Here is a 57671-nt window from a genome sequence, read left to right on the forward strand (position 1 = left end):
TGGGCTGGAACCGCCCCCTTGATACGTGTGGTAGCCCGTAGGGAGGTCGGTGGGATGACACGAAACCCGACCAACAACGGACCCGCCGCCGAACCACCCATCGGCCCGTCATCCTGCTGATCTGCCCGTCCGGCGAGGACTCTTTCGCTCTTCAACGCCCTTGATCTTCACCAACGGCCTGCACAACGCACCCCACAGCGCCCCTCACAACCAGCCCCCCACAACCCGCCCCCTCACAACCAGCCCCCCACAACCCGCCCCCTCACAGGTCGGCGAACTCCTCCCGCCGCACCTTCGCGCACTCCGTCGTCAACCCCGCGTCCACGGCCTGGCTGATCTCCGCCAACGACCGCAACTGCTCCGGCGTCAACACGTCGAACAGGTGCTCCCGCACCGCCGTCACGTGCCCCGCCGCCGCCTGCTCCAACACCCCGAACCCGACGTCCGTGAGCACCGCGATCGAGCCACGCCGATCCGAGGGGCAGGCCTGCCGCTCGACCCAGCCCTCCTTCTCCAGCCGGGCCACCGCGTGGGAGAGCCTGGACCGTGACGAGTGGCACACCGCCGCCAACTCGCTCATCCGCAGCGAGCGCTCCGGGGCCTCGGACAGCGCCACGAGGATCTCGTAGTACGCCATCGGCATCCCGGAATCGCGCTGCAACTGCCGGTCCAGGTGTTCGGTGAACTTGGTCACGGCGGTCATGAAGGCACGCCACACCTGCTGCTCTTCGGCGCTCAGCCACCGCACGTCGCTCATGCCTCCATCATACGGCCGTTGTTGAACCTTCAACCAGGATGCGCTATGTTCTGTTGAGAGTTCAACCAGACCAACCCAGAAGGACCATCCATGACCTCGCAGACTGTGCAGATCCCCGGCTACCTCGCGGGCACGTGGGCGATCGACCCGGTGCACTCGGACATCTCGTTCGTGGTTCGCCACCTGGGCGTGTCCAAGGTCCGCGGCCACTTCGGCACCTTCGAGGGCACGATCGTGACGGCCGAGAACCCGCTGGAGTCCACGGTCACCGCGAAGATCGACGCCGCCTCGGTCAACACGCGCAACGACCAGCGCGACGCCCACGTCAAGGGCGAGGACTTCCTGGACGTCGAGAAGTTCCCGGAGCTGACCTTCACCTCCTCGGGCGTGCGCGCCCACGGCGAGGGCTTCCTCGTCGACGGCGAGCTGTCCCTGCACGGCGTGACCAAGCCCGTGACCCTGGAGCTGGAGATCAACGGCTTCGGCGACGGCTTCGAGGGCGCGAAGGTCGTCGGCTTCTCCGCCTCCACCGAGATCAACCGCCGCGAGTTCGGCGTGACCGGTGGCCCGGCGGGCGCGGTCGTCGGCGACAAGATCACCATCCTGCTGGAGATCGAGGCCGTCAAGCAGGCCTGACCTGACGAGCTCGCCCAACGAGCTCGCCCACGAGCTTGACCGACAGGCCTGACCCAACAGACCTGCCCCAGCCTCACCGAAAGGCCCGCCGACACCGGCGGGCCTTTCGCGCTGCTCGACCGACCCTCCCCCACCTCCCCTTCCCCTCCCCCTACCCTGCGTCAGGGCAAGTCGCTGGACCGGGCGAACCCGAGCGTCATTCCATTTCACCGAGCATTTCGGTAGTTTCTGGCGTGCCGCCGCAACCTGCCTGAACCGCGAACCGTCTCCACCCGTAGTAGGTCGTGAAACCAGAGTTTTGCTTCGGTCGGCACTGAAGCTGTAGAACTCGATGCGGACACAGTCCGCTCACGGTCGTAGACCACGTGGGTGACATCGGACGCACTCATGGCACCATCTGGCGCAGCACGCGCCGGACGCAGGCGAGGAGGATCGGTGTGAACGCCCAGACCGAACAGGTCGACGACCTTCGACTCGTCGCGCTGCCCACCGCGGTGAACGTGGCGGACATGTTCGTCCGCTTCTCGCTGGGCGAGTGGCGCCTGCGCGCGATGCAGGACGAGGCCGCGCAGACGGTCCGCCGACTGGTCGGCGCCGCGGTCGACGTGGCCGACCGGCGTGCGCCCGGCTTCCTCCTCGTGCGCCTGCGGCTGACCGGCACCTACCTGGTGGTCGAGGTCGAGGGCAACCGCGTCGCGCTGCCGCCGGAGCTGGCCGGCACCCGCGCCGGCCTGGTCGACCTCACCGCGGGCGGCCACCTGGCGTGGTGCGAACTGGCCCTCCCGTCGGGCATGAACGCCTCGGCCGTGCCGCTGCCCCGCCGCGAACCCCGCCGTTCCCCGGCCGCCGAGCAGCTGGGCGACGAGCCGAACGTGGACCCCGAGGTCATCCAGCGCATCCTCTACGGCCTGGGCGGCGGCGCGCACCGCCCCGACTGACCCACGCCACCTCACACCCGACGCGCAGCACCCCACCCCGCCCGATCAGGCGACACCACCGGTCGGAGCACTGCCGTCACGTCCGAATGGCGGTAAGCCATGAGATACGCCCTGTCCGGGGCGCACCTCATGAAAGGGACCGCTGATGCTTCTCCGACGTGCCGCCAGAACGATCGTCGCGTGGACCGCCGCCGTCTGCGCGGTGGTGGCCTTGACCACAGCGCCCTCGGCCACCGCCTCGACCACGGCCGCACCACGCGCGATGGTCCCGGACGGGGTGTACGGCATCACCTTCGGCGGTGACGAGGACGCCCACCTCACCCCCCTGTCGAGCCAGCAGGGCGCGCCGACCGTCCTCCTGCCGCCGATCGGCCTGCCCGGCTACCAGGAGTGGGAGCTGGTCAGGGACAGCCGGACCACCCAGCTCATCAGGAACCTCGGCACCGGCCTCTACCTGACGCCCGGCGAGGGACAACCGGCCGACCACCGGGCCGTCGTCGCCGGCCCTTATCCGTACTCGTGGGTCGTGCGCACCGGTTCGGCGCCCAACCGCGTGACCATCGCGACCTGGAACGGTGGGTTCGCCCTCGACCTGTCACCGAAGATGATCTACCCACCCCGCGTCGACGTCCAGACGCGCCGCGGCGACCTGAGCCAGGAGTGGGTGCTGGCCCTGCACGAGTGACACCCGGGCACTTGTAACACCCGGGCACGAGCGACATCCAAGCACGAGCGACACCCGGGGCCGGTGTCCACCCGGGACACCGGCCCCGGTCACCTCACCGCCGCGCGAGCGCCACCAGCGCGACCGCGAGCACACCCATCCCGCACCACGACACGAGCGGCAGGCGTTCGTCCAGCACGACCACGCCCAGCACCGCCGCCACCGCCGGCTCGGCGAGCGTCAACGTGGTCGCCGCCGCCGCGCCCGTGTGCCGAAGCCCACGGGCGAACAGCAGGTACGCGGCGAACGTGGTGAACACCGCCAGGTGCGCGGTCACCGCCAGCCCCGACGGGCTCGCCACCCAGCCGACGCCGATCACCACCAGCACCGGCAACGTCAGGGCCGACGCGCCACCGAACACCACGCCCACCACGGCCCGGGACGGGTGCCCGAGCCCGATCAGGTGCGCGCAGATCACCGAGTACGCGGCGTAGGACAAGCCCGCGACCAGCGCCAACGCCACTCCGACCAGGTCGACGCGGGTGTCGCCGCCGCCCAGCACGAGCACCGCGCACCCGACCACCGCGGCCGACGTGAGCAGCGGCCTCGACCGCAGCCCCAGCACGATCGGCGCGGTGGCCAGCGCCACGGTGGTGCCCACCGCCACGCCCGTGCGCGCGACGGCCGGGTAGAACGCCAGCGCGTAGCCGGCCACGGTCAGCGCGCCGAGCAGCAGCAACCTCCAGTCGGCGGTCCGCAGCACGGCACGCGTGCCGCGAGCAGTCAGGAACAGCAAGCAGCCACCCACCACCAGACCCGCCGCGCCCACGGCCGCGGCCGGTGCGGAGGCGGGCGCCATCGAGCTTGCGGTGCCGGTGGTGCCCCACAGGACGCACGCGGCCAGGATCGGCAGGGGTCCGCGGGTGGAACGAGCACGTGTTTCCACGGCAGAGGTCGACACGAGGTCTCCGTTCGCGAGACGAGAGGGAAGAGGACGCGAACGGGCGCACCGCGTGACCGGATCGAGGCGTGCGTGATCGGGTCAGGCAGGCGTGAAGGCGTGCGTCAGCGAGTGCGCCCGGTCAGGCGCACGGCGGCGGAAGGACCACGTGCCAGTGGGTGTTCACGCCCGGCATCCTAGACGACCGGCCGGCCGGTATCGTGGGGATCATGGACATCGGCGTCGCGGATGACCTGCTGCGGCGGTCCCTCGTGGTCTACAAGTTCGCGGTCGACGAACTCATGACGAAACTGCGGATCCTCAGCGAGGAGTTCGACCTCGTCCACCGGCACGACCCGATCGAGCACGTCACGCACCGCGTGAAGCGGCCCGACGCGATCCTCGACAAGCTCCGGCGCAAGGGGCTGCCGGCGGACCTGGCGCTGGCCGCCGAGCACCTGGACGACGTGGCGGGCGTGCGGGTGGTGTGCCCGTTCGTGTCCGATGTGTACCGCGTGCGGGACATGCTGGCCCGGCAGAGCGACGTGGAGATCCTGCGGACCAAGGACTACATCGCCGAGCCGAAGCCGAACGGGTACCGCAGCCTGCACCTGATCGTGCGCATCCCGGTGTTCCTGTCCGACCGGGTGGAGCACGTGAAGGTCGAGGTGCAGCTGCGGACCATCGCGATGGACTTCTGGGCCACTTTGGAGCACAAGCTCTACTACAAGTACGACGACCAGGTGCCCGCGGGTTTCGTCGAGGAGCTGACCGCCACCGCCGCCATCGCCGCGGAGCTGGACGCCCGGATGCAGGTCCTGCACCACGAGGTCCAGCGCGACTGACGCGCCCTCCCGCGCAGGACCCCCAGGACCCCCAGGACCGAACCGGCCCCGTCCCGACCCCTCACCCGGTCCGCCAATCATCAACCGTGCCGAACGTCACCTTCGCACGCCCACCTTCGCACGCCACCGCCGCACGCTTCCGCCGACGTGCCCGCCGCGCTACGCCCGAGTAACGTCAAACGACGCCAGACAAAGAAGGTTACGGCTGTCTCATAACCTCGACGAAAATCCATCTGAACGGAGCACGAAGACATTTCGTACAGGCTCCTGATGGACAGGCTACCGACCCGCTCAACCCGTTGACACCCGACTGCGAATAACCCTCGCGTACTGCACGTCTTTACGAGACCACACGGTCCAAACCAGCCGTTCGAGTGAATCCCTGAAGTGTCTCTTCTGACGCGGGGTCACCCTCCCCTCAAAATGGGGAGAGACCTTTCCGCAAATGCTCCGTTCGGCGGTCGCGACGATCTCCCGGCGACAGCCAACGTTGGGCCCGCGGCCCGGTTACTCATTGACACTGTGGCTCATTCTCAGAGGATCACGCATGGACACCGACCGGATCTCCACCCGATTAGCGACGCTGACCCGCGAGCACCTGGTGCCCGGGGCGCAGCTCGCCGTGCACCACGAGGGACGCACGTGGACGCACGAGGTGGGCCTGGCCGCCGACGCGGCCGTGCCCATCGGCTCGATCACCAAGACGTTCACCGCGACCGTCGCCATGGCCCTCGTCTCGGACGGGGACCTCGACCTGGACGCGCCGCTGTCCGACCACCTGCCCGGGGTGGCGGCCGGCGAACTCACGCTGCGCCACCTGCTCAGCCACACCGGCGGCCTGCCGTCGGATCCGGAGGACGTGCGCACGACCTCGCTGCGCCACCACGTCCGGCAGGCGCTGCGCGAGCTGCACCCCCTGCACGAGCCCGGCGCGGGCTTCTCCTACTCCAACATCGGGTACTCCCTGATCGGCCACCTGATCGAGGTGGCGACCGGGATGTCCTGGTCGGAGGCGGTGGAGGCGGTCCTGCTGCGCCCGCTCGGGGTGCGCGCCAGGTTCATCACCAGCCCGGACGCCGACGTCGTCAGCGGCCACGCCGTCAACACCGCCACGGGCCGCGTGGTGCCGGTGGCGCAGTCGCTGACGCCGGTCGACGCGCCCGCCGGCGCCCTGGCCGTGAGCGCCGCGGAGCTGGTGACGTTCGGCCGGATGCTCGGCGGCGGCGCGCCGCACCTGATGAGCCCGGACGACCTCGCCCTCATGCGCGAGCCCGTGCGGCACGCGGAGCCGTTCGGCATGGCCGACGGCTGGGGCCTCGGCCTGGCGCTGTTCCAGCGCGACGGCGTCCGCTGGGTCGGCCACGACGGCACCGCCGACGGCACGTCGTGCCACCTGCGGATCAACCCGGCCGACGGCACCGCGGTCGCCCTGACGACCAACGGCAGCAGCGGCTGGGGCCTGTGGCGCGAGCTCGTGCCGGAATTGGCCGACGCGGGCCTGCCGGTGGCGGATTACGACGGAATGAGCGGGCTGGACCGCCCCATCGCCCCTCCGCCGGACTGCACCGGGCGCTTCCGCAACGGCGATGTCGAATACGCCGTGCGCGCCGTGGACCGGGAGCGGCTGGCGCTCACGGTGGACGGCGAGCCGTTCGCCGACCTGTCGTTGTTCGACGGCCTCGTCTTCGCGATGCGCGATTCCGACACCGGCGACACCAACCAGACCGGGCGTTTCCTGCGCGACCCGGGTGACGGCGGTATCCGGTGGATCCAGATCGGCGGGCGACTCGCCCGCAGGCAGGTCGCGAAAACGGGCTGAATTTCACGTTTGAACTCCAGCGGTATTGGGTAAGCCGCGCCCCCGAGCCAGAAAGGCACCTCTCGCGATGACGCACGCCCGCACACTGCCGGAATTGATCGCCGCGCAGGCGCTGCGCAGTCCCGACGCACCCGCGGTCATATCGGCCAAAGGTGTGGTCGGCTACCGGGAACTCGACGAACGCGCGAACCGACTCGCACACCTGCTCCTCGCCAAGGGGGCGCGGCGGGAGCAGGTGGTGGCGGTGGCGATGCCGCGCTCGGTGGACAACGTCGTGGCGCGGCTCGCGGTGCTGAAGACCGGCGCCGCGTACCTGCCGATCGACCCGGACTACCCGGCCGACCGGATCGCGTTCATGGTCTCCGACGCCGAGCCGCTGCTGGTGCTCTCCGACCAGCCGTACCTCGCCGATCACCCCGACACCGCACCGGATGCCGCACCCGCCACCGCGCCCGACGTCGTGATCCGGCCGGAGGACCCGGCGTACGTGATCTACACGTCCGGGTCGACCGGCCGCCCGAAGGGCGTCGTGGTGCCGCACCGGGGTCTGCCCGCGTTCTCCGCCGCCGAGGTGGCCCACTTCGACGTGCGACCGGGCGACCGGGTCCTCCAGTTCTCCTCGCCCAGCTTCGACGCCTCGGTGCTGGAGCTGTGCATGGCCCTGCCCGCCGGCGCGGCGCTCGTGGTGCCGCCGCCCGGACCGCTGCTCGGCGACCAGCTCGCGGAGGTGATCGCCGGGTTCGGCGTCACGCACGCGCTGATCCCGCCGGTGGCGCTGGCCACCGTGCCCGACGTCGAGCTGCCCTCCTTCCGCACCCTGATCGTCGGCGGTGACGCCTGCCCGCCCGACCTGGTGGCGAAGTGGGCCCCCGGCCGCCGCATGATCAACGCCTACGGGCCGACCGAGTCCACAGTGGTCACGTCGTGGAGCGAGCCGCTCGAGCCGGGCGGCACGCCGCCCATCGGCCGCCCGATCCCCGGCACCGAGGTCCGCGTGCTGGACGACGACCTGCGCCCCGCCGCGGAGGGCGAGCTGTACGTGACCGGCGTCGGCCTGGCCCGGGGCTACCTCCGCCGGCCGGGGCTGACCGCGCAGCGGTTCCTGCCCGACCCGTTCGGCGAGCCCGGCGCCCGCATGTACCGCACCGGCGACGTGGTCCGCACCCGCGCCGACAGCCAGTTGGAGTTCGTCGGCCGGGCCGACCACCAGGTGAAGATCCGGGGCTTCCGGGTCGAGCCGGGCGAGATCGAGGCGCTGCTGCGGCAGCGGCCCGGCGTGGAGCACGCCGTCGTCGTCGCGCGCGGCGAGCCGAAGCGGTTGGTGGCGTACGTGATCGGCGAGACGGCGGGTCTGCGGGAACACCTCGTCGACAGACTGCCGGACTACCTCGTGCCCTCGGCGTTCGTCGCGCTGGAAGCGTTCCCGCTGACGCCGAACGGAAAGCTGGACCGGGACGCGCTGCCCGAGCCGGTCGTCGGCGACGTCCCGGAGGACCACGTCGAGCCGCGCACCGCGGCCGAGCGGCGGGTCGCCGCGGTGTGGTCCGACGTGCTCGGCGTGCCCCAGGTCGGCGCGCACGACGACTTCTTCGCCCTCGGCGGCGACTCGATCCTGGCCGTGCGGGCGCTGTCGCGGCTCGGCGGGCTGCCGGTGCGGGCGATGTTCGACCACCGCACGGTCGCCGCGCTCGCCGAGGCCCTGCCCGACCAGGACGGCGCGCCGATCCCCCGCGTGCCCCGGGTCAAGCCGCTGCCCCTGTCCTCGGCGCAGCGCCGCCTGTTCTCGCTGGACGGCACGGCGGAGCAGAACACCGCGGTCGGCATCCGGCTCACGGGTCCGCTGGACGTGCGACGCCTGGCCGAGGCGCTGGACGCGCTGGCTCGCCGGCACGACGCGCTGCGCACGACGTTCGACGTGGTGGGCGACGAGCCGGTGCAGATCGTCGCGGAGCACGGCACGATCCCGCTGCGCGTGCTGCCCGCACCGGACGCGACCGACCCGGGCGCGACCGACCTAAGCGCGTCCGACCCGGGCGCGACCACCCCGAGCCGGACGGAACCGAGACAGCCCCAGCCGACCGGAGCCGCACCGGGCGCGACCACCCCGAGCCCGACCGAACCCAACCCGACCGAACCCAACCCGACCGAACCCGGCCCGACCGAGCTCGGCCTGGACGAGCCCTTCGACCTCCGCCGCGGCCCGCTCACCCGCGCCGTGCTCAGCCCCCTCGGCCCGGACGAGCACCTCCTCACCCTCGTCCAGCACCACATCATCACCGACGGCTGGTCGGTGCAGGTGCTGCTGGCGGAGCTGGCCGAGCTCTACGCCGGCGGGCGCCCGGCCGATCCCCCCGTGCAGTACCCCGACTTCACCGCGTGGGACCGGTCGAGGCCCGAGGGCGACCCGGCCTACTGGCGCGACCGCCTCGCCGGCATCGAGGCGCTGGACCTGCCCACCGACCGACCCCGGCCGCCGCTGCGCACCACGTCCGGCGCGGTGCTGCGGCGGCCGTTGCCCGCCGACCTGGTCCGCCGGCTGGCGGTCGTGGGCCGGGCGCACGATGCCACCTTGTTCATGACGCTCACGGCCGCCGTGCAGGTGCTGCTGTCCGCGCGCAGCCGGCAGCGGGACGTCGCGGTCGGCACGGTCAGCTCCGGCCGCGACCGCGCCGACCTGGAACGCGCGGTCGGGTTCTTCGTCCGCACGCTCGTGCTGCGCTCCTGGGTCGACCCGGACCTGCCGTTCACCGCGTTCCTGGACCAGGTGCGGGACACGGCGCTGGAGGCCTTCGCGCACGACGACGTGCCGTTCGACCGGGTGGTGGAGGAGGTGCGGCCCGACCCCGACCCCAGCCGCACGCCCCTCGTGCAGGCCGTCGTCGCCCTGCACCAGCCGCTGCTGCCCGGCGCCGCGTTCGGCGACCTGACCGCCGCCGAGCACGACCTCCCGCGCCCGGTGGCCCGGTTCGACCTGGTGGTGGAGTTCTGGCCGCGCGGCGAGGACCTCGCGCTGACCGTCGAGTACAACACCGACCTGTTCGACGCCGCCACGATCGAGTCGCTGAGCGACGACCTGGAAGCGTTGCTGCGCCTGGTGGTGGACGACCCGGACCGCCCGCTGCGCGACCTGACCGCACTGGACTTCGCGCCGGACGAGGCCGTCCGGATCCGGGGCTTCCGGGTCGACCTCGGCGAGGTCGAGCAGGCGATCCGGCGGCACCACGAGGTGGCCGACGCGGCCGTGGTCGTGGCCGACAAGCGACTCGTCGCCTACGTGACGCCGCCGGTGAACCCCTCGGCACTGCGGGGGTTCCTCGGCCAGGTGCTGCCCGCGCACGCCGTGCCCGCCGCGGTCGTCGGCCTCGACCACCTCGACCGGGACTCGTTGCCCGCGCCGCCGGACGACCGCGCCGAAGTCCGTTACGTCGCACCGCGCACGCCCGTCGAGGCCGTGCTGGCGGACGTGTTCGCCGAGGTGCTCGGCGCGGCCCGGGTCGGCGTGCGGGACAACTTCTTCGCCCTGGGCGGCGACTCGATCCTGGGCATCCAGGTGGTCACCCGCGCCCGCCGCGCCGGGCTGGTGCTGACCTCGCGGGACATCTTCGCGCACCAGACGATCGCCGCGATCGCGCCGCACGTCACCCGGGACCTGCCGCCCACCGCCGACCAGGGCGCGGTGACCGGCGAGGCGCCGCTCACCCCGATCCAGCGCTGGTTCCTCGACGGCCACGCCGTGCGGCCGGAGCACTTCGACCAGTCCGTCGTCGTCGACCTGGACGGCGACCTCGACGTGCCCGCGCTGCGCACCGCCCTCACCGCGCTGGTCGCGCACCACGACGCGCTGCGCACCCGGTTCGAGGGCGACCGCCAGGTGGTCGGGCCCGTCACGGGCGCCGACCCGTTGGCGCTGGAGCACTTCGACCTCACCCGCGGGCCGCTGCTGCGGGCCGAGGTCCTCGACGGCGAGTCGGTCCGGCTGACCGCGCACCACCTCGTCGTCGACGGCGTGTCGTGGCGGGTGCTGGTCGAGGACCTGACCACCGCCTACCGCCAGGCCCGCGCCGGCGAGGCCGTCCGCGTCGGGCGCAAGACGACGTCGTTCCGCGACTGGGCGATCCGGCTCGCCGACCACGCGCGGCACGGCTTCGACGCCGAGCTCGCCCACTGGGCGGCGGTGGCCGCCACGCCGACCGACATCCCGGTGGACCGGACCGGCCCGAACACGGTGGGCTCGCAGCGCGAGGTCACCGTGCGGCTCACCGAGCCGGAGACCGACGCGCTGCTGCGCGACGTGCCCGGCGTCTACCGCACGCAGGTCAACGACGTGCTGCTGACCGCGCTCGGCCGGGTGCTGGCCGACTGGACCGGCCGGTCGCGCGTGCTGGTCGACCTGGAGGGCCACGGCCGCGAGGAGCTGTTCGCCGACGTCGACCTGTCCCGCACGGTCGGCTGGTTCACCACCGTCTTCCCCGTCGCGCTCGACCTGCCCGACGGCGAGCGGACGCCCGGCTACTGGGGCGCCGCGCTCAAGTCGGTGAAGGAGCAGCTGCGGGCCGTGCCCGGACGCGGCCTCGGCTACGGCGCGCTGCGCCACCTGGCCCGCACCGCGCCCGCCTGCGACCCCCGGGTCTCGTTCAACTACCTGGGCCGGTTCGACGCCGACCAGCGCGACCTGGAGCTGTCCGCCGACCCGCGCGCGCCGCGCCCCCACCTGCTCGACGTGGTCGGCCAGGTGCGCGGCGACCGGCTGGAGTTCACCTTCCACTACAGCGAGCACGCCCACGACCGGGACACCGTCGCCCACCTCGCGGACGGGTTCGCCGCCGCGCTGCGCGGCATCGTGGCGCACTGCGCCGAGCCCGGCGCGGGTGGCCGCACGCCGTCGGACTTCCCGCTGGCGCGCCTGACCCAGGCCGAGGTGGACCTGATCACCGGCGAGGACGCCTACCCGCTCACCCCGATGCAGGCGGGCATGGTGTTCCACGGCCTCGGCGACAAGGGCGTCTACTTCCAGCAGACCACGTTCGTCGTGGACGGCGTGACCGACCCGGCCGCGTTCGCCGCCGCCTGGCAGCGGGTGGTCGACCGGACGCCCGTGCTGCGCAGCAGCGTGCTGTGGGAGGGCGTGCGGCAGCCGTTGCAGGTGGTGCACGAGCACGTCCGGGTGCCGGTCACGGTCCTGGACTGGAGCAGGCTGGACGAGGACGCCCGTGCCCAGCGGCTGCGCGACCTGCTGGCCGAGGACCGGGCCGAGGGCATCGACCTGACCACGCCGCCGTTGATGCGGGTCGCGATCGCCCGCCTGTCCCCGACCAGCGTCCAGGTGCTGTGGACGTTCCACCACGTGCTGCTCGACGGCTGGAGCGTCTTCCACGTGCTGTCCGACGTGCTGGGCGAGCCGGCCGAGCGGCGGCCGTTCCGCGACTACGTGGCCTGGACCGCCGCGCAGGACGAGGACGCCGCGCGGGAGCACTGGCGGCGGGTGCTGGCCGGGTTCGACTCGCCCACACCGCTGCCCGCCGACCGCCCGGCCGAGCACGGCACGTCGTCGCAACGGTTCCGGGTCGAGCTGAGCGACGGCGAGTCCGCGTCGCTGTACGAGTTCGCCCGCCGGCACCGCGTCACGCCGAGCGCGATCGTGCAGGGCGCGTGGGCGCTGCTGCTGGCCCGCTCCTCCGGCCGGCGTGACGTGTGCTTCGGCGCGACCGTGTCCGGCCGGCCCGCGGAACTGCCCGGCGTGGACGAGATCACCGGCATCTTCATCAACACCCTGCCGGTGCGGGTCCGGGTCGACGGCGGGACGCCCGTGGCCCACTGGTTGCGCGCGTTGCAGGACGCCCAGGTCGAGGCGCGGCGGTTCGAGCACGTGCCGCTGGCCGACATCCAGGCGTGGAGCGAGGTCGAGCGCGGCACGAGCCTGTTCGACAGCGCGGTCGTGTTCGAGAACTACCCGGTGGACCTGGCCGAGGGCATGGGTTTGCGTGACCTGGCCGCGGTCGAGACCACGAGCTTCCCGCTCAGCGCCACCGTCTACCCGGCCGACCGGCTCGGCGTGCTGCTGGGCTACGAGCCCGCGATGTTCGACCGCGCCACCGTGCGCCGGCTCGGCGACCGGCTGCGCAGGCTGCTGGTCGGCCTGGTCGCGGACCCGGACCGGCCGATCGCCGACGTGCCGTGGCTGGCCGAGGACGAGGTCCGCCAGGTGGTCGTGGACTGGAACGGCACGGCGGTCGGCGAGCCGATCACCACCACGATCCCCGAGCTGTTCGCCGCCCAGGCCGCCCGCACCCCGGACGCCGTCGCGGTGACGTGCGAGGGCCGGCGCCTCACGTACCGCGAGCTGGACGAGCGCGCGAACCGGTTGGCGCACCACCTCGTCGCGGCCGGCGCCGGCCCGGAAACGCTGGTGGCGCTGCGCTTCCCGCGCTCGCTCGACCTCGTGGTCGCGGTGCTCGGCGTGCTGAAGTCCGGCGCGGCCTACCTGCCGCTGGACGCCTCGTCACCGGCCGAGCGCGTCTCGCACATCCTCGAAGACGCCCGGCCAGTGCACACGTTGGACCGGTTGCCGGACCTCTCCGGGCTGCCGACCGACGCGCCCGACGTCCCGCTGCGACCCGACAACGCCGCGTACGTGATCTACACGTCCGGCTCGACCGGCCGCCCCAAGGGCGTCGTGATCCCCCACTCGAACGTGGTCCGGCTGTTCTCCCAGACCGACCACTGGTTCGGCTTCGGACCCGACGACGTCTGGACCCTCTTCCACAGCTACGCCTTCGACTTCTCCGTCTGGGAACTGTGGGGGCCGCTCCTGCACGGAGGCCGACTCGTGGTCGTCCCCTACGAGGTCACCCGATCCCCCCGCGACTTCGCCCGACTGATCGACGACGAGGGCGTGACCGTGCTCAACCAGACGCCGTCGGCGTTCTACGAACTGCTGGAGCACGCGCCCGACCTCGACGTCCGGTACGTGATCTTCGGCGGTGAAGCCCTCGACGTGCGCAAGGTCTCCCGTTGGCGCGGCTCGGGCGCGTTGGTCAACATGTACGGGATCACCGAGACCACCGTGCACGTCACCTGGACGCACGCGGACGGCTCCATCGGCGTGCCCATCCCCGACCTGCGCGTCTACGTGCTCGACGACGACCTCAACCCGGTGCCGCCGCACGTGCCGGGCGAGATGTACGTGGCCGGACCCGGCCTCGCCCGCGGCTACCTCGACCGGCCCGGCCTGACCGCGTCCCGGTTCGTCGCGGATCCGTTCGGCGCACCCGGTTCCCGCATGTACCGCAGCGGGGACCTGGCCCGATGGGAGGACGGCGCGCTGCACTACCTGGGCCGTGCGGACCAGCAGGTGAAGATCCGCGGGTTCCGGATCGAACTCGGCGAGGTGGAATCGGCGATCGCCGCGCATCCTGCCGTCGCCCAGGTCGTTGTAGTGGCGAACGAACAACGCTTGGTGGCGTACTTCGTGCCGGACAAGCCGACTACGGCGTCGGAGCTGCGCGACCACACGGCCGAGGTCCTGCCCGACCACATGGTGCCCGCCGCGTTCGTCGCACTGGAAAGCCTGCCGTTGACGGTGAACGGCAAGCTCGACCGCGTCGCGCTCCCCGCGCCCGAGCGCGACGCGGTCACGTCCTCCGCCTACGTGGCACCCCGCACCGAGACCGAGGACGCGATCGCCGCCATCTGGGCGGACGTGCTCGGCGTCGGCCGCGTCGGGGTCGAGGACAGCTTCTTCACCCTGGGCGGCGACTCGATCCGCAGCCTGCACATCACGTCCCGGACCAAGGCGGCGTTCGGCGTCGACCTGTCCCCACGCGACGTCCTCACCGCGCGCACCGTGTCCGCCCTGGCCGACCTGGTCGAGGAGCTGGTGCTCGCGGACCTCGAAGCCCTCGCTGCCGACACGGAGGCGTGACCCGTCATGACCACGTCCAAGAACGACCGCATCTCCGCGTTGCCGGAGCACCTCCGCGAGAAGCTCCGCGCTCGGCTCGCCGGCCGGGCCGCGCCGGTGGTCGACGTGATCCCACCCGCGCCGCGGGACCGGCCGCTGCCGCTGTCGGCGGGCCAGCAGCGGCTGTGGTTCCTGGACCGCTTCCAGCCCGGCGGCACCGAGTACACCAGCGCGACCGCGCTGCGGCTGACCGGTCCGCTGGACCGGGAGAGGCTGGCCGGCGCGGTGCGCGCGCTGGTGCGCAGGCACGAGTCGCTGCGCACCACGTTCGACCAGGTCGACGGGCGCCCCGTGCAGGTGGTGCACGACGACGTCGAGGTCGACCTGGTCGCCGTCGACGACCTGGCCGAGGTGCTGGACGAGCCGTTCGACCTGCGGCGCGGCCCGCTGTTCCGGGCCGCCCTGCTGACCGGGTCGGCCGACTCGCACGTGCTGCTGCTGGCCTCGCACCACATCGTCGTGGACGGCTGGTCGCTCGGCGTGCTGGTCGAGGAGCTGGGCGCGCTGTACCGGGGCGAGGACCTGCCCGAGCCCCGGTTGCAGTACGCCGACTACGCCGTCTGGCAGCGTGGACGGCCGGTGGACACCGGGTTCTGGGTCGACCGGCTGGCCGGTGCCGTGCCGCTGGACCTGCCGACCGACCGGCCGCGGCCGGCGGAGCGCACGTCGGCGGGCGCGACGCACGAGTTCACCGTGCCCGCCCGGCTGGCGGGCGACCTGGCGGAACTGGCCCGGGTGCACGAGACCACGCTGTTCACCGCCGTGATGGCGGCCTGCCAGCTGCTGCTGGCCCGCTACACCGGCCAGGACGACGTCGCGGTCGGCACGGTCACCAGCGGGCGCGACCGGCCGGAGCTGGCGGGCCTGGTGGGCTTCCTGGTCGGCACCGTCGTGCTGCGGTCCACTGTGGACACCTCACGGTCGTTCGTCGAGTTCCTGGCCGAGGCGAACCGGACGGCGCTGGACGCGTTCGCGCACGACGACGTGCCGTTCGACCGGGTGGTGGAGGCGGTGGGCGCGTCGCGCGACCCCAGCCGCACGCCGCTGTTCGACGTGATGGTGGTGCTGCAGAACGTGGGCCGCGGCCTGCCGGACCTACCAGGCCTGCGCGTCGAGGAGCACCCGCTCGGCCGGGCGTGGTCGAACTTCGACCTGACCTTCGAGTTCACCGAGACGCCGGAGGGGCTGCACGGCGCGGTCGAGTACAGCACCGACCTGTTCGACGCCGGGACGGTCGACCGGATGGCCCGGCACCTGCTCGCCCTGCTGGGCGCGATCACCGCCGACCCGTACCGGCCGATGGCCGAGCTGTCGATGCTGCTCGGTGACGAGCCGGACGGCCGCGGGCCGGCGCGGGCGGTGCCGGACACCACGTTCCCGGCGCTGTTCGAGGCACAGGCCCGCCGCACGCCGGAGGCCACCGCGCTGGTGTGCGACGGGGAGTCGCTCACGTTCGCCGAGCTGGACGCCCGCGCCAACCGGCTCGCGCGCCACCTGCTCGCCGACGGCGTCGAGCCCGAGCAGATCGTCGCGCTGGCGCTGCCGCGCGGGCTGGACTGGGTGGTCGCGCTCCTGGGCATCCTCAAGGCGGGCGCGGTGTACCTGCCGGTCGACCCCGGCCTGCCCGAGGCGCGGTACGCGCACCTGCTGGAGGACTCCGGCGCGGTGCGGGTGATCGACGCGCCGGTCGACACCTCCGGCCTGCCGGACACCCCGCCGGACGTGCCGCTGCGGCCCGACAACGCCGCGTACGTCATCTACACCTCGGGCTCGACCGGCCTGCCCAAGGGCGTCGTGGTCGAGCACCGGCACCTGGTGAACCTGCTGCACGACCACCGCGAGACGTTCACCGGCGACCGGATGCGCGTGGCGCTCAGCGCGGTGTTCTCGTTCGACACGTCGTGGGAGGGCGTGCTGCTCATGGCCGACGGCCACGAGCTGCACGTGCTCACCGACGACGTGCGGCTGGACGCCCACGCGTTGATCGGGTACGCCCGCGAGCACCGGATCGACCTGCTGGACCTGCCGCCGTCCTACGTCCGGCAACTCCTGGCCGACGGCCTGCTGAGCGCCGAGGACGGGCCCAAGGTGCTGGTGCTCGGCGGCGAGGCGCTGGGTTCGGCGCTGTGGCGCGACCTGGTGGCCACCGGGCTGCGGGCGCACAACTTCTACGGCCCCACCGAGACCACGGTGGACGCCGTGTCGTGCCGCGTCACGGGCGACCGGCCGGTCATCGGCACGCCGCTGGGCAACGTGACCGCGCACGTGCTGGACGACGACCTGCGGCCCGTGCCGGTGGGCGTGCCGGGCGAGTTGTTCATCGCGGGCGGCCAGGTCGCCCGCGGCTACCTGGACCGGCCGGGGTTGACCGCGCAGCGGTTCCTGGCCGACCCGTTCGGCGGGCCAGGCGGGCGCATGTACCGCACCGGTGACCGGGTGCGGTGGGTTCCCGTCGGCGGAGCCGACGACCAGGCGCGGGGGCACGTCCTGGAGTTCCTGGGCCGGACCGACGACCAGGTCAAGATCCGCGGGTTCCGGGTCGAGCCGGGCGAGGTGGAGGCCGCCATCTCCACCCACCCGGACGTCACCGAGGCCGTCGTCGTCGCCCGCGAGGACGACGGGCACACCCGGCTCGTCGCCTACGTGGTGACCACCGCGCCGGTCGACCTGCGCGCGCACCTGCGGAAGTCGTTGCCGGACTACCAGGTGCCGTCGGCGTTCGTCGAGCTCGACCGGCTGCCGCTGACGCCCAACGGCAAGCTGGACAAGGCCGCGCTGCCCGCGCCGCAGGCGGTCGCCGCCGGCGAGTTCGTCGCGCCGCGCACCCCGGCGGAGGCCGAGCTGGCCCGGATCTGGGCCGAGGTGCTCGGCGCGGAGCGGATCGGCGTCGAGGACAACTTCTTCGCGGTGGGCGGCGACTCGATCCTGTCCATCCAGCTGGTGTCCCGCGCGCGGCAGGCCGGGCTGCACCTGACCTCGCGCGACGTGTTCCGGCACCAGACCGTGGCCGAGTTGGCGCTGGTCGTGTCGCAGGCCGTGCAGACCGCGCCGGAACCGGTGTTCACCGGGCCCGCGCCGCTCACCCCGATCCAGCGGTGGTTCTTCGCCGAGTACGGGCCGCTGGCGCACTTCACCATGTCGCTGCTGGTCGAGCTGGAGCCGGCGGTGGACGCGGAGGCGTTGCGCGCCGCCGTGCGGACCGTCGTCGGGCACCACGACGCGCTGCGGCTGCGGTTCCGCGAGGTCGACGGGCGGTGGGTGCAGGAGGTCGCGGACACCGAGGCCGACGTGTTCCGGGTCGAGGTCGACGCGGACGTGGAGGCCGCGGCACGGGAGGCGCAACGCGGCCTCGACCTGGTCGCGGGACCGTTGCTGCGGGCGGTGTTCTTCCCCGGCGCACGGCCGAAGCTGCTGCTGACCGTGCACCACCTGGCGATGGACGGCGTGTCGTGGCGGATCCTGCTCGCCGACCTGGAGCAGGCCTACCGGGGCGTGCCGCTGGAACCCGTCGGCACGTCGTTCACGCAGTGGGCGCACCGGCTGGCCGAGCACGTGGCGTCCGGCGCGTTGGACGACGCCCGGGAGCACTGGGACTCGCTGCCCGAGCCCGAGGCGCTGCCGGTCGACCGCGACGGCGCGAACACGGCCGGGTCGACCCGCGTGGTGTCGGTGCGGCTGGACCGGGCGACCACGGACGCGGTGCTGACCGCCGTGCCGCCGGTGTACCGGACGCAGGTCAACGACGTGCTGCTCAGCGCGCTCGGCCGGACGTTGGCCGAGTGGACCGGGCGGGACGAGGTGAGCGTCGCGCTGGAGGGCCACGGCCGCGAGGAGCTGCTGCCGGGCGTGGACCTCAACCGCACGATCGGCTGGTTCACCACGCAGTTCCCGGTGGTGCTGGAGCCCGGCGACGACTGGGATCGCACGCTCAAGTCGGTCAAGGAGTCGCTGCGCGCGGCGCCGCACCGGGGGCTGAGCTTCGAGGCGTTGGGCGGCGGGAAGCTGCCGCAGGTCTCGTTCAACTACCACGGCCGGTTCGACGTGGCCGACGGCGGTTTCTACCGGGCCCGGCGCGACGCGGTCGGCGAGGACCTGGCGGCCGACCGACCGCGCACCCACCTGATCGAGGTGACCGGCCTGGTCGAGCGCGGCGAGCTGGAGCTGAGCTGGCAGTACTCCGAGCACGTGCACGACGAGGAGACCGTGCGGCGGCTGGCCGAGCGGACCCTGGAGGCGCTGCGGGAGATCGTGGCGCACTGCGCGCGGCCCGGCGCCGGCGGTCGCACGCCGTCGGACTTCCCGCTGGCCCGGCTCACGCAGGAGCAGGTCGACGCGCTGGCCGGGCCGGACGTGGAGGACATCCTGCCGCTCACGCCGTTGCAGGCGGGCATGGTGTTCCACAGCCTGGTCGAGCCCGGCGCGTACGTCGACCGGATGCGGCTGGTGCTCGACGGCGTGCGCGACCCCGACGCGCTGCGCCAGGCGTGGCAGCGGGTCGTGGACCGCACGCCCGTGCTGCGGTCGAGCGTGGTGTGGGACGGGGTGGCCGAGCCGGTGCAGGTCGTCCACCGGCACGTGGAGCTGCCGGGCGGGCCGGTGGACGCGCCGTTCGACCTGGGCGTCGCGCCGTTGCTGCGGGTCGAGGTCACGCCGTCGGGCGACGACCGGGTCGAGCTGGTCTGGTCGTCGCACCACGTGATCCTGGACGGCTGGAGCACCGGTCAGGTGTTCGGCGAGGTGCTGGAGCAGTACCGGGCGATCGTCACCGGCACGCCCGCCCGGCTGCCCGCGCGGCGGCCGTTCCGGGACTACCTGCGCTGGCTGGCCGAGCAGGACCGCGGCGCGGCCGAGGCGCACTGGCGGTCCGTGCTGTCCGACGTGGACGGACCGACGCCGCTGCCGTTCGACCGCGCGCCCACGCGGGCGCACCGCTCGGAGGCGTCCGCGGCGGTGCGGTTCTCGCTGGACCTGGGCGACGCCGTGCAGCGGGCGGGACTGACCGTGAACACGGTGGTGCAGGGCGCGTGGGCGCTGCTGCTGGCCCGTGCCTCCGGTGAGGCGGACGTGGTGTTCGGCAGCACGGTGTCCGGCCGCCCGGCCGAGCTGGCCGGCGTCGAGTCCATGGTCGGCATGCTGATCAACACCGTGCCGACCAGGGCGGTCGTGGACGGCGCGGCCGAGGTGGGCGCGTGGCTGCGCGAGCTGCAGGCGGCGCAGAGCGAGTCGCGGCGGTTCGAGCACACGTCGTTGGCCGAGATCCAGCAGTGGGCCGGGACGAGGCTGTTCGACTCCGTGGTGGTGTTCGAGAACTACCCGTTCGAACGGGACGGCGACGGGCCGCGCGTGGTCGAGATCGACGCGGTCGACAACACCACGGTGCCGTTGACGGTGAGCGCGTCCCTGACCGACCGGCTCACCCTGGACCTGGCCTACGACCCCGAGCTGTTCGACGCCGCCACCGCCGAACGGCTGGCCGGGTGGCTGCGCGAGCTGGTCCGGGCGATCGCGGCCGACCCGACCACCAGGATCGCCGACCTGCCCTGGCTGACCGACGCCGAACGGCGCCAGGTGCTGGTGGAGTGGAACCGGACCGCGCTGGACACGCCCGCGGCGCTGTACCCGGAGGTGTTCGCCGAGCAGGCCCGCCGGACGCCGGACGCGACGGCGCTGGTCTTCCAGGACCGCACGGGCTCGCGCACGGCGTTCACGTTCGCCGAGCTGGACGCCCGGGTGAACCGGCTGGCGCACCACCTGCTCGCGCGCGGCGCGGGGCCGGAGCGCACGGTCGCGGTCGTGCTGCCGCGCTCGGCCGACCTGGTGGTGGCCGTGCTCGCCGTGCTCAAGGCGGGCGCGGTGTACCTGCCGGTCGACCCGCGGCTGCCCGCCGAGCGGATCGACTTCCTGCTGCGCGACGCGGACCCCGCGTTGGTGCTGGACGCCGTGCCCGACCTGGCCGGGCTGCCGGACGCACCGCCGGCCGTGGCGTTGCGCCCCGAGCAGGCCGCCTACCTGATCTACACGTCCGGGTCGACGGGCACGCCCAAGGGCGTCGTGGTCGAGCACCGGCAACTGGCGAACCTGTACTACGCCAACGAAGCGGCCCTGATGGGCGAGCCGACCCGGTTCGCGGTCACCGCGACGTTCTCGTTCGACACGTCGTGGGAGGGCCTGCTGTTCCTCGCGGCGGGCAACGAGCTGCACGTGATCGACGAGGAGCTGCGGCTCGACCCGCCCGCGCTGGTCCGGTACGTCGCCGAGCACGGCATCGGCACCGTCGACCTCACCCCGTCCTACGCGCGGCAGCTGGTGCAGGCCGGGCTGCTGGAGTCCGGGTTGCGGGTGATCATGCTGGGCGGCGAGGCGGTGGACGCGGCGCTGTGGCGGGAGATCGCCGCCTCGCCGGTGGCGGGCTTCAACCAGTACGGCCCCACCGAGGTCGCGGTCGACTCGGTGGCGACGCCGGTGGTCGGCGACCGCCCGGTCATCGGGCGACCGCTGGCCAACCTGTCGGCGTACGTGCTGGACGCGGACCTGCGGCCGGTGCCGCCGGGCGTGCCCGGCGAGCTGTACCTGGGCGGCCCGCAGGTGGCGCGCGGCTACCTGGACCGACCGGGCCTGACCGCCCAGCGGTTCCTCGCCGACCCGTTCGGCCCGGCCGGCGCGCGCATGTACCGCACCGGTGACCGGGTGCGGTGGTTAGCCATCGGCGGAGCCGACGATGAGACACAGCCGGCACTCCTTGAATACCTGGGCCGGGCCGACGACCAGGTCAAGATCCGCGGCTTCCGGATCGAGCCCGGCGAGGTCGAGGCGGCGCTGCTGGACGTGCCCGGTGTGCGGGAGTCGGCCGTGGTCGTCCGCGACAACCGGCTGATCGGGTACGTGACCGGCGCGCCGGAGACCGACCCGCGCGACGCGCTGGCCCGCGCGCTGCCCGACTACCTGGTGCCGTCGGCCGTCGTCGTGCTGGCGGAGCTGCCGCTGACGCCCAGCGGCAAGGTGGACCGGAAGGCCCTGCCCGAGCCGGACCTGGCCGGCGGGTTCGTCGCGCCGCGCACCGACGCCGAACGCGTCGTGGCCGACGTGATGGCCGACGTGCTCGGGCTGGACCGGGTCGGCGCGCTGGACGACTTCTTCCGCCTCGGCGGCGACTCGATCCTCAGCATCCGCGTGACCTCGCGGTTGCGCGCGGCGTTCGGCGTGCAGCTGTCGCCGCGCGCGGTGTTCGACCACCCCACGGTGTCCGGCCTCGCCTCCGCCATCAGCTCCGGGGCGGGGTCCGGTCAGGGTGCGGTGGACGCCATCCCGGTGATCCCGCGCGATGGCGTCCACCCCCCGCTCGTCCACCCGCAGTCGCCCGCGCAGCGGCGGTTGTGGTTCCTGGACCAGTTCGAGGCGGGCAGCACGGAGTACGTCACGCCCACCGCGCTGCGCCTGCGCGGACCGCTCGACCCGGACGCGCTGCGGCGTGCCCTCGACGGCCTGGTGGCCCGGCACGAGTCGCTGCGCACGACGTTCGACGACGGCGTGCAGCTCGTGCACGAGCCGTTCCAGGTGCCGCTCGCGGTCGAGGACTCCGACTGGGAGGCGGTGCTGCTCGACGAGGTCGGCACGCCGTTCGACCTGCGCGAGGGGCCGCTGTTCCGGACCCGGCTCGTGCGGGTGGCGCCCGAGGACCACGTACTCGTGCTGACGCTGCACCACATCGTCACCGACGGCTGGTCCACCGGGGTGCTGGCCCGCGACCTCGGCGCGCTCTACGCGGGCGAGGAGCTGCCGCCGCTCGCCGTGCAGTACGTGGACTACACGGCCTGGCTGCCCGAGCCCGCGGTCGACCACTGGGCCGGGCGCCTGGCCGGCGTCCAGCCGCTGGAGCTGCCGACCGACCGGCCGCGGGCGGCGGTGCGCGGCACCACCGGCGCGATGCACGGGTTCACCGTGCCCACGCCGGTCGCGAAGGCCGTGAAGGCGTTGGCGGCCGAGCACGGCGACACCCTGTTCACCGCGCTGCTGGCGGCCACGAAGGTGCTGCTGGCCCGCTACACCGGGCAGGACGACATCGCGGTCGGCACGGCGGTCTCCGGTCGCGGTCGGGCCGAGCTGGACGACGTGGTCGGCCTGTTCGTCAACACCGTCGTGCTGCGGTCCACCGTGGACCCGCGGCGGTCGTTCACGGAGGTCCTGGCCGACGTGCGGGCCACCGTGCGGGACGGTTTCGCGCACCAGGACGTGCCGTTCGAGCGGGTGGTGGACGCCGTCCGCCCGGACCGCGACCCCAGCCGCAACGCCCTGTTCGACGTCATGGTGCTGATGCAGAACTTCGGCGCCGACGCGCCCGAGCTGCCCGGCCTGCGGGTGGAGGACCTCCAGCTGCCGCTGGTGACCTCGACGTGCGACCTCACCGTCGAGTTCGGCGAGGTCGACGGCGAGCTGCGCGGCGCGGTCGAGTACAGCACCGACCTGTTCGACGCGGAGACGGTCGACCGGATGACGCGGCACCTGCTGGTGCTGCTGGAGGGCGTCACGGCCGCGCCGGACCGCCCGGTGGGCGAGCTGCCGCTGCTGCTCGGCGACGAGCCCGACGGGCACGGCGCGCGGCTCGACGTCCCCGACACCACGTTCGCCGCCGTGTTCGAGGAGCAGGCGCGGCGCACGCCCGACGCCGGCGCGCTGGTGTGCGGCGACACCCGCCTCACCTTCGCCGAGGTCGACGCGCGGGCCAACCGGCTCGCGCACCACCTGCTGGCCGCGGGCGCGGGTCCGGAGCGGGTGGTCGCGGTGTCGCTGCCGCGGTCGGCCGACTCGGTGGTGGCGATCCTGGCCGTGCACAAGGCGGGCGCGGTGTACCTGCCGGTGGACCGGGACCTGCCGCGCGACCGGGTCGACTTCCTGCTGCGCGACGCGCGCCCGGCGCTCGTGCTGGACGAGGCGCCCGACCTCGCCGGCTACCCCGCCACGCGCCCGGACGTGGTCGTGCGGCCGGACCAAGCCGCCTACGTGATCTACACGTCCGGCTCGACCGGCGTGCCCAAGGGCGTCGTGGTCGAGCACCGGCAGCTGACCAACCTGGTGCACGACCACCACCGGGTGCTCGCCGCCGAACCCACGCGGGTCGCGGTGACCGCCGTGTTCTCCTTCGACACGTCGTGGGAAGGGCCGCTGCTCATGGCGGCGGGCCACGAGCTGCACGTGATCACCGACGACGTCCGGCTCGAACCGGCCGCCCTGGTGGAGTACGTCCGCGAGCACCGCGTGGACTTCCTCGACCTGACCCCGTCGTACGTGCAGCAGCTCATCCCGGCCGGGTTGCTCGACGGCGACCACGTGCCGGCGACCGTGATGCTCGGCGGCGAGGCGCTGCCGCACGCGCTGTGGCGGACGCTGGCCACGTCGCGCACCACCGCGCACAACTACTACGGCCCCACCGAGGTGGCGGTCGACTCGGTGGCCACCGTCGTCACCGGGGACCGCGCGCTGATCGGCCGCCCGCTGCTCAACCTGGTCGCCCACGTGCTGGACGAGGACCTGCGCCCGGTGCCGGTCGGCGTGCCCGGTGAGCTCTACCTCGGCGGTGCGCAGGTGGCCCGCGGCTACCACGACCGGCCGGGCCTGACCGCCCAGCGGTTCCTGGCCGACCCGTTCGGCGGGCCCGGCGCGCGGATGTACCGCACCGGGGACAAGGTGCGGTGGGTCCCCACCGGGGACGGGGCGGAAGCCGCCCTCGAATACCTGGGCCGCACCGACGACCAGGTGAAGATCCGCGGCTTCCGGGTCGAGCCGGGCGAGGTCGAGGCGGCGCTGCTGCACCACCCGGACGTGGCGCAGGCCGCGGTGGTGGCGCGCGAGCACAACGGCCACCAGCGGCTCGTCGCCTACACCGCGGGCACGGCCACCGACCTGGCCGGCTGGCTCAAGCAGCGGCTGCCGGACTACCTGGTCCCGTCGGCGTTCGTGGCGCTGGACGCGCTGCCGATGACGCCCGCGGGCAAGGTGGACCGGCGGGCGCTGCCCGCGCCGACGTTCACCGAGACCGGGTACGTGGCCCCCGCACCGGGTGTCGCGGCCACGCTCGCCGAGATCTGGGCCGACGTGCTCGGCGTCGACCGGGTCGGCGCGCGGGACAACTTCTTCGCCCTGGGCGGCGACTCGATCCTGAGCATGCAGGTCGTGTCCCGGGCCCGGCAGGCCGGGCTGAAGCTGACGTCCAAGGACGTCTTCCTCCGGCAGACCGTCGCGGACCTCGCGCTCGCCGTCACCGACGACACGGGGCCGACGCACGAGACCGTCACCGGGCCCGTGCCGCTCACCCCGGTCCAGCGCTGGTTCTTCGCCGAGCAGGGGCCGTTGGCGCACTTCACCATGTCGGTCGTGGTGGAGCTCGGCGACGTCGAGCCGGCCGCGGTGCGGGCCGCCGTGCGGGCCGTCGTCGCCCACCACGACGCGCTGCGGCTGCGGTTCACGCAGGTCGACGGCGAGTGGCGGCAGGAGGTGGCGGACGTGGAGCCCGCCGAGGTGTTCCGCCTCGCCTCGGGCGACCTCGCCGCCGAGGCCCACCTCGCCCGCACCGGCCTCGACCTGCGGCACGGCCCGCTGCTGCGCGCGGTGCTGTTCGACGACGGCAGGCTGTTCGTCACCGCGCACCACCTGGTGGTCGACGCGGTGTCGTGGCGGATCCTGCTGGAGGACCTGGGCACCGCGCTGAACGGCGGCGACCTGGGACCGAAGAGCACGGCGTTCACCGAGTGGGCGCACCGGCTGGACCGGCACGTGCGCGAGGGCCGGTTCGACGCCGCCCTGCCGCACTGGGCCGACGTGCCGGTGGAGGAGCCCGTGCCGACCTCGGCGGGCACCGCGCGCAGCGTGTCGGTGCGGCTGGGCAAGGCCGAGACGGACGCGCTGCTGCACACCGTGCCCGACGCCTACCGCACGCAGGTCAACGACGTGCTGCTCACCGCGCTGGCCTCGGCGTTCGCCGGGCGGGCGCTGGTGACGCTGGAGGGCCACGGCCGGGAGGAGCTGTTCGACGGCGTCGACCTGTCCCGCACGGTCGGCTGGTTCACCGCCGAGTTCCCGGTGGCGCTGGAACTGCCGGACGGGGACTGGGGCGCGGCCCTCAAGTCGGTGAAGGAGCAGCTGCGCGCCGTGCCCGACAAGGGGTTGAGCTACGAGGCCCTGAAGTACTGGGACCGGGGCGTGACCGGCCCGCTGCCGCGCGTGTGCTTCAACTACCTGGGCCAGTACGACGCCGAGCTCGACGACCTCGACCACGGCCGCGAGGTGCCGGACGACGCCGTGCGCCCGCACCTGCTCGACATCAGCGCCGCGGTGTCGTCCGGGGAGCTGGTGCTGGACTGGGAGTACTCCACCGAGGCGCACGACGAGGCCGCGGTGCGGGCGCTGGCCGACCGGATGGTCGACGCGCTGCGCGGGATCGTCGCGCACTGCGCCGGGCCGGACGCGTGGGGCCGCACGCCGTCGGACTTCCCGCTCGCGAAGCTCACCGCCGAGCAGGTGGACCGGATCGTCGACCGGGACGTGGAGGACGTCTACCCGCTGACCCCGTTGCAGGCGGGCATGCTGTTCCACGGCTTGGTGGACGACGGCACGGCGTACGTGAACCAGCTGCGCGTGCGACTGTCCGGAGTGGACGATCCGCGGCGGTTCGCCGAGGCGTGGCAACGCGTGGTCGACCGCACGCCCGTCCTGCGCACCGAGGTGGTGTGGGAAGGGCTGGACGAGCCGGTGCAGGTGGTGCGGCGCGGCGTGACCGTGCCGGTGACCTACGCCGACGTGACCGACGAGGTGGTCGCGGCCGACGCGGCGGCGGGCATCGACCTGACCGCGGCGCCGTTGATGCGGCTGGTGGTCGGGCGGTCGTCGGACACCGCGATCGACCTGTTGTGGACCTCGCACCACCTGCTGCTCGACGGCTGGAGCACCGCGCAGGTGTTCGGCGAGGTGCTCACCGAGTACGCGGGCGGCACGGCCCCGGCGCGGCGGCCGTTCCGCGACTACCTGGCGTGGCTCGCCGAGGTCGACCAGTCGGCCGTCGAGTCGTACTGGCGCGGCGTGCTGGCCGGCTTCGAGGAGCCCACCGCCCTGCCGTTCGACCGGCGGCCGACCGAGGCGCACCGCGCCGAGTCGTCCGCGCAGGTCGTGCTGGACCTGCCCGCCGACCGGCTGGACGCGGTCGCCCGCACGCACGGCCTCACGGTGAACACGCTGGTCCAGGGCGCGTGGGCGGTGCTGCTGGCCCGCACCTCGGGCCGGCGGGACGTGGTGTTCGGCAGCACGGTGTCCGGCCGTCCCGCGGAGCTGCCCGGCGTCGAGTCGATCGTCGGCATGTTCATCAACACCGTGCCGACCAGGGTGTCGGTGGAGCCCGACGCCGACGTGGTGACCTGGCTGCGGCGGTTGCAGGACTCGCAGGCCGAGTCCCGCCGGCACGAGCACGTGTCGCTCGCGCAGGTGCAGGGGTGGGCGGGCACGCGCCTGTTCGACAGCCTGCTCGCGTTCGAGAACTACCCGGTCGAGAAGGACTCGCCGGACGGCGCGCCGGGCATCGGCGAGGTGGACAGCCTGGACACCACGTCGTTCCCGCTGACCGTGCGGGCGTACGTGGACGACTCCCTGCACGTGGAGCTGACCTACGACCCCCGGCTGTTCGACGCCGGCACGATCACCGCGCTCGGCGACCGGCTGGCCCGGCTGCTCGACGCGATCGGCGCGGACCCGCGGCGGCGGGTGTTCGAGCTGCCGTGGCTGTCCGACGACGAGCGCGACCAGGTGCTGGTGTCGTGGAACGGCACCTCGTCCGGCGCGGTGGTCGAGGACACCATCCCGTCGCTGTTCGCCGCGCAGGCGGCGCGCACGCCGGACGCGCCGGCGGTGACGTGCGGCGGCGCGAGCCTGACCTACCGGGAGCTGGACGAGCGGTCCAACCGGTTGGCGCACCACCTCGTCGCGGCCGGCGCGGGCCCGGAATCACTGGTGGCGCTGCGCTTCCCGCGCTCGCTCGACCTCGTGGTCGCGGTGCTGGGCGTGCTGAAGTCCGGTGCGGCCTACCTGCCGCTGGACGTGTCGTACCCGGCCGACCGGATCGCGTCCATGATCTCCGACGCCCGGCCGGCGGTGACCCTGGACGGGCTGCCCGACCTGTCCGGGCTGCCGACCGACGCCCCGGACGTCCCGCTGCGACCGGACAACGCCGCGTACGTGATCTACACGTCCGGCTCGACCGGCAGGCCCAAGGGCGTCGTGATCCCGCACTCGAACGTGGTCAGGTTGTTCTCCGAGACCGACCACTGGTTCGGCTTCGGACCCGACGACGTGTGGACGTTGTTCCACAGCTACGCCTTCGACTTCTCCGTCTGGGAGCTGTGGGGACCGCTCCTGCACGGCGGCCGGCTCGTCGTCGTGCCGTACGAGGTGTCGCGGTCGCCGCGCGACTTCGCCCGGCTGGTGGCCGACGAGGGCGTGACCGTGCTCAACCAGACGCCGTCGGCGTTCTACCAGCTGCTGGAGGAAGCGCCCGACCTCGACGTCCGGTACGTGATCTTCGGCGGTGAGGCGCTGGACCTGCGCAAGGTGTCCGCGTGGCGCGGCTCGGGCGCGTTGGTCAACATGTACGGGATCACCGAGACCACCGTGCACGTCACCTGGACGCACGCGGACGGCTCGATCGGCGTGCCCATCCCCGACCTGCGCGTCTACGTGCTCGACGACGAGTTGCAGCCCGTCGCCCCCGGCGTGGTCGGCGAGATGTTCGTGGCCGGTCCGGGAGTGGCGCGCGGCTACCTCGACCGGCCGGGCCTGACCGCGCAGCGGTTCCCCGCCGACCCGTTCGGCCCTCCTGGCACGCGCATGTACCGCACCGGCGACCTGGCCCGGTGGGTCGACGGCCGGCTGGAGTACTTCGGGCGCGCGGACCAGCAGGTGAAGATCCGCGGGTTCCGCATCGAGCTGGGCGAGATCGAGGCGGTGCTGGCCGCGCACGAGGCCGTGGCGCAGGTCGCGGTGATCGTGCGGGACGACCGGCTGGTCGCCTACTACGTGCCCGCCGGCACGGCCGCGGCCGTTGGGTTGCGCGAGCACGTCGAGCGGTCGTTGCCGGACTACATGGTGCCGACCGCCTACGTGGCGCTGGAGCGGTTGCCGCTCAACGCCAACGGCAAGCTGGACCGGGCCGCGCTGCCCGCGCCGGAGCGGGAGGCGTCGGCGGCGGGCGGGTTCGTCGCGCCGCGCACCGGGGCCGAGCGGCTGGTCGCGGACGTGTGGGCCGACGTGCTCGGCCTGGCCGAGGTGGGCGCGGAGGACAACTTCTTCACCCTCGGCGGCGACTCGATCTCCAGCATCCGGGTGGTGTCGCGGCTGCGGTCGTCCTTCGACGTCTCGCCGCGCGACCTGTTCGACCACCCGACCGTGGCGGCGCTGGCGGCCCGGCTGTCCGGGTCCGCGTCGACCGGCCGCGAGATCACCCGCGTCGACGGTGACGGGCCGCTGTCGTTCGCGCAGCAGCGGTTGTGGTTCCTGGACCAGTTCCAGCCCGGCGGCACCGAGTACGTGACGCCGCTGGCCGTGCGGCTGCGCGGCGCGCTGGACGTGCCGCGGCTGGAGCGGGCGTTGAGGGCGCTGGTCGAGCGGCACGAGTCGCTGCGGACCACGTTCCCGGCGGTGGACGGCCTGCCGGTCGCCGTGGTGCGGCCGGCGGACGTCACGCTGCCGGTGGTGGACGAGATGCCCGCGCCCGAGCCGTTCGACCTGGCCGAGGGGCCGTTGTTCCGGCCGGCGCTGGTGCGCCGCGGACCGGAGGACCACGTGCTGGCGCTGACGATGCACCACATCGTCACCGACGGCTGGTCCGGTGGCGTGCTGATGTCCGACCTGGCCGCGCTGTACGGCGGCGAGGAGCTGCCGCCGCTGCCCGTCCGGTACGCCGATTTCGCCGCCTGGCAACGGGCACGGCCGCTGGACGCGCAGCTGGACTACTGGCGCGACCAGCTGGCCGGCGTGCCCGCCCTGGAGCTGCCGACGGACCGGCCGCGGCCGCCCGTGCAGACGACGGCGGGCGCGCAGACCGGGTTCGCGGTGCCGGCGGAGGTCGCGGACCGGCTGCGGGAGCTGGCGCGGGCCGTGGACGGCACGTTGTTCATGGCGCTGGTGGCCGCCTGTGAGGTGCTGTTCCACCGGTGGTCCGGGCAGGACGACTTCGCGGTCGGCACGGTGGCGTCCGGTCGCGACCTGCCGGAGACGCAGGACCTGGTCGGGTTCTTCGTCAACACGGTGACGCTGCGGGCGCGGGTCGAGCCGACTGCGACGTTCCCGCAGTTCCTGGCCCGCACGCGGGAGACCGTGCTGGACGCGTTCGCGCACCAGGACGTGCCGTTCGAGCGGGTCGTGGACGCGGTGCGGCCCGACCGCGACACCAGCCGCACGCCGCTGTTCCAGGCCGTGGTGGCGTTGCAGAACGCGCCGCAGGCGGCGGGCTTCCCCGGGCTCGACGCGGAGGACGTCGAGCAGCCCACGGTGAGCAGCAGCTTCGACGTGACGGTGGAGTTCACCGAGGCGCCCGACGGCGGGCTGCACGGGTCGGTCGAGTACAACACCGACCTGTTCGACGCGGGCACGGTCGAGCGGCTGGTCGAGCACCTCGGCGTGCTGCTGGCCGGCATCGCGGCCGACCCCGACCGCCCGCTGTGGGCGCTGCCGGTGCTGCCGCCGGCCGAGCGGGAGCTGCTGGCGGCGTGGGGCTCGACCGGGCCCGCCGTCGACGGGCCCGGCTTCGTGGAGCTGGTCGAGGCGCAGGTCGCGCGCACGCCCGACGCGTTGGCGCTGACGGGTGCGGCCGACGTGACCTACGCCGAGCTGAACGCCCGCGCGAACCGGTTGGCGCACCACCTGATCGGGCTCGGCGCGGGCCCGGAGCGGATCGTCGCGCTGCGGCTGCCCCGCTCGGTCGACCTGCTGGTGGCGGAGCTGGCGGTGCTCAAGGCCGGCGCCGCGTTCCTGCCCGTCGACCCGGAGTACCCGGCCGAGCGGATCGCGTTCATGCTCGACGACGCCCGGCCGCTGGTGGTGCTGGACGGTCCGCTCGACGTGTCCGGTCAGCCCGACACCGACCCCGGTGTGGCGGTGCGGCCGGAGCACCCGGCGTACGTGATCTACACGTCCGGGTCGACCGGGCGACCGAAGGGCGTGGTGGTGTCGCACGCCGGCCTGGCCACGTTCGCGGCGGCCGAGATCGAGCACTTCCAGGTCACGCCGGGCGACCGGGTGCTGGAGTTCTCCTCCCCCAGCTTCGACGCGTCGGTGCTGGAGCTGTGCATGGCCCTGCCCGCCGGCGCGGCACTCGTGGTGCCGCCGCCCGGACCGCTGCTGGGCGACCAGCTGGCCGAAGTGATCCAGACGTTCGGCGTGACCCACGCGCTGATCCCGCCGGTCGCGCTGGCCACCGTGCCGGACGTGCCGCTGCCGACGTTCCGCACGCTGGTGGTGGGCGGCGACGCGTGCTCGGCGGACCTGGTGCGCAGGTGGGCCCCCGGCCGCCGGATGATCAACGCCTACGGTCCGACCGAGTCCACCGTGGTCACGTCGTGGAGCGGGCCGCTGGAGCCCGGCGGCGTGCCGCCGATCGGCCGGCCGATCCCCGGCACGCGCGTGCACGTGCTGGACGGCGAGCTGCGGCCGGTTCCGATCGGGGTGGCCGGCGAGCTGTACGTGTCCGGCGTCGGGTTGGCGCGCGGGTACCTGGACCGGCCGGGGCTGACCGCGTCGCGGTTCCTGGCGAACCCGTACGCCGCCGAGTCCGATTCTCCGGCGGGGTCCCGCATGTACCGCACGGGCGACGTGGTGCGGTGGACCGGGCGCGGCGTGCTGGAGTTCGTGGGCCGGGCCGACGAGCAGGTGAAGATCCGCGGGTTCCGCATCGAGCTCGGCGAGATCGAGACGGCCCTGCTGCGGCACCCGGACGTCCGCGAGGCGGTCGTCGTGGCCAGGGCGGACGCGCGGGGCCACAAGCGGCTCGTCGCGTACGTCGTGGGCGAGGCCGCGCGGTCGTCCCGGGTGGAGGAGGTCCGGGAGTTCCTGGGCGAGTCGCTGCCGGACTACCTCGTGCCGTCGGTGTTCGTGCCGGTGGACGCGCTGCCGATCAGCCCCAACGGCAAGGTGGACCGGGCGAGGCTGCCCGAGCCGGACTTCGGCGCGCTCCTCGGCGCCGGGTACGTCGCGCCGGCCGGGCCGGTGGAGGAGGCGCTGGCCGCCGTCTGGGCAGACGTGCTCGGCGTGCCGAAGGTGGGCGCGCAGGACAACTTCTTCGCGCTGGGCGGCGACTCGATCCTGAGCATGCAGGTGGTGGCGAGGGCGCGGCAGGCCGGCTACCGGTTCGCCACCCGTGACCTGTTCGTGCACCAGACCGTGGCGGCGCTCGCCCCGCACGTCGCGGTGGAGGTCGCGTCGTCGGCCGACCGGGCGCCGGTGGTGGGCGACGTGCCGCTGACGCCGATCCAGCACTGGTTCCTGACGTCCGGGCGGCGCAACCCGCACCACTTCAACCAGTCGCACCTGGTGGAGCTGGACCCGGCGGTGGACGTGGCGGCGTTGCGGCGGGCGTTGGGCGTGCTGATGGCGCACCACGACGCGCTGCGGCTGCGGTTCACCTCGGTCGACGGGGTGTGGCGGCAGCACAACGACGACGTGGGCGACGTGGACGTGCTGACCGTCGTGGACGGGGTGGCGGAGCTGGAGGAGGTCGCGGACGAGGTCCACGCCTCGTTCGACCTGGCCACCGGTCCGTTGTTCCGGGCGGTGCTGTTCCGGGCCGACCAACCGCTGCTGCTGCTGGTGGCCCACCACCTCGTGGTCGACGGGGTGTCGTGGCGGATCCTGCTGGACGACCTGGAGACCGCCTACCGGGGCGAGGACCTCGGCGCCAAGACCACCTCGTACCAGGAGTGGTCGCGGCGGCTGGAGGCCCACGTGCTCGGCGGCGGGCTGGCCGACGAGGTCGAGCACTGGACCCGGTCGTTCCCGCCGTTCCCGGCGCCGTCCGGGCCGCCCGAGGCGGTGACCGTGGAGCTGTCCGAGGAGGACACGGACGCGTTGCTGCGCGGCGCGCCCGCCGCCTACCGCACGCGGATCAACGACGTGCTGCTGGCCGCGTTGGCGTGGGCGTTGTCCCGGTGGACGGGATCGTCGCGGGTCGCGGTGGACCTGGAGGGTCACGGGCGCGAGGACGTGCTGGACGTGGACCTGTCGCGGACCGTCGGTTGGTTCACCGCGGTGTTCCCGGTGTCGCTGGAGGTGCCGGACGGCAGCTGGCGCGACCGGGTCAAGGCGGTGCGGCGGCAGCTGCGGGCCGTGCCGGGCAACGGGTTCGGGTACGGGCCGCTGCGGCAGCACGGCCTGGTGCCCGACGGCGGGCGGCCCGCGGTGTCGTTCAACTACCTGGGCCAGTTCGACGGCGGCTCGGACCGGTCGAGCGGCCTCTACCGGGCCGTGCGGCCCTCCGTCGGCGCGGACCACGACCCGTCCGACACCGCCGACCACGTGCTCGACGTGGTCGGCGAGGCGGGCCGGACGCTGGGCTTCACCTGGTACTACCACCCGTCGGCGCACTCGGGCGCGGAGATCGGCGCGGTGGCCGCCGACTTCGCCGCCGCGTTGCGGGCGATCGCCGCGGACTGCCGGGGTGCGCTGTGACGACGTCCCTGGCGCGCAACCGGAACTACACGCTGCTGTGGGGCGGTCAGGCGCTGGCCGAGGTGGGGTTCAGCGCGTCGATGCTGGCCCTGCCGCTGCTGGTGCTGTTCCTGACCGAGTCGCCGGTGCTGTCCGGTCTCGTGCTGACCGTGGACGCCACCGCGCAGCTGCTGGTCGGGCTGCCGGCCGGCGCGCTGGTCGACCGGTGGGACCGCCGCCGGATCATGCTGTGCTGCGAGGCCGCCCAGGTGGTCGCCCTGGGCGGGCTCGTGGTGGCGATGTGGGTCGACGCGGTCACGATCCCGCACGTCATGGCGGTCGCCGCGGTGCTCGGCGTGTGCCGGGCGTTGTTCGAGCCCGCCGAGGACGCGTGCCTGCCGCGGCTCGTGCCGGAGTCGCAGCTGGCGACGGCCGTGGCGATGAACAGCGCGCGGTCGTCGTTGGGGCAGATGGCGGGGACGGCGCTGGGCGGCGCGCTGTTCGCGGTGACCCGCTGGCTGCCGTTCCTGGTGGACCTGGCCACGCACGTGGTGGCGTTCGTGGCGCTGCTGTTCCTGCGGGTGCCGCCGTCCGCGCCGGTCGGGTCGCACCCGCACCTGCTGCGGTCGATCGGCGAGGGCCTGCGGTGGGTGTGGGGCCGGCGGGAGATCCGGGTGACGGCGCTGTGCGCGGTGGTGCTGAACCTGTTCTTCACCGCGTTCTACGTGGTCGTACTCGTGCTGGTGCGCGACCGGGGCGCGTCGTTCGGCGAGATCGGCGTGATGGCGGCGATGCTCGGCGTCGGCGGCGTGCTCGGCGCCCTGGCCGCGCCGTGGCTGCACCGCGTGCTCGGGCCGCACCGGTCGATCGCGTCGGTGTTCTGGGTGCTGACCCTGCTGGTGCCGTGCGCATTGGCGGTCGAGTCGGCTTACCTGATCGGGGTGCTGTTCGCCCTGATGAGCTTCCTCGCGCCGACCGCCAACACCACGATCAGCACCCACCAACTGCTGCTCACCCCCGACGAGCTGCGCGGACGGCTCAGCGGGGTGATGGGTGTCGTCGTGGGCGGCGCGGGCGCGGCCGGTCCGCTCGTCGGCGGCGTGCTGACCGAGGCGCTGTCGGCCGGCGCCGCCGTAGTGGTGTGCGCGGCGGGCATCTTCGTCATCACGGTTTTCGTCACAGTCAGCCCGACACTGCGCGGGTATGCGAGAACACAGGAGGAGAACGAGGTATGAGGGACGACATCACGTACCAGGTCCTGGTCAACGACGAGGGCCAGTACTCGTTGTGGCCCGCGCACCACGACGTGCCCGCCGGGTGGCGGTTCGAGGGCACCAAGGGCACCAAGGACGAGTGCTCGGCGCACGTCGACAAGGTGTGGACCGACATGCGGCCCGCGTCGTTGCGCGCGGCCATGGACTGAGGTCCGGTCGTCGGCGCCCCGGCCCGCTTCAGAACAGCGGGATCAGGGCGCCGACGACGCCGGCGGCGACCAGGGCGCTCACCACGCCCCGGCGCAGCGCCAGCAGCCACAGCACGGCGAGGCCGAGCAGGACGAACTGCCACGGCTCGTGCAGCGACCAGGCCAGCGGCACGGTGGAGCCCGCGATCGCGCCGATGGCCGCCGCGCCCGCGCCGGTGAGGAACGCCTGGGCCCGGTCGTCGTCCCGCAGCCGTTGCAGCCTCGGACCGCCCGCGATGACCATCACGAACGACGGCGCGAACGCCACGAACGCGGCCAGCAGCCCGCCGCCCAGCCCGGCGGCGGCGTAGCCGACGACCGCGACCGTCTGCACGACCGGTCCCGGGGTGATCTGCCCGAGCGCCACCGCGTTGAGGAACTGCGCGTCGGTCATCCACCCGTACGTGTGCACGGCGTCCTGCCGCATCAACGGGATGATCACGAAACCGCCGCCGTACGACAGCGCGCCGACCTTGGCCGCCACCCACGTCAACGCGCCCAGCCCGCCCCCGGCGGCGGGCAGGGCCAGGACCACGGGCCAGTTCGCGCCCCGGCCCGGCGGCGTCCGCACCGCGATCTCCACCAACCCGGCGGCGACCAGCACGAGCACCAACCACGGCCCGGTCACCGCCGCCGCCACCGCGCCCACCACCAGGTACGCCGCCCAGCGCACCCGTGCCGCCGACGCCGAGCCGACCCGCCGGTAGCTGCCCGGGATCAGGCCCCACGCCGCGTGCAGCGCCACCGCCGGCACCGCCGCCCCCGCGCCCGCCGCCGCCCCCGTGACCCACGCGGGGGCGTTGTCGGCCAGGAACAGCACGGCCAGCGCCAGGATCAACACCAACCCCGGCACGATGAAGCAGACCCCGCCGACCACCGCGCCCGCCGCGCCGCGCAGCCGCCACGCGCAGAGGATCGCGAGCTGCGTGGAAGCGGGCCCGGGCAACAGGTTGGTGACCGCGATGCCGTCCTCGAACTCGCGATCGGACAGCCACCCCCGGCGGGTCACGCACAGGTCCCGCAGCAACGCGATGTGCGCGGGCGGCCCGCCGAACCCGACGCACCCGATCCGCCCCCACTCGCGGGCGATGGTCCCCAACCCGACCCCGGTCACGGGGCGGCCACGCGATCGACCGAGGTACCGCAACTCACCGCAGCCAGCTCCCGGACGTGGAGGTCGTCTCGCATCGGGGCCATCTTCACCGAGCCGCCCGCCACGGGCAAAACCGCCCCCTGTGACGCTTGCCCCGGCCGGCTCCGCTGCCCGACACTGGCCACGGCGCGGGTCGTGGGGAGGCGCGGGGTGAAGTTCGCCGCCTGGGTGGTGTTCGCGTGGGTGAGCCTCGCGACGGCGATCTGGGCCGCGCCCGTCTCGATGACCCACGTCGGCGGCGACGTCCCCGCGCAGGACTCGTTCGACCACCCGTGCGCCTTCGACGAGGCCGGGATGAAGAACTGCTCCGACACGTCGTCCTACCGGTGGCCGTTGTCCGGTGGAGGCGCCGTCACCACGACGTGGGAACCCGGGCGTGAGGACATCACGGCCGTCACCGGCACGCTCGTCCACGAGCACGCCGACTGCCCCGACAGCCGCGTGGAGTGGACCGTCGTCGCCGGCGACCGCACGAGCGGGACGCTGACCGCCGAGAACCCCACCATCGAGCTGGACATCGACGTGTGGCAGCCGCTGCGCGAGCTCACCCTGACCGTCCGCCGGCTGGACTCCGCGCCCTGCGCCGGCGCGCTGCGGTGGAGCGACCCCCGGCTGGAGCCCCCGTACAAGCTCCTCCCCTGACCCGGCCCCCGAACCGCCGCCGCTAACGTCACCGCGGTGAGCGCAGACGACTGGCTGACCGACACCAGGGTTTCCTACGACACGGTGGCCGAGAGCTACCTCGACATCGCGGGCGAGGCGTTGGCGAAGACCCCGCTGCTGCGGGGCGTCCTGGCGATGTTCGCCGAGGCCGCCCGCGAGGTCGGCGGCCCGGTCGCCGACATCGGCTGCGGACCGGGCCTGATCACGTCCCACCTCCACGGCCTCGGCCTGGACGTGTTCGGCGTCGACCTCTCACCCCGGATGGTCGAGCTCGCCGGCCGGCGCCACCCCGACCTGCGCTTCCACGTCGGCTCCATGACCGACCTCGACCTGGCCGACGACTCCGTCGGCGGCGTGCTGGCGTTCTACTCGATCATCCACGTCCCGGACCGCGAGATCCCCGCGGTCCTGACCCACTTCCACCGCGTGCTGCGGCCGGGCGGCGTCGTCATGCTCGGCTTCCACGTAGGCGACCGCGCCCGCCTCAAGACCGAGGGCTACGGCGGCCACCCGATGTCCGTCCACGTCCACCGCCGCCCGGTCGAGCGAGTGGCCGGCTGGCTGCGTGACGCGGGCTTCACCATCGAGGCGCAGGTCCTCATCGGCCCCGACGACGAAGTCCCGGGCGGAATGCTCATCGCCCGGACCGGATCTTGAGGAAGCTCGGGCCGTGCCGGACCTGATCGCGCCGATCACCCGCCTCCACGACGCCTGGTTGGCGGCACGCGACGACTGGGGCCCGGGCGTCCACGAGGACGGCTTCGGCCTGCTCCCGTCCGACGAGGTCGATTCGCCTGAAGGATTCGCCACCTGGGTCGCGCGCATGGCCGACGGGCCCGGCTCGGTGTGCCGGTGGATCGTCGAGGACGGCCACGTGCTCGGCGGCATCGCACTCCGGCTCACCCCTGACGACCACGTGCGGACCTTCGGCCACATCGGCTACGGCATCCGCCCCTCCGCGCGCCGACGGGGCCTGGCCACCTGGGCCCTGGGCCGCATGCTGGACGAGGCCCGCTCCCTCACCCTGCACCGCGTGCTACTGGTCTGCGAAGACACCAACACCGCGTCGGCCAAGACGATCGAGCGCAACGGCGGCATCTACGACGGCACCCACCCCACCGACCTCGGTGCCGTCCGGCGCTACTGGATCAACCTCCACTAACCCCGACCCCCGCCACCACCCACCACCACACCGCACCTCCGCCCCTCCCCACCCCCCCTTCCACCCTCTTCCACCCTCTTCCACCCTCGCCACACCTGTCCGCCGCCGGGCCGCCGTTTTATCCGGCTAACGGAAGACATGCGATTCGGGTTGTCCCAGGTTCCACTCTTCGCCCAACCGAGTGATCCACCACCCGCCCACCGAAACCACCAGACCCCGCCCGCCCACAACGGACCCGCACACCCGCACCGAGACCACCCGACCCCACCCACCCACAACGGGCCCGCAGCATCCCCACCGAGGCCCGATTTGACATGGGTTCGGGTGCCATAGGCTGGTCGAAGCCGGGCAGGCTTGGCGGACGCTCTTCCCGCCAGGCCTGCCCGGCTTTGGCCTGCCTGGGGTGCCCGTAAGGGCCCCATGTCAAATCGAGCCGAACGAGACCACCACCGCCCCGCCCAACCCAACCGCCCAACCCAACCGCCACCCACCCAACCCGACCCCACCGGCCCACCCCCACCGACCCGGCACCCGTCGCCCCCCACCTCACCTCACCTCACGTCACGTCACGTCACCTCACGTCACCGGCACGATCCGCGCCGACACCAACTCCCCGTCCTCGATGTCGAGCAACCCGATCGTCCCGTGCGGCTGACGGCGGCGGTCCGTCGGTGAACCCGGGTTGAACACCCGCAAACCACCCGCACCACCCCCGCCCCCGCCACCGCCCCCGCCACCGGCACCGGCACCGGCACCGGCACCACCCTCACCGGTGACATCCATCGGAATGTGGGAGTGGCCGAACACCACCAGGTCCGCCTCCGGGAACCGGCGGCGCATTCGGGCAACCCGTCCGGTCGCCTGGCCGCTGTCGTGGATCATCGCCACGCGCAGCCCGGCGAGCTCGACCTCCACCGTCTCGGGCGCGCCCCACTCGACCACGTCCGGCCCGTCGTTGTTGCCGCACACCGCTATCACCGGCGCGTACTGCGCCAACTCGTCCAACACCGACGCCACGCAGACGTCACCGGCGTGCAGGATGACATCCGCGTGGCGCAGGTGTTTCGCCACTTCCGGGGGACAGGACTTCCACCGCCGGGGCGCGTGGGTGTCCGACAGCACGACTACCCGCATGGCGCGGAACCTACTACCCGCCGGCTCAGCCCGGCAGCGATCAACCCTGGCCTCACATCAACCCTGGCCCCACATCAACTCCGGCCACACGTCAACTCCGGCCCGCATCAACGCCGGCCCGCATCAACTCCGTCCGGTTCCGGCTCAGGTCAGGGCCGGACCCGCGTCACCGCTCGCGGCCAACTCCTTGAGGAACTCGTGGCACTGCTTGGCGCGCGCCGAGTCCTCCTCCATGACGCGGCGGAAGAAGGTGGCGATCTCCTGCTTGCCCGCGTTCTCCGCGTCCCGGACGTACTGGCCGTAGTCGTGGCCCGCCTTGAGCGCGTGGTACTGCACGGAGATCAGGTCGTAGCTGACGTCGTCGAATCCGGTCTCCCCGGTGGCCATGGCCCCTCCTCTGTCGGTCGGTCGTCCTGTGCCATACCCGCCAACCACGCCGCCAACCGCACCACCGTCGACATCACCTTCGACATCACCGTCAAACGTCACCGTCAACATCACCGGCAGCCCCGCCACCACCCGGACGTGGTCGCGCTGAGTGGCAGGGGTCGGTGGTTGCTTGTAGCGTGCGATCCGGGTTGAGACGACAGCCTTGGACTGGCGCGAGCCGTTTTATCGGCTGGAGGAACCCCATGAGAATCGCGGTCGTCTCGGCGCACGCGAACCCGTTGCCCGTGCTCGGCGATGCCGAGGAGGGCGGTCAGGACGTCCACGTCGCCGATCTCTCGGCGGCACTGGTCGCGGACGGGCACGAGGTCGTCGTGCACACCCGACGTGACTCCCCTCGACCGCCCGACGTGGTGCGCACCCGGCTCGGTTACGACGTGGTGCACGTGACCGCGGGGCCGCCGAGCCCGGTTCACCCGGACGAGTTGTTGCCTCACCTGGACGAGTTCACCCGGTTCCTGCGCTCGCAGTGGCGGGCCGACCCGCCGGACGTCGTGCACGCCCACTACTGGACGTCGGGCGTGGCGTCGGTGCTGGCGGCCAACGGTCTCGACGTGCCGGTGGTGCAGACGTTCCACTCGTTGGGCGTGGTGGCCCAGCAGGCGGGCGACGAGGGCGTGCCGGAGGCGCGGCTGTCCACCGAGCGGCTGATCGGGCGCGAGGCGAGCCGGGTCGTGGCGCTGTGCACGGACGAGAAGGCGCACTTGGTGCACATGGGTGTGCCGCGAGCGCGGCTGGCCGTCGTGCCTCCCGGGGTGGACGTCGAGCGGTTCAAGCCGGACGGGCCGCGGTTGAACCGGCCGTTGCGGCACCGGCTGGTCTCGCCGGTGGTCGGGGCCGAGGACGTGATCACGGCGTTGCGGTCGGTGTGGGAGACGGAGCTGGTGGTCGTGGGCGGTCGGGCGGAGGAGGTGCGCCGGCTGCGGGAGCACTCGCGCGCGTCGGGCGTCGGCGACCGGGTCCGGCTGGTCGGCCGCGTGCCGCAGGTGGCGATGCCCGCGTTGCTGAGGTCCGCCGACGTGGTGGTCTGCGCCGGGTCGGACTGCGCCGCCGTGACACCGCTGGAGGCCATGGCGTGCGGCGTGCCGGTGGTGGCCGCGAACGTCGGCGGGGCGACGGACATCGTCGTGGACGGCGTCACGGGTCTCCTCGTGCCACCGGACGACCCACGGGCGCTGGCCCGCGCGCTGCGGCCCCTGCTCTCCGACGACGCCCGCCGCGACGCCTACGGCATCGCCGCCACAGACCGGGTCGAGGCCAGGTACAGCACGACCAGGATCGCCGCCGAGACTGTCCGCGTGTACCGCCAGGCCACCGGCCGACCGGAGGCGCTGGAGTCTTCCCTCAACGACGGCTGACCGCGCCTCTCACCACCCCGGCCCCACCGTTCCCTCACCGGGACCGAACGCCCGCACCCGCATCCGCGCCCGCAGCTCGGCGCAACCACAGCTCGGCGCAGCCACAGCTCGGCGCAGCCACAGGTCGGCACGGGCACAGCTCGGCGCGGGCGCGGGGAGGTTGCGGTGTGGCCGGCTCACGGCCGGTAGGTGCGCAGGCGGTCGGTCAGGTCGTCCGGCGTGCCGTAAGCGCGCAACCGGATCGGCCTCGGGTCGCCGGGGTGGTCGCCACGCCTCAGCGCCGCCACGTACGCAGCCACCTCCGGCGCGGGCGGCAGGACGTCGCCGCCCCGGTAGGTGATCACCACCGGCTGCTCGGCCGGCCGGGTGCGGACGGCGGCGGCCCAGCCGTACTCCTCGTCCCACAGCAGGGCGAAGTCGCGGCCCGGGAACGACGGCAGATTCCCGTGCACGTCGAGGCAGGCCGTCGCGGGCGGGCCGGGGTTGGCGCGCCAGCACTCGCCCGCCAACCCCAGCTCGACCGCGACGGCCCGCACGTACCGCTGGAGGCCACGCGTCGGCGTGTCCTCGGCCCCGGATTCGGACCCGGACCCGGACCCGGACCCGGACTCGGACTCGGACCAAGGTCCGGGCTCGAACCAAGACCCGGACCCGGACCCGGATTCGGGGGTCACGCTCGCCACGTCCCCCGGGTCACCCGGTCCCGTCGGCCCGAGCCGGACGGGCCGAGCGGCCCAGCGCGAAGCCGAGCGCGATCATGCCGAGGCCCAGCAGCAGGTGCAGCCAGTTGTCGGCGGTGTTGACGGGCACGAAGTTGGCCGAGCTGTCGTGGTCGACGAGGAGCCCGTACAACCACAGCAGCAGGTAGACGACGCCGCCCGCGACGAGGTACAGGAACGCGTTGCGCGCCGTCTTGGCCATCACCAGCCCGAGGACGCCGAACGCCAGGTGCACGATGTTGTGCAGGATCGACACGGCGAACACGCCGAAGAGCTTCGCCTGCGACTCGTGCCCCGCGAACTGGATCGTGTCGTAGTCGGTGGTGATGCCGGGGATGAACCCGGCGATCCCGACCACGAGGAACACCGCGCCCACCACCGCCGCCGCCAGTTGGACCGGTGTGCGTGTCGTCGCTGTGCCGGGTCTGGACATGTCGACTCCCGTTGCCTCGCGGAAACCCACTTCGGTTGCCGTCCGACTACCCGACGTGGGTGCGCGCAAACGACCGGCCCGACCACCGACCGGCCGAACCACCGGGGCGGACGACAGCGAGCACGACAGCGAGCACGACAGCGACCACGACGGCGAGCACGACGGGACCACGGCGGCGGTCAGCGCGGCGGTTCGAACCGGGCCAGCCACGTGGTCAGGATCTGCTCCAACCGCCCGGCGTCCTCGGCGTCGAGGGCGTCGAGCAGCTGCCGCTCGTTGGCCATGTGCTCGGTGAACGCCTGGTCGATCACGCGCCTGCCCGCCTCGGTCAACGCGACCACGCGCCGCCTGGCGTCGCCGTGCCCCGGCCTGCGCGTCACCAGGCCGTCGCGCTCCAGCCGGTCGATGCGCTTGGTGATCGCGCCCGTGGTCACCATCGTGTGCTGGGCCAGCTCCCCCGGCGCGCGCTCGTAGGGCGCGCCGGCCCGGCGCAACGCGGCGAGCACGTCGAACTCCCCCTCGCCGAGCCCGTGCCGCCGGTACACGACGGCCAGCTGCTCGGTCAGCACGGCCGCGAGGCGGTGCAGCCTGCCGATGACGCCCTGGGGCGTGACGTCGAGGTCCGGCCGTTCCCGGGCCCACTCGGCCTGGATGCGGGCCACGCGGTCGAGTTCCATGACACCACAGCATAGCTTCCACGGAAGCTACAATGTCTTCCGTGGAAACTATCCGGTGGGGCCTGGTCACGGCGATCGCGCCGGTCGCGTGGGGCTCGACGTACTACGTCACGCACCACTTCCTGCCCGCCGGCCACCCGCTGTGGGGAGCGGCGCTGCGCGCGCTCCCCGCCGGCGTGCTGCTCCTCCTCCTGTGCCGCGAACGCCCTCGTGGCCGGTGGTGGTGGCGGTCGCTGGTGCTCGGCACGGTGAACATGAGCGCGTTCTTCGCGCTCGTCTACCTCGCCGCACAGCTGCTGCCGACGAGCCTGGCCTCGACGATCACGGCCACGTCACCGGTCGTGATGATCGCCCTGGCGTGGCCGCTGCTCGGTGAACGGCCGCGTGGCCGGGCGGTGCTGGGCGCGCTCACCGGCATCGTCGGCGTGGTGCTCATGCTCGCCTCGGGCGTGGACGCCGTCGACTTCCTCGGGGTCGTGGTGTCGGTCGCCGCGATGGCGCTGTCCGCGTTCGGGCACGTCCTGACGAAGCGCTGGGGCGCGGGCGCGGATGTGCTGTCGATGACGTCCTGGCAGCTCGTCGCGGGCGGCGCGGTGCTCGTCGGGCCCGCGCTCGTGGTCGAGGGCGCTCCCCCGCCGCTCACCGGCGCCACCCTGCTCGGCTTCGCGTACGTGTCCGTCGTCGCCACGGCGGTCGCGTTCGTCGCCTGGTTCACCGGCCTGCGCCACCTGGAGGCGGGCACGGTGGGGTTGATCGGCCTGCTGAACCCGGTCACCGGGGTCGTGCTCGGTCTGCTGGTGGCGGACGAGTCGCTGGGCGCGCACCAGGTGCTGGGGCTCGTGCTCGTGCCGGTCGGCGTGCTGCTCGGACAGCGGACCGGGCCGACGTCGAGCAGGGCGGCGTCGGCTCCATCCCGCGCGGACAGCGCCACTGCGGGTGCTCGACGACGTCGAGGACCTTCCGGTGCGCAAGCCGCTGCCGCCACCGGTTCGAGCACTGGAGGGCGGGAGCGCTCCGACACCACCACCTGAGGCGTTCAGCCCTCTCGGAACCCGGGGCGCGCCACCAGCGACCACAGGTAGCTCAACGGCTCGCCGTCGGCCTCGTCACGCTCGACGAACTCGGTGATCAGCGCGGTCAACCGGGCGTTGAGCTCCGCCTGGGACGCCGCGCCGAGGCGCAGCACGCCCCTCGCGCTGTCCCGGTTGGCGTCCGGCCCGGCCTCCAGCACCTCGGCCCGGTGCGCGGCGAGCATCGCCAGGTCCACCCGCTGGACCAGGCCCTCGCCCTCGACGTCGACCAACCCCAGCCGCCACGTCCGGCCGGTCGCCCGGTACGGCCGTTCCAACGCGCCGCGCGTGCCGCTGCGCACCGGTTCGGCGGCCAGGAAGTCCCGCTTCACCAACGCCCGCACGTGCCGCAGCACGGTCGCCGGCGCGACGCCGAGCCGGTCCGACAGCTCCTTGTTCGTCAACGCCCGGTCCCAGCACAACCGCAGGATGCGCCAGCGCAGCGGGTGCGCGAGCACCTTCAGCTCCTCGACCGTCGCGTCGCGGGCGGGGTGATCAGGCGGGGCCGGCACGCCGCAGAGGCTAACCCACCCGTCCTTGCCGCGCCCGCCAGTGGTTTGGTTCACTGCTATCGATTGCACTTCGTGAAATCACTAGGGGTGTGGCGTGGACGGACTGGCGCGGCGGGTCGGCGAGTGGGTGCGCGAACGGGACGGCGAACTGCTGGCCGAACTGGCCGGGTGGGTCGCCCGACCGAGCATCAGCCGCACGGGCGAAGGCATGGCGGACGCCGCCGCGCACGGCGCGGAACTGCTGCGGCGCAACGGCTTCCAGGCCGAGATCAGGCAGACCGACGGCTGGCCCGCCCTGCTGGGCGCCGCGCCCGGCCCGCCCGGCGCGCCGCACGTGCTGGTCTACGGCCACTACGACGTGCAGCCACCCGGACCGCCGCACGAGTGGGTCACCCCGCCGTTCACGCCCGACTTCCGCGACGGCCGGCTCTACGGCCGGGGCGCCGGCGACAACAAGGGCCAGCACCTGGCCCAACTGCTCGGCCTGCGGGCGTTGCGCGAGCTGACCGGCGGCCTGCCGTGCCGGGTGACCGTGCTGCTCGACGGCGAGGAGGAGATCGGCAGCCCGCACCTGGCGTCGGTGCTGCGCGGGATCGACCGGCCGGACCTGGTGGTGTGGAGCGACGGCCCGGTGCACGAGTCCGGCCGCGCCGCGGTGGTGCTCGGCGTGCGCGGCGTCGTCACGTTCGAGTTGCGGACCACGGGCGCGTCCGGCGTGCTGCACTCCGGCAACTGGGGCGGTGTCGCGCCGAACCCCGCGTGGCGGCTGGTGCACGCCCTGGCGACCATGCGCTCGCCCGACGGCCGGATCCTGGTAGACGGCGTCACCGACGACGTCGTCCCGCTGAGCCCCCGTGAACGCGACGCGCTGGACCGGCTGCCGGTCGACGTGCCCGCCACCCTCGCGGGCATCGGCGTCACCGCGATGGAACCGCCCGCCGACCTCGGCTACAGCCGCCGGCTGGCCTCGCCCACGTTCACGATCAACTCGTTGAGCTGCGAGGACACCCCGGAACACCGCACCGTCATCCCGAACCGGGCGGTGGCGCGGTGCGACATGCGGCTGGTCGGCGGGCAACGGGCGGAAGCGGTGCTCGCCGCCCTCAGAGCCCACCTGGCCGTGCACGCGCCGGACGTGGACCTGGTCGAGGGCGCGGCGATGCAGCCCTCCCGGACGCTGCCGGAGACCCGGTGGACGAACGCGGTCCTGGCCGGCGCGGAGGCCGGGTTGGGCGAACCGCCGCTGCTCGTGCCGGCGCTCGGCGGCAGCCTGCCGATCGCCGCGTTCACCGACGCGTGGGACGTGCCCTGCTACGGCGTGCCGCTGGCCAACGTGGACGAGGCCAACCACGCGCCCAACGAGAACCTGGACCTGGGCTGGTTCCGGCGCGGGATCGTCGCCGCCGCCACCGTGCAGCACGCGATCGCGGAGGCGGGGCGATGACCTGGACCGACTTCGAGTGGCTGACCGGCGCCGAGCCGAGCCCGGACGGCAGGTCCGTGGTGTGCGTCAGCGACGCCTCCGGCCGCCCGCAGCCGTGGGTGTCGCCGCTGGGCGGCACCCCGCGTCACGTGGAGGTGCCCGGGTCGGTCCGCCGGTGCGTCTGGCGGCCGGACGGCGCGCGGCTGCTGGTGCTGACCGACCCGGACGGCGGCGAGGACCACCGGCTGGCCGAGGTCGACCCGGCCACGGGCGAGGTGGTGTGGCTGGTCGCCGAGGAGGGCGTGCGGTGCGAGATCGGCACGCCGTACGGCAGCACCGGCCGGCCCTACAGCCCGGACGGGGCGCTGCTGGCCTACGCGAGCAACGCGCGTGACCGCGAGGTGTTCGACGTGCTGGTGCGCGACCTGCGCACCGGCGACGAGCGGATGGTGCTGCGCGGCGACGACCGCTACCTGCCGATGGGCTTCTCCCCCGACGCACGGCTGCTGCTCGTGCTGCGGCTGCACCAGAACACCGAGCAGGACCTGTTCGCGTGCGACCTCGCCACCGACGAGGTCCGGCTGCTCACCCCGCACGACGGTCCGGCGAAGTACCACCCGGTCGCGTGGCTGCCCGACTCGTCCGGCGTCCACCTGTGCACGACGCAGGGCCGTGACTTCCTCGGCCTCGCCACGCTGTCCCTGGACGGTGGGCTGACCTGGATCGACACGCCGGAGGCCGACGTGGAGGGCGCCGCCCTCTCACCGGACGGCACGCGGCTGGCGTGGGGCGTCAACGAGGACGGCTACACCCGGCTGAGGTGGGCCGACGTCGGAGGAGCACCCGCCGACGTCACCGGGCTGCCACGCGGGGTCTCGGTTGCCGAGTTCGGCTTCGACGGCTTCGCCCCGAGGTTCACCGCGTCGGGTGAGCTGCTGGTGCAGCTCGCCCGGCCGGACGCGGCGACCGACCTGTTCCTGGTGGACCTGGACCGGGACGAGGCGCGGCGGCTCACCGACTGCGGGGCGCGGCTGCCGGGCGCGGTCGTGCCGCCGACCGTCGTGCGCACCACGAGCGCCGACGGCGAGACCGTGCCGTGCCTGCTCTACCGGCCGCCGTCGGCGAGCGCGGAGCACCCGGCGCCGGTGGTCGTGACCGTCCACGGCGGACCGGAGTTCCAGGCGAAGCCGGGGTTCGACCCGCTCGTGCAGGCGCTGCTGGCACGCGGGATCGGCGTGCTCGCGCCCAACATCCGGGGTTCGTCCGGTTACGGGATGCGCTACCAGCGGCTGATCTACCGCGACTGGGGCGGCGGCGACCTGGCCGACCTGGAGGCGGCGGCGCGGCTGCTCCACGACGTGCCGTGGGCCGACACGGCCCGGCTGGGCGTGCACGGCGCGTCCTACGGCGGGTTCGCCGCGCTGTCGTGCCTGACCAGGCTGCCGCACCTGTGGCGGGCCGGTGTGAGCGAGTGCGGCTCGTCGGACCTGCTCAACGACATCCGGTCGTTCCCGCCGACCTGGCGCAAGCGGGCGGTGGACTGGATCGGCGATCCCGACGACCCGGCCGACGTGGCCGTCCTCACCGAGCGCAGCCCGCTCGAGCACGCCGACCGGCTCACCGCGCCCGTGCTGATCATGCACGGCGAGAACGACACCAGGGTCGACCCGGCGGAGTCCGAGCGGATGTACGGCAGGCTGCGCGAGCTGGGCAAACCGGCGCGGCTCGTGCTGCACCCCGGCGTCGGGCACGAGTGGGACCGGGCCGGGCTCGCCGACACCGTCGAGCTGATCGTCTCCTGGTTCGCCGACCACTTCCGCTGACGACCGCACGGGAACCGGGCTCACCTCGACCCGGGCACGCCGACCGCCGCCGCAGGGCTCGCCTCGCTCACCGTCCGGGTGTGAGGTCGTCCGGGCGGGATCAGGACAGGGCCAGCAGCAGGTGCAGGCCGACCAGCAGGCCGCACGTGAGGGTGTGGACGAGCGGGTTCTGGGCCAGCAGCGCGGCGAACTCGCGCAGGAACGCGCTGGGCAGGAAGTACCACGCCGTCGGGGCGCCGATGATCTGCATGCGCAGCCGCAGCCTGCGGGCCAGCACGGCGGCGCGGAAGACGTGGAAGTTGTTGGTCACCGCGACCGCCCGGCCGGTCCAGTCGCGTTCGGCGAGCAGCCGCGCGCTGTACGCCAGGTTCTGCTCGGTCGTCGTCGCGCGGTCCTCCAGCACGATCAGCTCGTCCGGCACGTCGCGGCGCAGCAGGTAGTCGCGCATCGCCGCGGCCTCGGACACCGCCTCGTCCGGCCCCTGCCCGCCCGAGACGACGAGCAGCGGCGTGCGGCCCGCAGCCACCTCGCGGCGGTACAGGTGCAGGCCGCGGTCCAGCCGTGCGGCCAGCAGCGGCGGCACGCGGTCGCCGATCAGGCCCGCCCCGAGCACGATCACCGCGTCGAAGCCCGTGCGGCGGCCGATGCTGCCGTACACGATCGAGTACAGCAGCAGGCTGACGAACAGGAACGCGACGTAGGCCGCGACGATCAGCAGCGACCCGATCAGCGCGTCGACCACCGGCCCGGTGTGCGCGGTGGCGAAGCCGAACGCGAGCACCACCCCGAAGATCGCCAGGCCGGCGAGCAGCGAGAGCAGGTTGGCCAGGCCGAAACCCTCGCGGCGCAGCATGAGCACGCCGTTGGCGATCAACGCGGTCGGCAGCACGAAACCCAACCCCAGCAGCACGGCCACGAACGCGTAGCCGACGACGACGGCGGACCAGCCGCCGTTCGCCGAGGCCCGGAACACCAGCCACAGCAGCAGGAACACCAGCGTCACACCGAGCCACACGGCGTTGCCGAGCCGCCGCCGGTCCCGGATCACGCCGATCACGAAGAACAGGGCGGGCACGAGCGCCGCGATCCCGAAGATCATGCGGGCCAATGTAGACGGCCGGCGGTCACTCGAAGTCGTCCAGCACGCCTGCGGGCGTCCGCGGCCCGAGGCGGCCGGCGGTGGCGTGCAGTCCGGTCAGGGTCGCGGCGGTGGTGAGACCGAGGATCGGGTCCGGCCGGTCGGACAGCAGGATCGCGTACAGCGGGCGGTAGTGGGCGACCTTGCGCGGGGTCCGGCCGTCGCCGCCGTGCTCGGCCAGCAGCTCACCGCCCCGGAACGCGAACGCGGTCATCGCCGTGTGGTCCAGCCACACCTCCACGTCACCGCAGGTCAACGCGGTGGACTTGCTGCTCGCGCCGGTGCGCCAGCTGGTGTGCAACCGGGCCGTGCCCACCGCGCCGCGGGACCGGAACGACGCCACCGCCCAGCAGCTCGTGCGCTCGTCCCGCAGCGACGTCACCGCGCCGACCTGCACGAACCGGGCCAGCACGGTGAGCTGGTTGATGCCGGAGTCGGTCCACGCCGAGAGGTAGGAGGTGAACGCCTGGTCGCCCTTGAGCACGTACGGGTCGTTGAACGCCGAGGTGATGGAGGTGACCGGCCCCCACTCCGGGTGCGCGGCCACCAGGTCCGCCGCCCACTCCACCTCGGGCGAGAACGCGAAGTGGTGCGCGGTGAACAGCCGGTCGTGCGCGCCGTCCACGCCGCTCAGCCGGTCCACCGACGCCAGGTCCGGCGCCAAGGGCTTCTCCACCAGCACCCGTGCGGCGGAGCCGGTCAGCACCGACGTGGCCAGGTCGGCGTGCGAGTCCGCCGGCGTGGCGATCACCACCAGGTGCGGTCGGTGCGCCGCCAACGCGTCGTCGAGGTCGCGGTAGTGCGCGGGGGTCGCGCCCCGGAACACCGGCGGCCCGGCGTGCGGGTCGACGGTGAACACCAGGTCCACCTCGGGCCGTTCCGCGAGCACCTCCAGGTGCGTCCGGGCGATGGTGCCGACCCCCACCAGCCCGACCCGCGTCCGTCCGTCGATGGGTCCCACCCCGGCAGCGTCCACACCCGGCAGTATCCGCCTCGCCGAACCGCCGAGGGCCTTCTTGATCGTGACGACCAGGACACATCGCGTGGCTCGACGGTGCCGTGACGAGGTAGTTTCAGCGTCGTCCGCGCACCAGCCTCGGGGAGCACATGCGATTCCTCTTCCGCCCACCCGCCAGCGAGGCCGGTGGACTGCTCTCGCTGCCCTGGGCCCAGCCCCTGGAGGAGTGGGACGAGAAGCTGCTGCTGACCGTGCCCCAACGCGGTATCTCGCGGCACGTCGTGCGGTTCGTGGCCAGCGAGGGCCGCGTGTACGCGCTCAAGGAGATCGCCGAGTCGCTGGCCCGCCACGAGTACTCGATCCTCGGCGACCTGGAGCGGGAGGGCATGCCCTCGGTGTCGGTGCTCGGGCTGTGCGTCGACCGCCCGGACGACCAGCAGGCCATCCTGGTCACCCGCTACCTCGACCACTCGATGTCCTACCGCTACCTGTTCTCCAGCCCGCGCGTCGAGCACTCGGCGGACCGCCTGGTGGACGTGCTGGTCGGGCTGCTGGTCCGGCTGCACCTGTCCGGCACGTTCTGGGGCGACTGCTCGCTGTCGAACACGTTGTTCCGGCTGGACGCGGGCAACCTGGCTGCCTACCTGGTCGACGCCGAGACCGTCGAGCGACACCCGGAGCTGTCCGCCGGCCAGCGGACCTACGACGTGGACCTGGCCCGTGAGCGCATCGGCGGCGAGCTGATGGACCTCGAGGCCGGCGGCCTGCTGCCGTCGGACATCGACCCGATCGAGGTCGCCGACAGCGTGCCCCGCCGGTACGCCGCGCTGTGGGAGGAGGTGACCCGCGAGGAGTTCTTCCAGCTCGACGAGCAGCGCTACCGGGTCGCCGAACGCCTGCGCCGGCTCAACGACCTCGGCTTCGACGTCGACGAGGTCGAGCTGGTCACCTCGGACAGCGGCGCGCGGCTGCGGGTGGACATCCGGGTCGCCGAGATCGGCCAGAGCCGCCGCGAGCTGTTCAAGCTCACCGGCCTGGAGGTGCAGGAGGGGCAGGCCAGGCGCCTGCTCAACGACCTGCGCTCGTTCCGCGCCTACCTGGAGCAGCGCGACGGCGCGCCCGTGCCCGAGACGACCGCCGGCCACCTGTGGCGCAACGAGGTCTACGACCCGGTGGTCGCCGCCGTGCCGCCCGACCTGCTCGGCGTCCTGGCCCCGGCGGAGCTGTTCCACGAGGTCCTGGTCCACCGCTGGTTCCTGTCCGAGAACGCGGGCCGTGACGTGGGCACCACCGCCGCGCTGCGCTCCTACCTGGCCACCGTGCTGCCGAACCGGGACACCGAGGTCGACGACGAGGACGACGACCTCGACTGATGGTGACGAGCCCGGGGTGACGCCGTCGGCGGTTCGCCCCACCGGCTGACGTCCGGTCCGGATCCACCGGCCCGGACGAGGACGGCGCTACAGTGTCACCTGCTCCTCAGGGCTGGAGCGCCAAGCGTGGACGTCTGCCGATCCCCTTGCCCTGCGCGATCGGCGAGGAGTTCACCTTGCGCACGCGTTCTTCAGCGACCGAACCGGTCATCAAGGCGCAGAACCTGGGGAAGACCTACGAGTTCCACCGGCAACCACAAGGGCTGTCGGGCGCCGTCCGCAGCCTCTTCCGCCGCGAGCTCACGAGCGTGCGGGCCGTCCACGGCGTCGACCTGACCGTCGGACGGGGCGAGATCGTCGGCCTGCTCGGGCGCAACGGGGCGGGCAAGACCACTCTCGTCAAGATGCTGTGCGGGCTCCTGGTGCCGACCGAGGGCGACCTGGAAGTGTGCGGTGAGCGGCCCGCGGACCGGTCGTACTCGTTCCTGTCCCGGATCTCGGTGATCTTCGGCCAGAAGGCGATGCTGTGGTGGGACGTGTCCACCCGCGAGTCGCTCAGGATCCACCGGAGCATGTACGAGATCTCCCGCGACGACTTCGCGGCGACGGTGGTGCAGCTCGGCGACCTGCTGGGCATCACGGACATCCTCGACACACCGGTCCGCCACCTCTCGCTCGGGCAGCGCATGCGCTGCGAGCTCGCCCTGGCCCTGCTCCACCGGCCGACGCTGCTGTTCGCCGACGAGCCGACGATCGGCCTGGACGTCGAGGCCAAGGTGGTCGTGCGGGACCTCTTCCGCGAGATCAACCGGACGTTCGGCACCGCCATCGTGCTGACCAGCCACGACATGAAGGACGTCGAAGCGCTCAGCGATCGCGTCGTCATCATCAAGGACGGTTCGGCGGCGTTCGACGGCGACCTCGCCGAGCTGCGCGCCCACGCCGACCTGCCCGCGGAGGTGGTGCTGACCTACCGCGACATCCCACACCTCCCCGCGGAACTCGCGCACGACTCCACAGAGGACGGCGCACGCAGCGTCCGGTTGCGGCTCGGGGATCGACCGGTGCCGGAACTATGGCGGACCGCGGCGCGGTGAGGCGAGAGTCGACGGCCTCGGCCGTGCGGGCCAGTTCCGCCGCGCTCCGCGTCCCGCTCCGGCACAGCAACCGCGTCGCGGGCCGGCCGAGGTGGAACAGGGCGGCGATGTCGGCGCACACCGCACCGGGCTCGGTGTCGGTGGCCGGCCACCAGGCGTACCCCCGCTCGTACCCGAAGGTCGTCTCGAGCTCCGTGGCGCACGCCACCGTCGGATCGACCGCGCGGAGCGCCGTAACGCACTCGAGCCCTTGGCCCCGGTCGAGCGGAGCGATGATCCGCACCCGACCGCCGGTAACCACCGAAGCGCCGTTGGACGTGAGGACCTTCGCGAAGAGCAACAGGGGTTCCGCGGGGACGTCGGACAGGGCCCGCGAAGGGCGGCCGGTGATCAGCGTGGTCCGGACACCGCTGTCGCGCACGTGGCGCAACATCTCGACGTCCTCGTCGAGGACGACGTTCCCGGTCTTCACCAGCGTCCCGTCCAGGTCTCAGATGAGCGCTCTCACCTCCCGGCCCGTTCGCGCGGGGTGGCCGCACGCGCGGCGGACAGGACCGGAACGCCGCGTACAGCGCGACACCGGCCGCGCCGTTGCGCAGCCCCCGGACGAGCACGTCCCGCGCCTTGCCCAACCCGCGCGCCGGCGACGGCCTCGGCAGCACCCCGAGCCGTTCCCCCATCGCCTGACCCGCTCCGTAGGCCCACACGCTCCGGAGGTCGTCGGCGAGGCCGAGCGGCTTGTGCCCCGTTCGCGAGCAGCGCCGACCTCACCTTCGCCAACGGCCACGCACACCTTGCCGTCCTGTGCGATCCGACGACCGCCCGGATTCCCCCAGGACAGGGGGATCGGGGCGGTCATCGCGATCAGTTCAGTAGATGATGGCCGGCAACCACCGTGGCGAGTTGCGTATGTGGAACCACCTCCATGGCGCGATCCACACTCCGTACACCCGGCCCCAGGCGAAAACCTTCACACCATCCCAATCCTGGCCCCACGTCGTCCTGCCCCCGGGCCACAGCCACTTGGTCGGGCTCTTGGTTCCCCAATCCTTCGCCACCAGGATCGGCAACGGGGTCAGGTTGATGATGCGACCACACATCTTCATCCCCCATCTCCACTCGCAGTTGGGGTTGTAGCCGCTGGTGTCACTGCAGTTGTTCGGGTCGCCCACGCAGTAGTCATAGCTGTTGACGTTGCCGTTGGCGACCGCGTCGACTTGGAGGAAGCGGCCTGTCGCGGGGTTGTACAGGCGCACACCCATCACCATCATGCCGTCCAGGGTTTCGGACGATCTCTGGGCGGCGCCCAACCAGCCGTACCTCGTGGGCGCCTGGCCCTGCCGGGGGACGCCGAACTCGTCCGTGGCCCGGGTCGTGGCAGTCGCGGTCGCCGGATCGTAGACCACCGTGATGTCGCCGTGCAGGTCGGTCAGCTGGAGCTGCACGTCGCCGGACGCCGAGGTCGTTGCCGCCAGGTCGTTGTCCAGGCCCTTGACGTTGCGGGTCAGCGCGTTCGTCGACCGATCCTCCACTATCCAGTCCGGGGTGTCGTGTTCGGTTCCGTAGTGGTTGATCCGGGTCCAGCCGCCTTCCAGAGCGGTGGAGCGGACGCGGGACGTGGCGTCCATCGTCCAGGTTTGCTCCGCACCACCGACGGCTTGGGTGTGGATTCGGTCGTTCACGTAGTAGGTCAGGCGGCCCGCCCCGCCTGTCATCGTCACCGTTCGACCGAAGGCGTCGTAGCCGTGGCCTTCGTCCACCAACCGGTCTTTCGTGTCGTACGCGTGCGCCTCGACCGTGTTTCCCCCCTGGCAGGTCGTGGTCTGCTTCGACGTGCGGTTGGAGTTCCTGTCGTACCCGTACGACCGGGTGACGCACGTGTCGTCCGCGCGGACCAAGCGACCCACGGCGTCGTACTGGAAGTCCTGTGTGGACAGATCAGCCTGCGTCAGCACCTGGTTGTGCACCGAGTTGCTCGACGTGCTGTCGAGCAGGACCACGCTGTTCGCGGCGGTGTAGCTGCGCCGTACCGACACGCCGGTCTCGTCGACGGTATCGCGCATGATCACGCCTGACGGCATCTTCTGCTCGACGATCTCCCCGCCCGGACCGTACGTCGCGGTGAAGGTGCCGGCTATCGAGTCCGTCATCCCCACAGCCAGTCCACGCGGTTCTCTCGTGGTGTCGTACTCGTACGTGACCTCCGACGGCACGGTGTTCGTGACCTTCACCGGGCGGTTCAGCGCGTCGTTGTGGTACGTCGTGCGGCCGCCATCGGCGTCCGTGTACGTCAGAACCCGACCGAGGGCGTCATAACCCACGGCAACCGCGGCACCGTCCGAGCCCACCGTTCGAGCGACCCTTCCGGTCGCCGGGTCGTACTCGGTGGTGACCGCGGGCACGGGTGCCCCCAGGCCACCGGTGACCGTCACCGTCACCTTGCGGCCCGCAGGGTCGTAGGTCGTGCTGGTGACGCGGGAGACGCCGCCTGCCGACTCGATCGTCTGGTCCACCAGGCCGTTCGCCGCGTAGGTCGTGGTCTTGACGACCCCGTCGGACGGGTTCGCGCCGCCACCGGTGATGGGTGCCTTCGGCTCGACCCGGCAGATCATGCCCGCCCACTCCGGACGGCCGCCGCAGTGACCGCCGACGGCCGCGGAGTAGTAGGTGGTGACGGTCGTGGCGGCGTCGTTGCCACTCGACGCGGGCAGGCTCGACTCGATCGGACGGCCCTGCGGGTCGTGGACCGTGGTCGTCGCCAGTGCCAGACCACCCGGGTCCTGCACGGTCCTGGTCTCCAGCCCGTTCGTCCAGTCGTACTCGGTCGTACGCGTTCGTTGGTCGGCGTCGACCGGGTAGCCGGTGATCGCGGCTCCGGTCACCTCCCGGGTCTCCTTGTTCTCGACCTTCGCGCTGCCGTCCGCCGGCCGGCCCTCGTCGTAGAAGACCGCCTTGTGCGTGCGTGCCGGCACGCGGCTGCCCACGGGCAGCACCGGCACACCCCCGGTCGCCGGCACTGCGTTCGCCAACTGGATCACGTGCAGCGGGCCGTACTCGTGCGTCTTGCGCTGCCCGTCGGCCTCGTAGACCGTGGTGGTCGACAGCAACGCCGCTCGCTCCGCGGGGGACTTGTCCGCCATGCCCAGGTGGGTCGACCGAGCACCGTCGCCCAGTGCGAGTTGCCGGTTGGCAGCGGACAAGGTGCGCACCACGTTGCCGTACTCGTCGTGCTCGGTCGTGCTGGTGTGCCCGCCGGGCTGGATCTCGTTGACCTCCCGGGCATCGGGGTTGAGGTAGTGCACGGTGGCGCGCCGGTAGTCGCCGGCGCCGAGGTTGTCACGCCCGGTGTGGCTGCCCGGCACCTGGTCCGCCGGGAAGATCGCCGTCGCGTCGGTGGGCGCGTCGCGCTGCGCCCAGGCGGCGACCGACAACTCCGCCATGTCGTGTGGCGCCTCCTGGCCGCTCACCGGGACGTCGTAGACGAGCGTGGTCAGGGCGTCGCCCTCGACCTCGTTCTTCGTGCCGGGTTCCAGCGCCGGGCGGGACACCGCGAGCAGCATCCCGTCACCGGCCGTGTCGTCGTTTCCGGCGCGGCCGTAGTAGAACGTCCACGGCAGCTCACCCGGCGGCGTCAGGCGACTGATCCGCCCGGAGTCGTACTCGTACTTGGTCTTGAGCGCCGGGCTGAGCCGCGGATCCCACACCTCGCGCAGCCGTCCCAGCGTGTCGTAGGCGTACCGACCGAGACCCGTCTCCCGAACGGTGGCACCGGACTCCCACACCTTGATCAGGCTCACCTGACCGGTGTAGTCACCGAGCACGGTGGCGGTCGCGGTCGTCCGGGGCGCGTACACCAGCTCCACGACCCGGCAGCCGTGCGGCAGCGTCGTCGGGACCTCCACGTCGCACTGCGCCGGGGAACTCACCGCCGTTGTCGGTGGGATGATCTTGCGCAGCCGGGCGCGGGTCTTGTGGTCGGCGCCGACCACCGCGTCGTACACGTAGACCGTCTCGGCGTTGGCGGTCGCGGGGAAGGTGGTGCGGACCGCATAGGTGCTGACCTCGGCGGCGACCTTGGCGAACACGGTGGTGCGCCCCTCGGTGTCCCGCAGGCTGTAGCGGTCGTTCGACGCGTCGTGGGTCAGGCTCAACTCGCCGGCGTCCGGCTGCGGGACCCACGTCCCGTCGACGTCCCGGGTGAATCCCACCGCCGTGTCGTCGGTGCGGACCACCTCGACCGACGTGGCCGACGTGGCGCGGAGTTGGGTGAACTGGCCGACGGCGTCCTGCGAGGTCCCGCCGGAGGTCCAGGCGGGCCCGAACATCGCCACGGTGCCGTCCTGTTCGGCGCCGGCCAGCGGATCGCGTGAGGAGAACGTGCGCGAGATGCCCACGCCGAACGCCGACACGTCGTCGGCGGACAACGCGTAGTCGCCAGTCAGCAGGTTGACGGTGCCAGGCCCGATCTGCTCACTCGCGGCGGCGTCGGCGGCGCGGTCGACGACGAGGTCGACGCCCTGTGATGCTTGCCCGGCGGTGAACTCGGCCCTGATCTGGATGACGCCGTCCGTCGTGAGGGTGCGCGTGACGTCCCAGACGAGGTCGCTCGACACCCCGACCGGCCAGGTGATCTGCGCCCCGTCCGACTTGCGGCGCACGTCGCCCTGTGGGACCGGCTTCCACGTGTCGGCCGCACCGCGCCGGTAGGCGTAGGTGACGGTGGTCAGCTCGGCTCGCGCCAGAGCGGACAGTTGGACCCGCCGCGCTGTGCGCGCGCCCGGCTCCGGGCTCGTCACCGCGCCCGTCCCGGCGTGGAACCGGTACGTCGTCGGCGAGGAGTCGTTGCCGGCTGCGTCACGGGCCCACGCCGTCAGCGTGTGCCTGCCGTCGGACTCCGGTGTGACGGTGATCGTGTGCGGCGTGCCGGAGTACGGCACCTCCTGGCTCGGGCCGTCGTCGAGTCGCCACACCACCCACGAGACGTCGGCGGTCGGCGGGGTGACGGTGAACGACCCGGGCGTGCCGGTGCCGCCGGCCCAGCGGCCTTCCGGGTAGTCCGAGGACGCGACCGCGGGCGCGGCCGGTGCGACGAAGTCGGGGGTGAAGGTGAGCCACGGCGATGCCGCCTCAACGCTGTTCTTCGTCGCCTTGGCCCGGAACCGGTACGCCGTTCCCGCCGTGAGCGGCGTCGGCACCTGCCAGGAGACGGTCGCGTTCGGCGTCGTCGACGTGACGGTGCCCGAGGTGACCGGCGTGCCACCGGCTTCCTGCAGTTCGAAGGTCACCTCGTCGGCGAGGTCGTCGTCGTCCTCGACTCGGGCGTTGAGCGTCGGCCGGTCCGACCGCGTCCACGTCGGGCTGGCCTCCGGAGCCGTCGACGGCGTCACGGCGGGCGCGCTGAGCCGCAGCGGCCACGTGTAGGTGACGTCGAGCCGGGGCCACGCCGACGCGGCGTCCGCCGACTGGAACTTCTTCCAGTCCTTGATGTTCTTCTCGTCGCCCGCCTTGATCAGCGCCGAGTGCAGGTTGTTCGGCGTCGCCAACCAACTCCGCACCAGTTCGGTGGCGTTGAAGTGGATCCACGCCGAACCGCCGCACGAGTTGTGGTGGTGGGACTCGACCTTGACGTCGTAGCGCTGGCCGAGCGTCGGCCGGTTGGCCCACACGGTGGTCGCGTCCGCCGGACCGGAGGTCGACCACAGCTCGACCGGGCGCGGCTCGCACACGTAAGAGTTGTCGTTCCAGACGATGACCCGGGCCTGTTCGACGGTCGCGCCACGCAGCGGGCCGACGTCGAAGTTGAGCAGCGATCGGGCGATCTTCTCGCCGTTGGTG

30 protein-coding genes and 1 pseudogene (1 of these 31 running past the window's edge) are annotated in these 57671 nt (G+C 73.0%); 18 read left to right on the forward strand and 13 right to left on the reverse strand.

Features of this window, described 5'->3' with window-relative positions; genetic code table 11:
* Positions 1-262 precede the first annotated feature (262 nt).
* Positions 263-757, reverse strand: a complete 495-nt coding sequence (locus AB0I91_RS33025; protein WP_498785279.1) for a MarR family winged helix-turn-helix transcriptional regulator — start codon at positions 755-757, stop codon at positions 263-265.
* Between the two features lie 90 nt (positions 758-847).
* Between AB0I91_RS33025 and AB0I91_RS33030 the strand changes: the two genes are divergently transcribed.
* The 3 genes from AB0I91_RS33030 to AB0I91_RS33040 all read left to right on the forward strand — a co-directional run bounded on the left by AB0I91_RS33030 (position 848) and on the right by AB0I91_RS33040 (position 3016).
* Positions 848-1393, forward strand: a complete 546-nt coding sequence (locus AB0I91_RS33030) for a YceI family protein (RefSeq protein WP_499617825.1) — start codon at positions 848-850, stop codon at positions 1391-1393.
* A gap of 437 nt (positions 1394-1830) precedes the next feature.
* Positions 1831-2331, forward strand: a complete 501-nt coding sequence (locus AB0I91_RS33035; RefSeq protein WP_499617826.1) for an ATP-binding protein — start codon at positions 1831-1833, stop codon at positions 2329-2331.
* Between the two features lie 145 nt (positions 2332-2476).
* Positions 2477-3016: a ricin-type beta-trefoil lectin domain protein gene (locus AB0I91_RS33040; protein ID WP_498785273.1), complete on the forward strand. Its 540-nt coding sequence runs from the start codon at positions 2477-2479 to the stop codon at positions 3014-3016.
* A gap of 94 nt (positions 3017-3110) precedes the next feature.
* On the opposite strand, the gene AB0I91_RS33045 is transcribed toward AB0I91_RS33040, so the two are convergent.
* The gene (locus AB0I91_RS33045) at positions 3111-3956 is read right to left on the reverse strand and encodes an EamA family transporter (RefSeq protein WP_499617828.1); all 846 of its coding nucleotides are present in this window, start codon (positions 3954-3956) and stop codon (positions 3111-3113) included.
* A 209-nt stretch (positions 3957-4165) separates the two neighbouring features.
* Between AB0I91_RS33045 and AB0I91_RS33050 the strand changes: the two genes are divergently transcribed.
* The 6 genes from AB0I91_RS33050 to AB0I91_RS33075 all read left to right on the forward strand — a co-directional run bounded on the left by AB0I91_RS33050 (position 4166) and on the right by AB0I91_RS33075 (position 34657).
* Entirely contained in the window at positions 4166-4780 is a 615-nt protein-coding gene (locus tag AB0I91_RS33050; protein ID WP_498785269.1) for a GTP pyrophosphokinase, read from the forward strand.
* 547 nt (positions 4781-5327) lie between these two features.
* Positions 5328-6599 (forward strand): serine hydrolase domain-containing protein, encoded by a 1272-nt coding sequence (locus AB0I91_RS33055; RefSeq protein ID WP_498785267.1) that lies wholly within the window; start codon positions 5328-5330, stop codon positions 6597-6599.
* Positions 6600-6693: 94 nt separating this feature from the next.
* A complete protein-coding gene (locus tag AB0I91_RS33060) occupies positions 6694-14520 on the forward strand; it encodes an amino acid adenylation domain-containing protein (protein WP_499640473.1) in 7827 nt (2608 codons plus the stop codon).
* A 6-nt stretch (positions 14521-14526) separates the two neighbouring features.
* Positions 14527-33255: a non-ribosomal peptide synthase/polyketide synthase gene (locus AB0I91_RS33065; protein ID WP_499640475.1), complete on the forward strand. Its 18729-nt coding sequence runs from the start codon at positions 14527-14529 to the stop codon at positions 33253-33255.
* Positions 33252-34469, forward strand: a complete 1218-nt coding sequence (locus tag AB0I91_RS33070; RefSeq protein ID WP_499617832.1) for an MFS transporter — start codon at positions 33252-33254, stop codon at positions 34467-34469. Before AB0I91_RS33065 ends, AB0I91_RS33070 begins: the two co-directional genes overlap by 4 nt.
* Positions 34466-34657 (forward strand): MbtH family protein, encoded by a 192-nt coding sequence (locus tag AB0I91_RS33075; protein ID WP_230568599.1) that lies wholly within the window; start codon positions 34466-34468, stop codon positions 34655-34657. Before AB0I91_RS33070 ends, AB0I91_RS33075 begins: the two co-directional genes overlap by 4 nt.
* A gap of 28 nt (positions 34658-34685) precedes the next feature.
* Here the strand turns inward: AB0I91_RS33075 and AB0I91_RS33080 are convergent, their stop codons facing one another.
* Entirely contained in the window at positions 34686-35810 is a 1125-nt protein-coding gene (locus tag AB0I91_RS33080; RefSeq protein WP_499617833.1) for a chromate transporter, read from the reverse strand.
* A gap of 189 nt (positions 35811-35999) precedes the next feature.
* Here AB0I91_RS33080 and AB0I91_RS33085 point away from each other — a divergent pair, with 189 nt between their 5' ends.
* The 3 genes from AB0I91_RS33085 to AB0I91_RS33095 are packed head-to-tail and all read left to right on the forward strand — an operon-like array spanning position 36000 to position 37674.
* The gene (locus tag AB0I91_RS33085; RefSeq protein ID WP_499640477.1) at positions 36000-36491 is read left to right on the forward strand and encodes a hypothetical protein; all 492 of its coding nucleotides are present in this window, start codon (positions 36000-36002) and stop codon (positions 36489-36491) included.
* A gap of 36 nt (positions 36492-36527) precedes the next feature.
* Positions 36528-37169, forward strand: a complete 642-nt coding sequence (locus tag AB0I91_RS33090; protein ID WP_499617835.1) for a class I SAM-dependent methyltransferase — start codon at positions 36528-36530, stop codon at positions 37167-37169.
* A 13-nt stretch (positions 37170-37182) separates the two neighbouring features.
* Positions 37183-37674, forward strand: a complete 492-nt coding sequence (locus AB0I91_RS33095) for a GNAT family N-acetyltransferase (protein WP_499640479.1) — start codon at positions 37183-37185, stop codon at positions 37672-37674.
* Between the two features lie 576 nt (positions 37675-38250).
* On the opposite strand, the gene AB0I91_RS33100 is transcribed toward AB0I91_RS33095, so the two are convergent.
* Positions 38251-38808, reverse strand: a complete 558-nt coding sequence (locus AB0I91_RS33100; protein ID WP_499640481.1) for a metallophosphoesterase family protein — start codon at positions 38806-38808, stop codon at positions 38251-38253.
* A 144-nt stretch (positions 38809-38952) separates the two neighbouring features.
* Entirely contained in the window at positions 38953-39195 is a 243-nt protein-coding gene (locus AB0I91_RS33105) for an acyl carrier protein (RefSeq protein ID WP_230568605.1), read from the reverse strand.
* Between the two features lie 245 nt (positions 39196-39440).
* On the opposite strand from AB0I91_RS33105, the gene AB0I91_RS33110 reads away from it, so the two are divergent.
* Complete coding sequence (locus AB0I91_RS33110; RefSeq protein ID WP_498786634.1) at positions 39441-40613, forward strand: glycosyltransferase; 1173 nt, start codon at positions 39441-39443, stop codon at positions 40611-40613.
* Positions 40614-40789: 176 nt separating this feature from the next.
* Here AB0I91_RS33110 and AB0I91_RS33115 read toward each other — a convergent pair whose 3' ends face one another.
* The 3 genes from AB0I91_RS33115 to AB0I91_RS33125 all read right to left on the reverse strand — a co-directional run bounded on the left by AB0I91_RS33115 (position 40790) and on the right by AB0I91_RS33125 (position 42442).
* Entirely contained in the window at positions 40790-41149 is a 360-nt protein-coding gene (locus AB0I91_RS33115; protein WP_498786636.1) for a DUF6292 family protein, read from the reverse strand.
* 157 nt (positions 41150-41306) lie between these two features.
* Complete coding sequence (locus AB0I91_RS33120) at positions 41307-41765, reverse strand: DUF4383 domain-containing protein (protein WP_498786638.1); 459 nt, start codon at positions 41763-41765, stop codon at positions 41307-41309.
* Between the two features lie 179 nt (positions 41766-41944).
* Entirely contained in the window at positions 41945-42442 is a 498-nt protein-coding gene (locus AB0I91_RS33125) for a MarR family winged helix-turn-helix transcriptional regulator (RefSeq protein WP_498786640.1), read from the reverse strand.
* A gap of 32 nt (positions 42443-42474) precedes the next feature.
* Between AB0I91_RS33125 and AB0I91_RS33130 the strand changes: the two genes are divergently transcribed.
* Positions 42475-43473 (forward strand): DMT family transporter, encoded by a 999-nt coding sequence (locus AB0I91_RS33130; protein ID WP_499640483.1) that lies wholly within the window; start codon positions 42475-42477, stop codon positions 43471-43473.
* Positions 43474-43478: 5 nt separating this feature from the next.
* Here AB0I91_RS33130 and AB0I91_RS33135 read toward each other — a convergent pair whose 3' ends face one another.
* Positions 43479-44024: an ArsR/SmtB family transcription factor gene (locus tag AB0I91_RS33135; protein ID WP_498786644.1), complete on the reverse strand. Its 546-nt coding sequence runs from the start codon at positions 44022-44024 to the stop codon at positions 43479-43481.
* A gap of 94 nt (positions 44025-44118) precedes the next feature.
* Here AB0I91_RS33135 and AB0I91_RS33140 point away from each other — a divergent pair, with 94 nt between their 5' ends.
* On the forward strand, positions 44119-45468 hold the full coding sequence (locus tag AB0I91_RS33140) for a M20/M25/M40 family metallo-hydrolase (protein ID WP_499640485.1): 1350 nt from the start codon (positions 44119-44121) through the stop codon (positions 45466-45468).
* Entirely contained in the window at positions 45465-47270 is a 1806-nt protein-coding gene (locus AB0I91_RS33145) for a S9 family peptidase (RefSeq protein ID WP_499640486.1), read from the forward strand. The genes AB0I91_RS33140 and AB0I91_RS33145 overlap by 4 nt, the downstream gene beginning before the upstream one ends.
* Before the next feature lie 100 nt (positions 47271-47370).
* Here AB0I91_RS33145 and AB0I91_RS33150 read toward each other — a convergent pair whose 3' ends face one another.
* Together AB0I91_RS33150 and AB0I91_RS33155 are read right to left on the reverse strand one after the other, a co-directional pair.
* Positions 47371-48369 (reverse strand): YdcF family protein, encoded by a 999-nt coding sequence (locus AB0I91_RS33150; RefSeq protein WP_498786650.1) that lies wholly within the window; start codon positions 48367-48369, stop codon positions 47371-47373.
* Between the two features lie 25 nt (positions 48370-48394).
* Positions 48395-49369 carry a Gfo/Idh/MocA family protein gene (locus tag AB0I91_RS33155; RefSeq protein WP_499640488.1) on the reverse strand — a complete coding sequence of 325 codons (975 nt, stop codon included), beginning with the start codon at positions 49367-49369 and terminating at the stop codon, positions 48395-48397.
* A gap of 146 nt (positions 49370-49515) precedes the next feature.
* On the opposite strand from AB0I91_RS33155, the gene AB0I91_RS33160 reads away from it, so the two are divergent.
* Positions 49516-50739 (forward strand): DUF4032 domain-containing protein, encoded by a 1224-nt coding sequence (locus AB0I91_RS33160; protein ID WP_498786653.1) that lies wholly within the window; start codon positions 49516-49518, stop codon positions 50737-50739.
* Between the two features lie 176 nt (positions 50740-50915).
* Positions 50916-51836 (forward strand): ABC transporter ATP-binding protein, encoded by a 921-nt coding sequence (locus tag AB0I91_RS33165; protein WP_499617793.1) that lies wholly within the window; start codon positions 50916-50918, stop codon positions 51834-51836.
* A gap of 226 nt (positions 51837-52062) precedes the next feature.
* Here the strand turns inward: AB0I91_RS33165 and AB0I91_RS33170 are convergent.
* A pseudogene (locus AB0I91_RS33170) lies at positions 52063-52323 on the reverse strand (HAD hydrolase family protein); the annotation flags it as partial.
* Between the two features lie 382 nt (positions 52324-52705).
* Positions 52706-57671 carry the 3' portion of a DNRLRE domain-containing protein gene (locus AB0I91_RS33175; protein WP_499640490.1) on the reverse strand. Its footprint extends 1061 nt past the window's final position, so 4966 of the gene's 6027 nt are visible here — the last part of the coding sequence; its start codon lies off the right edge, out of view; its stop codon occupies positions 52706-52708.

The sequence above is a fragment of the Actinosynnema sp. NPDC049800 genome, assembly GCF_040656635.1.
In the GTDB taxonomy this organism is placed as follows: Bacteria; Actinomycetota; Actinomycetes; order Mycobacteriales; family Pseudonocardiaceae; genus Actinosynnema.

What these genes read in the sequence shown, in the direction of transcription:
- AB0I91_RS33025 (WP_498785279.1), bottom strand. Translation starts at nt 757, where the DNA reads ATGAGCGACGTGCGGTGGCTGAGCGCCGAAGAGCAGCAGGTGTGGCGT.
- AB0I91_RS33030 (WP_499617825.1), top strand. Translation starts at nt 848, where the DNA reads ATGACCTCGCAGACTGTGCAGATCCCCGGCTACCTCGCGGGCACGTGG.
- AB0I91_RS33040 (WP_498785273.1), top strand. Translation starts at nt 2,477, where the DNA reads ATGCTTCTCCGACGTGCCGCCAGAACGATCGTCGCGTGGACCGCCGCC.
- AB0I91_RS33050 (WP_498785269.1), top strand. Translation starts at nt 4,166, where the DNA reads ATGGACATCGGCGTCGCGGATGACCTGCTGCGGCGGTCCCTCGTGGTC.
- AB0I91_RS33055 (WP_498785267.1), top strand. Translation starts at nt 5,328, where the DNA reads ATGGACACCGACCGGATCTCCACCCGATTAGCGACGCTGACCCGCGAG.
- AB0I91_RS33065 (WP_499640475.1), top strand. Translation starts at nt 14,527, where the DNA reads ATGACCACGTCCAAGAACGACCGCATCTCCGCGTTGCCGGAGCACCTC.
- AB0I91_RS33075 (WP_230568599.1), top strand. Translation starts at nt 34,466, where the DNA reads ATGAGGGACGACATCACGTACCAGGTCCTGGTCAACGACGAGGGCCAG.
- AB0I91_RS33100 (WP_499640481.1), bottom strand. Translation starts at nt 38,808, where the DNA reads ATGCGGGTAGTCGTGCTGTCGGACACCCACGCGCCCCGGCGGTGGAAG.
- AB0I91_RS33105 (WP_230568605.1), bottom strand. Translation starts at nt 39,195, where the DNA reads ATGGCCACCGGGGAGACCGGATTCGACGACGTCAGCTACGACCTGATC.
- AB0I91_RS33110 (WP_498786634.1), top strand. Translation starts at nt 39,441, where the DNA reads ATGAGAATCGCGGTCGTCTCGGCGCACGCGAACCCGTTGCCCGTGCTC.
- AB0I91_RS33120 (WP_498786638.1), bottom strand. Translation starts at nt 41,765, where the DNA reads ATGTCCAGACCCGGCACAGCGACGACACGCACACCGGTCCAACTGGCG.
- AB0I91_RS33125 (WP_498786640.1), bottom strand. Translation starts at nt 42,442, where the DNA reads ATGGAACTCGACCGCGTGGCCCGCATCCAGGCCGAGTGGGCCCGGGAA.
- AB0I91_RS33130 (WP_499640483.1), top strand. Translation starts at nt 42,475, where the DNA reads ATGTCTTCCGTGGAAACTATCCGGTGGGGCCTGGTCACGGCGATCGCG.
- AB0I91_RS33145 (WP_499640486.1), top strand. Translation starts at nt 45,465, where the DNA reads ATGACCTGGACCGACTTCGAGTGGCTGACCGGCGCCGAGCCGAGCCCG.
- AB0I91_RS33150 (WP_498786650.1), bottom strand. Translation starts at nt 48,369, where the DNA reads ATGATCTTCGGGATCGCGGCGCTCGTGCCCGCCCTGTTCTTCGTGATC.
- AB0I91_RS33160 (WP_498786653.1), top strand. Translation starts at nt 49,516, where the DNA reads ATGCGATTCCTCTTCCGCCCACCCGCCAGCGAGGCCGGTGGACTGCTC.